50 protein-coding genes and 3 pseudogenes (1 of these 53 running past the window's edge) are annotated in these 57,671 nt (G+C 54.6%); 37 read left to right on the forward strand and 16 right to left on the reverse strand.

Annotated elements, in window-relative coordinates; all coding sequences use genetic code 11:
* A partial coding sequence (locus QPM17_RS14185; protein ID WP_285391470.1) for a diguanylate cyclase domain-containing protein occupies nucleotides 1-1,379 on the forward strand: 1,379 nt, incomplete at its 5' end.
* 141 nt (nucleotides 1,380-1,520) lie between these two features.
* Here QPM17_RS14185 and QPM17_RS14190 read toward each other — a convergent pair.
* A complete protein-coding gene (locus QPM17_RS14190; RefSeq protein ID WP_285391471.1) occupies nucleotides 1,521-2,147 on the reverse strand; it encodes a hypothetical protein in 627 nt (208 codons plus the stop codon).
* Nucleotides 2,148-2,691: 544 nt separating this feature from the next.
* On the opposite strand from QPM17_RS14190, the gene QPM17_RS14195 reads away from it, so the two are divergent.
* The 12 genes and pseudogenes from QPM17_RS14195 (at nucleotide 2,692) to QPM17_RS14245 (ending at nucleotide 15,719) form a co-directional block, all read left to right on the forward strand.
* Entirely contained in the window at nucleotides 2,692-5,100 is a 2,409-nt protein-coding gene (locus tag QPM17_RS14195) for a phosphoketolase family protein (RefSeq protein WP_285391472.1), read from the forward strand.
* A 94-nt stretch (nucleotides 5,101-5,194) separates the two neighbouring features.
* Nucleotides 5,195-5,443 carry a hypothetical protein gene (locus QPM17_RS14200; protein WP_285391474.1) on the forward strand — a complete coding sequence of 83 codons (249 nt, stop codon included), beginning with the start codon at nucleotides 5,195-5,197 and terminating at the stop codon, nucleotides 5,441-5,443.
* Nucleotides 5,440-6,402, forward strand: coding sequence for an HlyD family secretion protein (locus tag QPM17_RS14205; protein ID WP_285391475.1), 963 nt, complete (start codon nucleotides 5,440-5,442; stop codon nucleotides 6,400-6,402). Before QPM17_RS14200 ends, QPM17_RS14205 begins: the two co-directional genes overlap by 4 nt.
* 6 nt (nucleotides 6,403-6,408) lie before the next feature.
* Nucleotides 6,409-8,139 (forward strand): ATP-binding cassette domain-containing protein, encoded by a 1,731-nt coding sequence (locus tag QPM17_RS14210; protein ID WP_285391476.1) that lies wholly within the window; start codon nucleotides 6,409-6,411, stop codon nucleotides 8,137-8,139.
* Nucleotides 8,136-9,230 (forward strand): ABC transporter permease, encoded by a 1,095-nt coding sequence (locus tag QPM17_RS14215; RefSeq protein ID WP_285391477.1) that lies wholly within the window; start codon nucleotides 8,136-8,138, stop codon nucleotides 9,228-9,230. The genes QPM17_RS14210 and QPM17_RS14215 overlap by 4 nt, the downstream gene beginning before the upstream one ends.
* Complete coding sequence (locus QPM17_RS14220) at nucleotides 9,230-10,333, forward strand: ABC transporter permease (RefSeq protein WP_285391478.1); 1,104 nt, start codon at nucleotides 9,230-9,232, stop codon at nucleotides 10,331-10,333. Before QPM17_RS14215 ends, QPM17_RS14220 begins: the two co-directional genes overlap by 1 nt.
* Before the next feature lie 165 nt (nucleotides 10,334-10,498).
* Nucleotides 10,499-10,783 (forward strand): annotated as a pseudogene (locus QPM17_RS23795) (hypothetical protein); the annotation flags it as partial.
* 23 nt (nucleotides 10,784-10,806) lie between these two features.
* Nucleotides 10,807-12,159, forward strand: coding sequence for an APC family permease (locus tag QPM17_RS14225; RefSeq protein WP_285391479.1), 1,353 nt, complete (start codon nucleotides 10,807-10,809; stop codon nucleotides 12,157-12,159).
* A gap of 29 nt (nucleotides 12,160-12,188) precedes the next feature.
* Nucleotides 12,189-12,416 carry a DUF805 domain-containing protein gene (locus QPM17_RS14230; RefSeq protein WP_285391480.1) on the forward strand — a complete coding sequence of 76 codons (228 nt, stop codon included), beginning with the start codon at nucleotides 12,189-12,191 and terminating at the stop codon, nucleotides 12,414-12,416.
* Nucleotides 12,416-14,923: a heavy metal translocating P-type ATPase gene (locus tag QPM17_RS14235; protein WP_285391481.1), complete on the forward strand. Its 2,508-nt coding sequence runs from the start codon at nucleotides 12,416-12,418 to the stop codon at nucleotides 14,921-14,923. The genes QPM17_RS14230 and QPM17_RS14235 overlap by 1 nt, the downstream gene beginning before the upstream one ends.
* A gap of 25 nt (nucleotides 14,924-14,948) precedes the next feature.
* Nucleotides 14,949-15,362 (forward strand): annotated as a pseudogene (locus tag QPM17_RS14240) (prolipoprotein diacylglyceryl transferase); the annotation flags it as partial.
* 159 nt (nucleotides 15,363-15,521) lie between these two features.
* Nucleotides 15,522-15,719, forward strand: a complete 198-nt coding sequence (locus QPM17_RS14245; RefSeq protein WP_285391482.1) for a hypothetical protein — start codon at nucleotides 15,522-15,524, stop codon at nucleotides 15,717-15,719.
* A gap of 30 nt (nucleotides 15,720-15,749) precedes the next feature.
* Here QPM17_RS14245 and QPM17_RS14250 read toward each other — a convergent pair whose 3' ends face one another.
* Nucleotides 15,750-16,796, reverse strand: a complete 1,047-nt coding sequence (locus QPM17_RS14250; RefSeq protein ID WP_285391483.1) for an SAM-dependent methyltransferase — start codon at nucleotides 16,794-16,796, stop codon at nucleotides 15,750-15,752.
* 483 nt (nucleotides 16,797-17,279) lie between these two features.
* On the opposite strand from QPM17_RS14250, the gene QPM17_RS14255 reads away from it, so the two are divergent.
* The 7 genes and pseudogenes from QPM17_RS14255 to QPM17_RS14285 all read left to right on the forward strand — a co-directional run bounded on the left by QPM17_RS14255 (nucleotide 17,280) and on the right by QPM17_RS14285 (nucleotide 24,020).
* Entirely contained in the window at nucleotides 17,280-18,725 is a 1,446-nt protein-coding gene (locus QPM17_RS14255; protein WP_285391484.1) for a YfcC family protein, read from the forward strand.
* A gap of 86 nt (nucleotides 18,726-18,811) precedes the next feature.
* Nucleotides 18,812-19,192 (forward strand): annotated as a pseudogene (locus QPM17_RS14260) (cation transporting ATPase C-terminal domain-containing protein); the annotation flags it as partial.
* A 111-nt stretch (nucleotides 19,193-19,303) separates the two neighbouring features.
* The gene (locus QPM17_RS14265; RefSeq protein WP_285391485.1) at nucleotides 19,304-19,762 is read left to right on the forward strand and encodes an ATPase; all 459 of its coding nucleotides are present in this window, start codon (nucleotides 19,304-19,306) and stop codon (nucleotides 19,760-19,762) included.
* Nucleotides 19,763-19,810: 48 nt separating this feature from the next.
* Nucleotides 19,811-21,322 (forward strand): thymidine phosphorylase family protein, encoded by a 1,512-nt coding sequence (locus tag QPM17_RS14270; RefSeq protein WP_285391486.1) that lies wholly within the window; start codon nucleotides 19,811-19,813, stop codon nucleotides 21,320-21,322.
* 2 nt (nucleotides 21,323-21,324) lie between these two features.
* A complete protein-coding gene (locus QPM17_RS14275; protein WP_285391487.1) occupies nucleotides 21,325-22,236 on the forward strand; it encodes a ribose-phosphate diphosphokinase in 912 nt (303 codons plus the stop codon).
* Nucleotides 22,236-23,591, forward strand: a complete 1,356-nt coding sequence (locus tag QPM17_RS14280; protein WP_285391488.1) for an MBL fold metallo-hydrolase — start codon at nucleotides 22,236-22,238, stop codon at nucleotides 23,589-23,591. Before QPM17_RS14275 ends, QPM17_RS14280 begins: the two co-directional genes overlap by 1 nt.
* Nucleotides 23,592-23,747: 156 nt before the next feature.
* Nucleotides 23,748-24,020: a hypothetical protein gene (locus tag QPM17_RS14285; protein ID WP_285391489.1), complete on the forward strand. Its 273-nt coding sequence runs from the start codon at nucleotides 23,748-23,750 to the stop codon at nucleotides 24,018-24,020.
* A gap of 42 nt (nucleotides 24,021-24,062) precedes the next feature.
* Here QPM17_RS14285 and QPM17_RS14290 read toward each other — a convergent pair whose 3' ends face one another.
* Nucleotides 24,063-25,130, reverse strand: coding sequence for a phospholipase D-like domain-containing protein (locus QPM17_RS14290; protein ID WP_285391490.1), 1,068 nt, complete (start codon nucleotides 25,128-25,130; stop codon nucleotides 24,063-24,065).
* 51 nt (nucleotides 25,131-25,181) lie between these two features.
* A complete protein-coding gene (locus QPM17_RS14295) occupies nucleotides 25,182-26,222 on the reverse strand; it encodes a type II glyceraldehyde-3-phosphate dehydrogenase (protein WP_285391491.1) in 1,041 nt (346 codons plus the stop codon).
* 154 nt (nucleotides 26,223-26,376) lie between these two features.
* Between QPM17_RS14295 and QPM17_RS14300 the strand changes: the two genes are divergently transcribed.
* Both QPM17_RS14300 and QPM17_RS14305 read left to right on the forward strand, forming a co-directional pair.
* Nucleotides 26,377-26,535, forward strand: coding sequence for an NAD(P)-dependent oxidoreductase (locus tag QPM17_RS14300; RefSeq protein WP_285391492.1), 159 nt, complete (start codon nucleotides 26,377-26,379; stop codon nucleotides 26,533-26,535).
* Nucleotides 26,526-27,239, forward strand: a complete 714-nt coding sequence (locus QPM17_RS14305) for a lycopene cyclase domain-containing protein (protein ID WP_285391494.1) — start codon at nucleotides 26,526-26,528, stop codon at nucleotides 27,237-27,239. Before QPM17_RS14300 ends, QPM17_RS14305 begins: the two co-directional genes overlap by 10 nt.
* Here the strand turns inward: QPM17_RS14305 and QPM17_RS14310 are convergent.
* Complete coding sequence (locus QPM17_RS14310) at nucleotides 27,230-28,528, reverse strand: ATP-grasp domain-containing protein (RefSeq protein ID WP_285391495.1); 1,299 nt, start codon at nucleotides 28,526-28,528, stop codon at nucleotides 27,230-27,232. The two genes, QPM17_RS14305 and QPM17_RS14310, sit on opposite strands and share 10 nt — an antisense overlap.
* 452 nt (nucleotides 28,529-28,980) lie before the next feature.
* Between QPM17_RS14310 and QPM17_RS14315 the strand changes: the two genes are divergently transcribed.
* The 4 genes from QPM17_RS14315 (at nucleotide 28,981) to QPM17_RS14330 (ending at nucleotide 31,939) form a co-directional block, all read left to right on the forward strand.
* Nucleotides 28,981-29,205, forward strand: a complete 225-nt coding sequence (locus tag QPM17_RS14315) for a DUF2933 domain-containing protein (protein ID WP_285391497.1) — start codon at nucleotides 28,981-28,983, stop codon at nucleotides 29,203-29,205.
* The gene (locus tag QPM17_RS14320) at nucleotides 29,195-29,845 is read left to right on the forward strand and encodes an isoprenylcysteine carboxylmethyltransferase family protein (protein WP_285391498.1); all 651 of its coding nucleotides are present in this window, start codon (nucleotides 29,195-29,197) and stop codon (nucleotides 29,843-29,845) included. Before QPM17_RS14315 ends, QPM17_RS14320 begins: the two co-directional genes overlap by 11 nt.
* 79 nt (nucleotides 29,846-29,924) lie before the next feature.
* Nucleotides 29,925-30,824: a DMT family transporter gene (locus tag QPM17_RS14325; protein ID WP_285391499.1), complete on the forward strand. Its 900-nt coding sequence runs from the start codon at nucleotides 29,925-29,927 to the stop codon at nucleotides 30,822-30,824.
* Nucleotides 30,825-30,973: 149 nt separating this feature from the next.
* Entirely contained in the window at nucleotides 30,974-31,939 is a 966-nt protein-coding gene (locus QPM17_RS14330) for an outer membrane lipoprotein-sorting protein (protein WP_285391500.1), read from the forward strand.
* Nucleotides 31,940-32,248: 309 nt separating this feature from the next.
* Here QPM17_RS14330 and QPM17_RS14335 read toward each other — a convergent pair whose 3' ends face one another.
* From QPM17_RS14335 to QPM17_RS14365, 7 genes are all read right to left on the reverse strand, one after another.
* On the reverse strand, nucleotides 32,249-32,890 hold the full coding sequence (locus tag QPM17_RS14335; protein WP_285391501.1) for an RES family NAD+ phosphorylase: 642 nt from the start codon (nucleotides 32,888-32,890) through the stop codon (nucleotides 32,249-32,251).
* A gap of 29 nt (nucleotides 32,891-32,919) precedes the next feature.
* Nucleotides 32,920-33,366, reverse strand: a complete 447-nt coding sequence (locus tag QPM17_RS14340; RefSeq protein ID WP_285391502.1) for a hypothetical protein — start codon at nucleotides 33,364-33,366, stop codon at nucleotides 32,920-32,922.
* Nucleotides 33,367-34,219: 853 nt separating this feature from the next.
* Complete coding sequence (locus tag QPM17_RS14345; RefSeq protein WP_340366894.1) at nucleotides 34,220-34,822, reverse strand: 3'-5' exonuclease; 603 nt, start codon at nucleotides 34,820-34,822, stop codon at nucleotides 34,220-34,222.
* A gap of 342 nt (nucleotides 34,823-35,164) precedes the next feature.
* The gene (locus QPM17_RS14350; RefSeq protein WP_285391503.1) at nucleotides 35,165-35,632 is read right to left on the reverse strand and encodes a nucleotidyltransferase domain-containing protein; all 468 of its coding nucleotides are present in this window, start codon (nucleotides 35,630-35,632) and stop codon (nucleotides 35,165-35,167) included.
* Nucleotides 35,633-35,911: 279 nt separating this feature from the next.
* Nucleotides 35,912-36,121 carry a hypothetical protein gene (locus tag QPM17_RS14355; RefSeq protein ID WP_285391504.1) on the reverse strand — a complete coding sequence of 70 codons (210 nt, stop codon included), beginning with the start codon at nucleotides 36,119-36,121 and terminating at the stop codon, nucleotides 35,912-35,914.
* A 12-nt stretch (nucleotides 36,122-36,133) separates the two neighbouring features.
* The gene (locus QPM17_RS14360; protein ID WP_285391505.1) at nucleotides 36,134-36,772 is read right to left on the reverse strand and encodes a metallophosphatase domain-containing protein; all 639 of its coding nucleotides are present in this window, start codon (nucleotides 36,770-36,772) and stop codon (nucleotides 36,134-36,136) included.
* Nucleotides 36,769-36,954: a hypothetical protein gene (locus QPM17_RS14365; RefSeq protein WP_285391506.1), complete on the reverse strand. Its 186-nt coding sequence runs from the start codon at nucleotides 36,952-36,954 to the stop codon at nucleotides 36,769-36,771. Before QPM17_RS14365 ends, QPM17_RS14360 begins: the two co-directional genes overlap by 4 nt.
* Nucleotides 36,955-37,485: 531 nt before the next feature.
* Between QPM17_RS14365 and QPM17_RS14370 the strand changes: the two genes are divergently transcribed.
* From QPM17_RS14370 to QPM17_RS14380, 3 genes are read left to right on the forward strand one after another with little or no spacing between them, the layout of a single operon-like run.
* Entirely contained in the window at nucleotides 37,486-38,043 is a 558-nt protein-coding gene (locus tag QPM17_RS14370) for a hypothetical protein (protein ID WP_285391507.1), read from the forward strand.
* Complete coding sequence (locus QPM17_RS14375) at nucleotides 38,030-40,381, forward strand: hypothetical protein (protein WP_285391508.1); 2,352 nt, start codon at nucleotides 38,030-38,032, stop codon at nucleotides 40,379-40,381. Before QPM17_RS14370 ends, QPM17_RS14375 begins: the two co-directional genes overlap by 14 nt.
* Nucleotides 40,374-43,667 (forward strand): site-specific integrase, encoded by a 3,294-nt coding sequence (locus tag QPM17_RS14380; protein ID WP_285391509.1) that lies wholly within the window; start codon nucleotides 40,374-40,376, stop codon nucleotides 43,665-43,667. The genes QPM17_RS14375 and QPM17_RS14380 overlap by 8 nt, the downstream gene beginning before the upstream one ends.
* A 38-nt stretch (nucleotides 43,668-43,705) precedes the next feature.
* Here the strand turns inward: QPM17_RS14380 and QPM17_RS14385 are convergent, their stop codons facing one another.
* The 4 genes from QPM17_RS14385 to QPM17_RS14400 are packed head-to-tail and all read right to left on the reverse strand — an operon-like array spanning nucleotide 43,706 to nucleotide 45,698.
* Nucleotides 43,706-43,981, reverse strand: coding sequence for a hypothetical protein (locus tag QPM17_RS14385; protein ID WP_285391510.1), 276 nt, complete (start codon nucleotides 43,979-43,981; stop codon nucleotides 43,706-43,708).
* Nucleotides 43,981-44,274: a hypothetical protein gene (locus tag QPM17_RS14390; protein ID WP_285391511.1), complete on the reverse strand. Its 294-nt coding sequence runs from the start codon at nucleotides 44,272-44,274 to the stop codon at nucleotides 43,981-43,983. Before QPM17_RS14390 ends, QPM17_RS14385 begins: the two co-directional genes overlap by 1 nt.
* A complete protein-coding gene (locus tag QPM17_RS14395; protein WP_285391512.1) occupies nucleotides 44,264-45,469 on the reverse strand; it encodes an Arm DNA-binding domain-containing protein in 1,206 nt (401 codons plus the stop codon). Before QPM17_RS14395 ends, QPM17_RS14390 begins: the two co-directional genes overlap by 11 nt.
* Nucleotides 45,462-45,698, reverse strand: a complete 237-nt coding sequence (locus tag QPM17_RS14400) for a hypothetical protein (protein ID WP_064229037.1) — start codon at nucleotides 45,696-45,698, stop codon at nucleotides 45,462-45,464. Before QPM17_RS14400 ends, QPM17_RS14395 begins: the two co-directional genes overlap by 8 nt.
* Before the next feature lie 151 nt (nucleotides 45,699-45,849).
* On the opposite strand from QPM17_RS14400, the gene QPM17_RS14405 reads away from it, so the two are divergent.
* The 8 genes from QPM17_RS14405 to QPM17_RS14440 form a co-directional block, all read left to right on the forward strand.
* Complete coding sequence (locus QPM17_RS14405; protein WP_285391513.1) at nucleotides 45,850-46,056, forward strand: helix-turn-helix domain-containing protein; 207 nt, start codon at nucleotides 45,850-45,852, stop codon at nucleotides 46,054-46,056.
* Nucleotides 46,057-46,086: 30 nt separating this feature from the next.
* The gene (locus QPM17_RS14410) at nucleotides 46,087-47,001 is read left to right on the forward strand and encodes a restriction endonuclease (RefSeq protein WP_285391514.1); all 915 of its coding nucleotides are present in this window, start codon (nucleotides 46,087-46,089) and stop codon (nucleotides 46,999-47,001) included.
* Nucleotides 47,002-47,144: 143 nt separating this feature from the next.
* Nucleotides 47,145-49,952 carry a type I restriction endonuclease subunit R gene (locus QPM17_RS14415; protein ID WP_285391515.1) on the forward strand — a complete coding sequence of 936 codons (2,808 nt, stop codon included), beginning with the start codon at nucleotides 47,145-47,147 and terminating at the stop codon, nucleotides 49,950-49,952.
* Nucleotides 49,949-51,340, forward strand: a complete 1,392-nt coding sequence (locus tag QPM17_RS14420; RefSeq protein ID WP_285391516.1) for a restriction endonuclease subunit S — start codon at nucleotides 49,949-49,951, stop codon at nucleotides 51,338-51,340. The genes QPM17_RS14415 and QPM17_RS14420 overlap by 4 nt, the downstream gene beginning before the upstream one ends.
* A gap of 64 nt (nucleotides 51,341-51,404) precedes the next feature.
* Nucleotides 51,405-52,403, forward strand: a complete 999-nt coding sequence (locus tag QPM17_RS14425) for an AAA family ATPase (RefSeq protein ID WP_285391517.1) — start codon at nucleotides 51,405-51,407, stop codon at nucleotides 52,401-52,403.
* 15 nt (nucleotides 52,404-52,418) lie between these two features.
* Nucleotides 52,419-54,917, forward strand: a complete 2,499-nt coding sequence (locus QPM17_RS14430) for a S8 family peptidase (RefSeq protein WP_285391518.1) — start codon at nucleotides 52,419-52,421, stop codon at nucleotides 54,915-54,917.
* A gap of 152 nt (nucleotides 54,918-55,069) precedes the next feature.
* A complete protein-coding gene (locus tag QPM17_RS14435) occupies nucleotides 55,070-56,557 on the forward strand; it encodes a type I restriction-modification system subunit M (protein ID WP_285391519.1) in 1,488 nt (495 codons plus the stop codon).
* Nucleotides 56,558-56,825: 268 nt separating this feature from the next.
* Nucleotides 56,826-57,671 (forward strand): IS3 family transposase gene (locus QPM17_RS14440; protein WP_285391521.1). Its coding sequence is split into 2 segments (ribosomal slippage): nucleotides 56,826-57,087 and nucleotides 57,087-57,671, totalling 1,143 coding nucleotides; it runs 296 nt beyond the window's last position; the frame shifts between segments, so codons are not numbered across the junction.

Genomic DNA, 57,671 nt, shown 5'->3' on the forward strand with positions numbered 1-57,671 from the left:
CAACGCCATCGATGAGCTATTGCCCCACAACTGGAAGCCGGCTATACCTGACAAGGTGTGATGGGCGGACGCTTACGCTCATTGGTGACGATGAGCCGCGGTTGCTTAACAGTTTATGCTCGATATTGCGTGACAAGGGGTTCGAGGTCGACGGGGCCGAGGATGGCGACGCCGTCTGCCAGCGATTACGAGAGAATGCCTATGATCTGGTTTTGTTGGATATCCGCATGCCTGGGAAGAGCGGTTTAGAGATCATGGCCTGGTTGAAAGAAACGGGTGTTGACGCTCCGGTCATCATTATCAGCGGGCGTTCCGATTATCGCATCGTCAGGCAAGCATTCAAGCTGGGTGCCTGCGATTATCTAAGAAAGCCCTACGATGTAGATGAATTAATTCGGGCTGTCGGCGGCAAGGTTTTGGAACGAAGGCAGGCCCGCTCTCAGGCGACTACGGGTTGGTCTAACTCGCTAACGGTCGAGTTTTTTAAGCACACACTTGATCATCTTCCGGATCTGGTTTTTTCACTGGATGACCGCAAGTGCATCAACTATCTCAATCATCACTCCGAGAGTCTCTTGGGATTACCGACGGAGGAGCTGATTGGCCAACCGTTTTCTCAGCTCGTTCATGAGGGTGACATCGCTAAGCTTCCACTGTTATTTGGTAAGAACGAGGTGGGAGAGCCAGTAACCCAAGAGATCAAGCTTAAAACTTACCATGGAGGGATCGGTTACCTGGATTGTGACATTAAAGTTGTCTCTCCGCGTGAGGCGAACACCACGCTAACTTATGCAAAGCCCCCTCCAGCGAGACCTCCTTTTTTGGGCATTGTGCGGGACATCACGGAGCACAAACGGACACTGGCATTGATGGAGTTTCATGCTTCTCACGACACACTGACCGGGCTGCCGAATAGGCGCCTGTTTATGGACCGACTTACCTTGGCTGTCAGTCAGGCGAGCCGAAATGGGCAGAAGCTTGCCGTGCTTTTTATCGACCTGAACGATTTCAAAGCGGTAAACGATACCTACGGGCATGGGGTTGGCGATGAGCTGTTGCAAAAAGTCGCCGCCGGTCTGACACATTCTCTGCGAGAGGGGGATACCCTTGCCCGCTATGGTGGCGATGAATTTACCGTCCTGTTGCCCTCGCTTGACGAAAAAAAGGATGCCGCAACGGTCGCACGCAAACTTCTGAACTCGCTCGAAACCCCTTTTCCGTTTGAGGGCACCGACCTTCGTGTCTCTATCGGAACCAGCATCGGGATTGCAATGTACCCTGTAGACGGGGCGGGGGCGGAAACACTGGTAGAGCGGGCAGACATGGCCATGTATGCCGTGAAACAGAGGAAAAAGAACGACTTTTATTTTTACAGCTAAGCATGATGGACAACAAAAGACCGGACAACACGTCGCCCTAAACCCGTCATCCAAACCACTCGGGCTCACCCAATGAAAAACACCTGAGACTTGAGCGACAATAGCCTTGCAGTAGGCTTTAAAACATAGTCTCGAGGAATTTCAAGAAACTCTGTTCACCTCGTCGGAATTGTTGCCAGCGCTCAAGCGATCCAACAGCTCATTCTTCACGCTCAGCTCGGTTTCAAGCTGCTGCACCTTCGCTTTCAACTGGTCGTTCACGCGCTGCTGCTTTTCAAAGGCAGCCTTTCGTTGGCGTAACGCCACGACTTGCTGCTCTAGCCGCCGCTGATCCTGCTCGCGCTGCTCAATCCACCCACTGTACATCCAGCGCAGGGCGTAAAGTGATAAGGGTGGAATCAGCGACCACTGCAATAACGGAGCCGCTCCGGTTCCAGTGATTGGTAGCACCGGCATTGATTCACTGTATTGCCAGCGGTCACCTGTGCCGGTAGCCCAAGCCTCGAAAAGCACGGTTATCAGTAAGCCGGCTGCCAGAAAGGTCCCCAAAGTACGGCCCCGCCAGGGGCCCTGTATCCAGAAGCCATCTTTCGTTACTAAAGCAGCAGCGCCATAAGCCAAAAGCGCAATATTAGCATCGCCCACGGTAGCCCGGGTGCATAGCCAAACTACGTCTCCATGAGACGCCTCAGCCATCCCTATAAATAAAGGCACCTGGATCATTTCCCAGAAAAAGTGCAAAAAAAAGCTGACGGACCAGATCATCATAGCGAGAACCCAACCCCTGCACAGCAAGCGACTTGAATGCATTATGGAGCCCCCTGTTATTTTCCGGTCAGTCAGACTTTCCGGCCTCAGTAATCTTTATGTTCGCGGAATACGCTTTGCTGCCCGTTGTTGGCACGGAAGGCAATCACCTGGCAATCGTTCTTGCGACCGGTCCCCGTACGGGGCTGCCTTGCCATTAGAAGCCAAAGGGACTAATGACTCGGAGGATTCGTTGACCTATACCCTGGTTTAAATGCTTTTTGAACCCAGGAAGGACGGCAAGCAGAGCATCGACCTTGATCATGTTGGTCATTATGAACCCTTTGAACAAGTCGTACGTCAAGCGACGGCATTGTTATTTTTTGTTGGGTGATTGCGGGTTTGATTGAAATCAACGTGCGGTCCGATCCGCTCCAATAATTCAGCTTGAATTCAGCTTGAATTCAGGTGGCTGTGCTTTGCTTTGCTGGCGTGCTCCTATGCTATCCGGGTGCGGCCCTGATCTGGAGCACAACCAGGCTGGATTTTTGTGGAGGATCTGATCTTGAAACAGTCGGTGCAAGCGGAAAAAAGCAGTGTCGAACCGGCCCCGTTGGCGCCGGACGAACTCCACAGAATGGACGCCTACTGGCGGGCCGCCAACTACCTGTCGGTGGGGCAGATTTACCTGCGCGGCAACCCGCTGCTCACCGAACCGCTGACTCTGGAGCACGTCAAGGCGCGACTGCTGGGGCACTGGGGAACCACCCCGGGGCTGAACTTCATCTACGTACACCTGAACCGGCTGATCCGGGCGCAGGATCTGAACATCCTATACATCACCGGCCCCGGACATGGAGGGCCGGGCCTGGTTGCCAATACCTGGCTGGAAGGCAGCTACAGCGAGCTTTATCCGAACATTCCGCAGAACGTAGCGGGCATGCAGCGGTTGTTCAGGCAGTTCTCGTTTCCCGGTGGCATACCAAGCCACGTGGCGCCGGAAACCCCGGGCTCCATCCACGAAGGGGGCGAGCTCGGTTACTCCCTGTCCCATGCCTTCGGCGCGGTATTCGACAATCCGGAGCTCATCGCGGCGTGTGTGGTCGGTGACGGCGAGGCCGAAACCGGCCCGCTGGCCACCGCCTGGCACTCCAACAAGTTTCTCAATCCTGCCCAGGACGGCGCGGTACTGCCGATTCTGCACCTGAACGGCTACAAGATCGCCAACCCTACCGTGCTGGCGCGTATTCCCCGTGAGGAGCTGGAGAGTCTGTTCATCGGCTACGGCTACCGGCCCTATTTCGTCGAGGGCGATGAGCCCTCGCGGGTGCACCAGCGTATGGCGGCGACCCTGGATACGGTCATGGCCGAGATCCGCGCAATCCAGCACGAAGCCCGCACCAGGGGCACCGTCGGGCGCCCGCGATGGCCAATGATTATCCTGCGCACCCCAAAGGGCTGGACCGGCCCGAAAGAAGTGGATGGCCTGAAGAGTGAGGGGACCTGGCGCTCGCACCAGGTACCTTTCTCAGCGATGGCAGGCAAGCCGGAGCACCTGAAACTGCTTGAAGACTGGATGAAAAGCTACCGCCCTGAAGAACTGTTCGACCCGAACGGGGCCCTGAAACCGGAGCTGGCAGCCCTGGCGCCGAAAGGTGAACGGCGCATGGGCGCCAACCCGCACGCCAACGGCGGGCTGCTGCTCAGGGATCTGCAACTGCCCGACTTTCGCGAATTTGCCGTTGCAGTCACCAGCCCAGGCACGGAACAGGCGGAATCGACCCGGGTAATGGGCACTTACCTGCGCGACGTCATGCAGCTGAATAAAGAGACGCGGAACTTCCGCGTGATGGGGCCGGATGAGACCAACTCCAACCGCCTTGGCGCCCTGTTCGAGGTGACCAACCGCGCCTGGATGGCCGAGACCCTGCCGGGAGACGACCACCTGGCGCCCGACGGCCGGGTCATGGAGATCCTCTCCGAGCACACCTGCCAGGGCTGGCTGGAAGGGTATCTGCTGACCGGCAGGCACGGGCTGTTTTCCTGCTACGAGGCCTTTATTCACATCATCGATTCCATGTTCAACCAGCATGCCAAATGGCTCAAGGTTGCCGGCAGCGAGGTCCCCTGGCGTCGCCCCATCGCCTCACTCAACTACCTACTGACGTCCCATGTCTGGCGGCAGGACCACAACGGCTTCTCACACCAGGATCCCGGCTTTATTGACCATGTGGTGAACAAGAAAGCCGACGTTATTCGCGTCTACCTGCCGCCTGATGCCAACACCCTGCTGTGTGTAACCGACAACTGCCTGCGTTCGCGCAACTTCGTGAATGTGATCGTGGCCGGCAAGCAGCCCGAGCCACAGTGGCTCGGCATGGACGCGGCCATCAAGCACTGTACCGCGGGTATTGGCATCTGGGAGTGGGCCAGCAACGATGAGGGCAGCGAGCCGGATGTGGTCATGGCCTGTGCCGGCGACGTGCCCACCCTGGAGATTCTGGCGGCGGTGGATATCCTCCGCCACCACCTACCCAAGCTCAGAGTGAGAGTGATCAATGTGGTGGATCTCATGACCCTGCAGGACCAGGCGGAACACCCGCACGGGCTGTCGCACAAGGACTTCGACACCCTGTTCACCACCGACAAACCGATCATCTTTGCCTACCACGGGTATCCCTGGCTGATCCACCGCCTGACCTACCGGCGCACCAACCATAAGAATCTCCATGTGCGTGGCTATAAGGAGGAGGGCACCACCACCACACCCTTTGACATGGTGGTACTCAACGACATGGACCGCTTCCATCTGGCGGCGGACGTTATCGACCGGGTTCCGCAATTGGGGGCTCGGGCTGCCTATCTCAAACAGTGGCTGCGGGACCGGCTCATTGAACACCAGCATTACATCACCGAGCACGGCGTGGATATGCCGGAAGTAACGCAATGGCAATGGGGGACACCGGCCGGCTGAGGACGTCTTCATGGCACGTCAGATTGGTCGGATGGACGATCTCTGAGAGTTGTTGATCCGGCAAACAGTTGTCAGTTTTACGCAGCGAGGGATTATGGGTTCAGCCAAGCAACTAAAAGCCTTCCTGATCGGCATTGATACTCCGGTCAACGACGTCGGTGTGTTTGCACGATCGTTGTCGCGCCATATCGGCCTGAATGAGAGGTCTCGCAACAATTTTAATCCCTCTGGTGGTTTAGTGCTAGAGTGGATGAGTTCTTCGGCCGGAGTGGCTGGAGTGTGGGGCATTGACTCAGGCGCTGGTGCCAACCCGAACAATAATGTCATAAGGAGTGTTTGGTGAAATCCCAATCCTGGCTCTGGTCTCTGATAGCGGTGTTGGTGCTCGCCGGCGGCTCTTATGGGGTTTTTGTTCTGTTCGGGGAAGAGCCCTTACCCCAGGGAATCGTCTATGGCAATGGCCATATCGAGGGGCGGGAAGTGCGAATTGCGGCCGAAGTGGCCGGTCGGGTCATCGAGCACCATCTCACGGAAGGCAGCAGGGTTTCGGTCGGCGACACGGTCGCCGTGATCGACCCCGCCGATGCCAGAGACCGCCTGCGCTCGGCACAGGCTGAGCTGGCCGCCGCGCGGGAAGTCCGTGACGGCTTCGACAGCCAAATCACCACCTGGCGTCATCATCTCAAGACTGCTGAGAAACAACGGCAGCGGATCCGTGACTTGCGGTCCCGCAACCTGGCCAGCTCGATTGACCTGGACCAGGCGGAAAATGCCGTCAGTGAGGCCCGGGGCCGACTTGAGTCTCTCCAGCGGCAGAAGGATGCCGCCGAAGAACAGGTGGCTGCAAGGGCGGCGCAGGTGGCGCTGGCTGAATCGCAACTGGAAAAAGCGGAGGTTGCCGCGCCGCTCTCGGGAACCATACTGATCCGGGCAGTGGAGACGGGAGAGGTTGTCGATGCCGGCCAGCCGCTGGCCACGATGGTGGACCTGCAGCAGCTCGAACTCAAGGTCTATGTCCCCGGCGGCATCATCACCCGGATCAGTCTCGGGGACCCGGCCAGAATCCGCGTGGACGGTTTGTCCGGGGACTTTTCCGCCAAAGTCGGCAGGATTGACGATTTCGCCCAGTTCACCCCCCGTGATGTCCACATGCCCGACGAGAGAGTTCGGATGGTCTATGGGGTTACCTTGGTGCTGGATAATCCGGCCGACGCTCTGAAACCCGGTATGCCGGCGGATGCCTGGATTCGCTGGGATCCGGACGCCGAGTGGCCCGCGACCCTCTCGGTTCCGGCGCGCTGAGCCGTCATGTCTTCCCCGGAACCCATCGTCGCCAAGGGCCTTGGCCGCCAATTCGGAGACAATGTTGTCATCGAGCCACTGGATGTTTCCGTTGATCGCGGCCAACGAGTGGGCATTGTCGGTGCTGATGGCGCTGGCAAGACGACGCTGTTACAGATGTTGGCCGGCATCCTGGACCCCACTGTGGGGGAATGCCGGGTCCTGGGTTTCGATACCCGTCAAGGGGCCAAGCAGATTGCTGCCCGGATTGGCTATATGTCTCAGGGATTTACGCTTTACGATCGACTCAGCGTCAAGGAAAACCTGAGCTTTGCCGCTCGCATCCGGGATGTGCCCGACGAACTCTATCGCGAGCGTTCAGAAAGGTTGCTATCCATGTCGGGGCTTGGCCGCTTTACCGACAGGCCCGCCGCCAAGCTGTCCGGTGGCATGCGGAAAAAGTTGTCGCTATGTACCAATCTGGTCCATGAACCGGAGCTGCTGATCCTTGACGAACCCGGACTCGGCGTCGACCCTCTGTCCCGGCGCCATCTCTGGGCCATGCTCGACCGCTTCCGGGCGCAGGGCCTGACCATGGTTGTGGCCACCTCCTACATGGATGAGGCGGAACTCTGTGACAGAATACTGCTGCTGGAACAGGGCCGCGTTCTCGCGGATGGCTCGCTGAAAGAGCTGCTGAGGCCCGCCGCGGGAAGGGTGTTCACCGTAAATACTGGAGATACCGGGCGGGGCTTGCGGGAGTTGTCCGGCATCCTGGCTCAAATTGAAAGCGTCCATTCCGTACAGTGGTTGCCGGATCACCTGCGACTGGTGATGAACGCGGACATCGCTGAAAACCAGCTTGCCGACTTATTGCCTGAGGGAGCCCACCTGGCGGCGGCCGAGCCCCGGCTCGAGGACCTGTTTGTTCTGCGGACGGAGAAGGTGACCGGCGAGCAGCAGTTTCCGGAATTGACCCGGCAAGACAGGGGAAAAGAGGAAGGGCTGGTGGTCACCGGTCTGAGCGTCCGCTTCGGCCATTTCAAGGCCGTTGACCGGGTGAGTTTCGAGGCGCCATCGGGCGAACTGCTTGCGTTGCTGGGGCCCAACGGGGCGGGCAAGACGACCCTGATCAGGGCCTTGTGCGGGCTTGTTGCCATCGATGAGGGCAGCGCCCGAGTGGCCGGGGTGAGCTCTGGTGGGGGTAGCACCGCATTGCGCCGGCAAATTGGTTATATGTCACAACGATTTTCGCTCTACCTGGAACTGACCCCCTGGGAAAATCTCCGCTTCTTTGCCAATGCCTACGGCCTGGCCGGAGGCGCGGCGCGGGCTGCGATCGACTGGGCCAGGGAAGTGACGGGGCTGACAGATATTCCCGACAAGCTCACCGGTGATCTTTCAAGTGCCTTGCGCCAGCGTCTGGCGCTGGCCTGCAGCCTGCTTCACCGGCCCCGGGTGCTGTTCCTTGATGAGCCCACCTCGGGTGTCGATCCCATCGCCCGGTACCGTTTCTGGCGGGTTATCCGTGAGCTGGCCGCCAGTGGTATGACCGTGCTGGTCACTACCCATTACCTGGAGGAAGCGGCCTACTGTGACCGTCTGGCGTTAATGCTGGACGGGCGGCTGCTCGCGCACGGTAGCAGATCATCGCTGAATCATTCGCTCGGCCTCGACGCCGACGCCACGGTGGAGACGCTCTTCACGGCGGCCATAGAACAGGCGGGAACGGCCAACTCCCGGGCGCTGGGACCATGAAGGCTCATCGGCTTGGAGCCCTCATCGTCAAGGAAAGTCGCGAGCTGATTCGTGACCCGGTTACCGTTGCGCTGGCCGTGATCATGCCGCTGATCATGCTTTTTCTGTTCGGCTATGCGGTCAATCTGGATGTGGAGCAGGTTGCCGTGGGCATTTACGATCTGGACAACACGCCGGCAAGCCGCGAACTGTCAGCCCGTTTCGACAGCTCGCGGTATTTTCAATTAGAGCAGAAAACGACCGATCTCCACGACCTGGAGTCGGCATTGCAAAGCTCGACCATCAGCATGGGCGTGGTGATTCCAGCCGGCTTTGCCCGGCAACTGCTCAGGGGCGACGAGGCGCCTGTCCAGGTGATCGTGGACGGTGGCTATCCTGTTTTGGGTCGATTGGCATCGGCCTATGCCGAGGCGGTAATCACAAATTTCCCCGCCCCGCGTCAGAGCGCCATTCGGGTCCAGGCCAGGGTCTGGTTCAATCCCTCCCTGCGCAGCGTCAATTTCGTCATTCCCGGATTGTTCGCTGTGATACTGATGGCGTTCCCACCCCTGCTGACCGCTCTGGCGATCGTGCGTGAGAAAGAGACCGGTACGATTGAGCAGATCTATGCATCGCCGGTCACCTCAACCGAGTTTGTTGTCGGCAAGCTGGTGCCCTACGGTCTGGTGGCTTTCCTGGAGATTCTTATGGTCATGGTAGTAGGGTTTGCCTGGTTTCAGGTCCCTATTGCCGGCAGTCCGACACTATTGCTGATGTCCGCTTTCGTTTATGTGCTGACCACGGTGGGTATCGGCCTGCTGGTCTCATCGCTGGTACGTACCCAGTTGGCAGCCATGTTGATAACGCTGATTGTCACCTTGATGCCGTCGTTTTTGTTTTCCGGTTTTCTGTTCCCCTTGTTCACTATGCCTCTTGCCCTGCAACTGTATAGCTGGCTTTTCCCTGCCGGTTATTTTATGGAAATTTCCCGCGGCATAGTGTTGAAATCAGCCGGCCTTGAAGCCGTTCTGCCGAATCTGATGATGTTGATCGTCTATACGGCCATGGTATTTGTTTTCGCCGCCTGGCGAATGAAGCAGAAGGTGGCCTGATGGGAATTGCCTTATTTGGTTTGTTGCGCAAGGAGCTCGTGCAGTTCTTTCGTGACCGGTTGATACTGACCCTGATACTTTGGCTTTACACCATTGAAGTCGTCATTTGTGCCGTTGCGCTCAGTTTTGATGTGAGCCACCTGCCCCTGGCGGTGGTGGACGAGGATCGCAGCGCCTTGAGTCGCTCGTTGATTCAGAAATTTGCGGTGAGCGAAACCTTCGACCTGAAATTTCAGGAAATCCATGTGGCAACCGCCACCGATCGCCTGGAGAAAGGCGATGCCACCGCGGTGTTGGTCATTCCCGCCGGGTTCGAAGGTGCTCTTCTCGCTGGCAAGAGTGCTCAGCTCCAGTGGCTCCAGGACGGTACTAATTCCAACATTGCCGCCAATGCCGTCAATGATGCTCTGCAGATCGTCCAGCGCCAGGAACGCGAAGCGCTCCTTCCGGCCGGGAAGAAGGGAGGCGCAGTACCCCTGATCCGTATCTGGTATAACCCAGACCTGACAACATCGGGTTTTATCGTGTTATCGATGATTGCCCTGGCGGGCATGATGGTGGGCGTTATTCACCCTGCAGCCTCTATTGTCCGGGAAAAGGAGCGCGGCACCATCGAGCAGCTGCTGGTGACGCCCATCTCCACCCTGGAACTGTTCCTGGCCAAGGTCACACCGACACTGATCATGGGTGTACTCTCTATCTTCCCGAGCCTGGTAATTGTCAGAGCTTTCGGTGTGCCCCTTCAAGGCAGCCTGCTTTTATTTCTGGTGCTGACGGCCATCTTTTTGCTCAGTGCGATTTCGTTGGGTGTTCTGATTGCCGCCTACAGCCGGACTCTTCAGCAGGCGCTACTGCTCTCCTTTTTCGGACTTTTCCCGCTGATGTTCCTGTCGGGCAGTTTGACGCCGGTAGAAGCCATGCCACCTTTTCTGCAAGGACTCTCCTTGCTGAGTCCACTGCGTTATTACATGGATATCATCGTCGGTATTTTCCTCAAAGGCGCCGGCCTGGCGGTTCTCTGGGATGAGGCTCTCGCCTTGCTGGTAATCGGTGTGACGCTGTTTATTCTCTCCCTTTGGGTCTTTCGACGCCGGGTACAATGAGATCGGTTGGGTGAGTGCCTGACGTTTGTCGCTACACGGCCAACAGGATACGGCGCATAGGCATCAGGATTACCGTGATTATTCATTTTCATCAGCAACCTGAATCAATGGGATGGACTCCTCCTCACCTCACCGGCATCTACGTGCCAAAATGGTGAGTGATTTGGCGAGAGTCAGTGGGGCGATTTCATCCATGAACTCAACCATCATCCCTGTGTTGATTTTGCCGAGCGCAAACCGAACAACCAGCTGCATGTCGTCTACGATGGAACCCATTGGTCTCTTGACGAGTTACTGGAGCTGATCAAGACCCACGGAGGCGGGTTGCAGGCCGGGTGGTGGACCCAGCGGAAACTGGCGTGGTATCGGTTTACAGACGACAATGTTCGGGCCAACGCAAAACATGATTCGTTTTGCTGTTCCAAAATCCCACCTATGAAGCGTAAATAGAAACGACAATAACCGGAGGTTGAATGAGCAGGGAGCAAGACAGAACCACTCGCTATCAGGAAGGCAGTCTCACCCTGCCAGGAACCGTCATGCTGGGTACCGGCGTCATGATAGGCGCTGGTATTTTTGCGTTGACCGGACAGATGGCACAGATGACGGGCGTTCTGTTCCCCCTGGCGTTTCTGGCGGCCGCCGTGATCGTCAGCTTCAGTGCTTATTCCTACATCAAAATTTCCGATGCGTACCCGTCTGCGGGCGGTATCGGCATGTACTTACACAAGGCCTACGGAAACCGGCTGCCGACCGCATTTAACGCCTTGCTGATGTACTTTTCCATGGTGATCGCCCAGAGTTTTCTGGCCCGCACGTTCGGCTCCTACACCATGCAGCTCTTCGGTGGCGACGAAAGCGGGCGAATGGTGCCCATTCTCGGGGTGTCACTGATCCTGGCAGCGTTTCTCATAAATCTGCTGGGTAACCGGATGATTCAGGGTGTGGCCTCCTTCATCGGGATCCTGAAAATTGGCGGCATACTGATTTTCGGGCTGGTGGGGGTCTGGGTTGCCGACTCCATATCGGTTGACTTCTCGAACCCTGGAGAGGCCGGAACTGTGGGCAACTTCCTTGGCGCAACCGCGCTTGGCATTCTGGCCTTCAAGGGCTTCACCACCATTACCAACAGCGGCTCCGAAGTCATAGACCCTAAACGGAATGTGGGCCGGGCAATCATTATTTCCATCGCAGCCTGTGTGGTGATTTACACACTGGTCGGATTTGCCGTTGCCAGCAATCTGTCGCTGGCTGAAATTATCGAAACGCAAGACTATTCCCTCGCCGCTGCTGCGCGCCCGGCACTGGGTGAATACGCTGTCTGGTTTACGGTTGCCATTGCCATGATGGCGACGGCAGGTGGCATTCTGGCCAGTATTTTCGCGGTATCCCGAATGCTGGCAATGCTTACCGAAATGAAGCTGGTCCCTCATCGGCATTTTGGCATGCCCGGCGACATCCAGAAGCATACCCTGGTATACACCGTTGTCCTGGGACTGATCCTGACAGCATTCTTTGACCTCTCCCGAATTGCCGCGCTGGGCATCGTGTTTTATCTGGTGATGGATGTTGCCATTCATTGGGGTGTATTGCGCTATTTGCGCAAGGACATAAAAGCCAATGCCTGGGTGCCAGCCATAGCCATCATTCTTGATCTGCTCGCGCTGGGTGGTTTTGTCTGGGTCAAGCTCAACACCGATGCCTTCGTGATTGGCGTGGCCGTGGTCACGATGATTGTGATAGCGATTGCAGAGCTGATCTTCCTGAAGAAAACAGCGGGTATCGCGCCCCCCAATACTGAGCAATCTCATGCCCACCACCACTGAAACCAATCGTTAAAATGGAGGCTCATACCATGATGGGAGATAACATGTTCGGGAATACCATGTGGGCAGGGCACTGGCTATGGATGCTGGTACTTGCCATTGTTGTGGTAATTCCGGCTTGGCGCATTTGCCAGCGTACGGGATACCCGGGTTGGATGGGCGTTCTGATACTGATTCCCGTCGTCAATCTCTTCTTACTTTATTTTATTGCGTTCAGTGACTGGCGTATCGACAAAGACGGCGAAGGGAGATCTTGATGGACAGTCCGGAAAAACAGGCACGCTTGGAGCCACGAGAGTTTGAGTTGATCGTGCCGGGAATGGGGTCAGACCACTGCGCCGGTATTATCAACAAAACGATTGGCCGCCTGGATGGAATCGACAAGATAGAGACTAACATTGCCAAACATAAGGTGAGTGTTCGCTCCCTTGCGTCGGGGCCAGACGGGGAAGCCTTAAAACACGCTGTGGAGGGTGCCGGTTACGATGTGGCCTCGGTCAGGGAGGTTGGCGCCACGACTTTCAGGGTGACTGTTCCCGGAATGGGGTCCGATCATTGTGCGGGTATTATCAAGAGTACGCTTGCACGACACGACGGCGTGCAGACGACGTCAACCAACATTGCAAATCACACGGTAAACGTGGTGGTCGGCTCGGATGGGCCGACAGAAAATGAGCTGAAAAAGCTGATAGAGGGCGCCGGATATGATGTTGCTGCCGTGGCTCTTGAGGGAGATGCCAGTCAGGAGGAAGACTCGGCCGTTGAAGAGGCCTATCTGAAGCTTGCCTTACGCAGGTTCTGGATCGCTGCGGTACCGACAACACTGATCATGGTGTTGATGATGTTTCATATGTTCTGGCAGCCCATTCCGGGGTATTTGGCTATTATTGCAGTGCTCGGCTTCCCGGTAGTGTTTCTTTATGGTGGTGCCGCTACCCACAAGGCTTCCTGGCGTTCACTGAAGAATGGCACCTTCAACATGGATGTGCTCATTTCCATGGGCAGCCTTCCCCCCTACCTGATTGGTCTGGTGGGCTTTGTCTATCCGATGACCTCTTTCATCGAAATGGCCGTTACCATCATGACCTTCCATATGCTTGGTCGGTACCTGGAAGCAAAAGCCAAGGGCAAGGCCTCGGAGGCCATCCGGAAATTGCTCACCCTCGGCGCTAAGACCGCCCGCGTGGAAAGGGAAGGGGAGGAAGTCGAAATTCCCGTGAAGGAGCTGGCTCCAGGCGACATCATGGTTGTCCGGCCCGGCGACAAGGTGCCCACTGATGGTGAAGTGGTGGATGGCGAGAGTCATCTGGATGAATCCATAGCCACCGGCGAGTCGGTTCCGGTTTACAAAAGCACGGGAGACACGGTTATTGGGGCCACCATCAACAAGGAAGGTCGCCTGAGAGTCAAGGCTACCCGTGTTGGCGGTGATACCTTCCTGGCCCAGGTGGTGAAACTGATCGACGAGGCTCAGGGCTCCAGGGTGCCAATCCAGGAGTTTGCTGACCGCATGACCGGTCGCTTCGTGCCGCTGGTGCTTGTTATTGCCCTGGGCAGTCTTGTGGTCTGGCTGTTTGCAGGCGATACACTCCGACCAATCCTTGAATGGGGCGCCTCTTTCCTGCCGTGGGTGGACCCGACGGCGGCCACGCCGGTGCTGGCTATCCTGGCGGCTATTGCTGTGCTGGTCATTGCCTGCCCCTGTGCATTGGGGTTGGCGACGCCGACTGCGCTGATGGTGGGTTCGGGCATCGGCGCCGAGCGGGGCATCCTGATTCGCTCCGGAGAGGCCATCCAGACCTTCAAGGACGTCAAGGTAATGGTCCTCGATAAAACGGGCACCATTACCAGAGGTGAGCCGAAGCTTACCGATGTAGTACCCGCTGACGGCGTTTCAGAGACCGAACTGCTGGAGCTTGCCACCGCGGTAGAAAATGCGTCTGAGCATCCCATCGCCCATGCCATTGTGGACGGTGCCCGGGATCGTGGTATCAAACCCGGGAACGTTGTTGATTTCCGCTCCACCGGCGCCAGAGGTGTTTCGGGAAGGGTCGGTGAGAGCACCGTGCTGATTGGTAACCGCCTCCTGCTGGAAGAGCAGGGCGTTAATGGACTGGAAGCCCTGGACAAGAGTCTTTCCGACCTTGAGGATCAGGGCAGAACCGCCGTTATTGTTGCCCGTGACGGCAAGGCCTACGGCATTGTCGCGGTAGCCGACACGCTCAAGGACGAATCGGTGGCCGCCATTCGGGCCATGCACGAGCAAGGACTGTATGTTGTGATGATTACTGGTGACAACGAGCGTGCAGCCAACGCCGTTGCCCGTGAAGTGGGCATCGACGAGGTTCGCGCCGGGGTGCTGCCGGAAGGCAAGGTAGATGCCATTCGGGAACTGCAGGAAAAGTACGGCAATCATGTTGCCATGGTGGGTGATGGTATTAACGACGCCCCGGCACTCAAACAGGCTAACGTAGGCATTGCCATAGGCGCTGGCGCGGATGTGGCCATTGAGGCTGCAGACGTCACCCTGGTTCGTGGGGAACTGTCGGGCGTTGTCGATGCCATGGTATTGTCACGTGCGACCTTCAAAAAAATCGTTGAAAATCTCCTATGGGCCAGTGGATACAACGCTGCGGCTATTCCTATAGCTGCGGCGGGGCTGCTGCACCCGATGATTGGTGTAGTGGCGATGACTGTCAGCTCGCTCTCGGTCATTGGTAATTCAATGTTACTGCGTCGGCGTTACGAGAAGGATCACCGGTAGGCCGGATGAGCCCTCGAAAAACGGCCCGATCGGTTTGGGTGCGGGTCGTCTGGGTAATTTCATAAACCATGAGCTACCGGGACGGGTAACTGATGTACCCTGGGGCAGGGCGTTCCCGCACATGGGGCCAGAGCCACGGCATCCTTCAGCGCTGTACCAATTCGGGCTGGAGGGCGTCGTATTGTTTATCGCATTGTGGTGGTTTACTAGCCAGCCTCGTCGAACTGGGGCCGTGTCCGGATTGTTCCTGTTGCTTTACGGGGTTTTCCGTTTTTCAGTTGAGTTTGTTCGTCTCCCCGATCCGCAGCTGGGGTTCATTGCCTTTGGATGGTTGACTATGGGGCAGTTGTTAACTCCGCCAATGATCATTGGCGGACTTGCCCTGACTGGGTGGTCCAGATTTCAGCCAATTGGCTCGACGAAGGCCTCGACAGCCTGACATCGCCCTAACTGCGAAATTAAACGGGAATCACTGTCTCCGGGTTCGGGGTGTTTTAAAGACGGGCGTTGGTTCCCGAGTGTTTACAGTCTCGGAAATTTGCAGCAATCCATATGAGATCTATGCTTACGGCTGAAGTTAATTAACAAGGAGAAAGTTATGGGTAAAGCTATTAATGGCAAGTTCCAGAGCATGGATCAGGCACGCAATACGCGAGACGACCTTATAGGCAGCGAAATTCCGCAGGATCGGATCTTTATTGATAAAGATGAGCAGATCATCCGGGTGATGTTGCCGGCGGAGGAAGCCAGAGAAGTCTATGAGATCTTCGACCGACACGGCGTCACTTATAACTGAAGGCTCGTTAACACAGGTTCTTCCTGGCCTTCATGCCCCCCGCTTTCGACTTAATTCCACTTGCATGACATTAATACCGCCGGCGCGAAACATGCCGGCGCAACTGGCCAGGTAAAATCGCCACTTGCGCATGAAAATTTCGTTGTACCCCAATGCCCGTATCGCCGATACCTGTTCGTCGACGTTCGCCAGCCATTTTTCCAGTGTAATGGCATAATCCTGCCCGAATTCGAACACATCGTTCACCACCAGGTCGTTATCAGCGGCAACAACCTCAAAACGCTCTCTGGAAGGCAACATGCCACCGGGGAAAATATGCTTCCGCAAAAAGTCGTTGCCGGAGCGATACCGCTCAAATCGCTCCTCGGCAATGGTAATGGTTTGTATCAGTGCTTTGCCGCCGGGTCTCAGATAATCGTGTACATCCTTCATGTAAGTGGGCCAATAGGACTCGCCCACGTGTTCAAACATCCCGATTGATACCACGTAATCAAACGGCCCCGACAGTTCCCGGTAGTCCTGTAAACGCACCTCGGTATTTCCCTCCAGTCCGGCGGACCGGAGTCGTTGGCGGGCACAATCCGCCTGTTCGCTGGACAAGGTTGCCCCGGTTACATGGCACCCGTGTGCAGTTGCCACTTCCATAAAACCGCCCCAGCCACAGCCTATTTCCAGGATGCGGCTTCCGTGACCCGGTGCCAGCCGCTGAAGGATCCGCTCATATTTCGCTTGCTGTGCCTCGTAAAGTGAGAGGTTCGCGTCGCCACCAAACAGGGCGCAGGAGTAAGTCATGCTCTTATCCAACCAGAGCTGATAAAAATCGTTGCCTAAGTCGTAGTGCTCATGGACGTTCTCACGGCTGCGCTTAACCGTATTGGAAAACAACCGATGTTTGCACCAATGCCATACCACGCTGGAGCGTAAAGCGCGGTCAAAAACGACTATATTGGCTGCGGCAAGGCGCATCAGGGCAAGCAAGTCGGGTGTCGACCATTTTCCTGCCATGTAGTCTTCTCCCAATCCTACATCCCCGTGGGTGATCAGACGATCAATGACATCCCACTTCAGTATTGTCATTTCTGCATGTATACCGTCTTGCTTGCCTTCATGGCGCGTCTTTTCTCCATCTGGCCATGTAAGCAATAACGAACCGAATTGGAGAGATCTCAGCGCCTGTCGAAAAAGATTGAGGTGAATGACGCCTGTTTTCCCCGCGGGCTTTTTCTGACGCTCAAGGTATGTGCTTTCCGAGAAAGATTCTTTGCTCATGCTTTTCTCTCCTCAGAGTGTTCCTTGAAAACATGTTTCCAGTAAATTCAGTAACCGGCAAGTGCGGGCGTCATCAATTTCAGGGCATTATTTTTAATTTGATCGAGATCAAAGCCTGATTCGGTTCGAGTCTGTAATTCAGTTTGAATTCAGGTAGATGTGTTTTTTAGTGGGGGACTATGAACTTGGAGCTTGGGCAAGGGTGGGGTAAGTGACAATAGCACTCTGAGTCCCCGTCTGTTGATTGACATAGCCGAAACATAATTGCTGGCGAGCAAAAGGAAGGCTGATATGACCGAAGAAACCAGATCCACAGACACTGAAGAGCAGGATCTCGCAACGCGATTCCCAACCGCTTACACCATTCTTTTTCTGCTGATCATTCTGGTTGCAGCGCTAACCTGGATTATCCCTGCAGGTCAGTACGAGCGTTCCATGAACGAAGAGGTAGGGCGGGAAGTTGCGGTGCCTGGCACCTACCAAACCGTGGACCCCAATCCCCAGGGCTTCGTTGATGTGATGCTGGCACCTACGGCAGGCTTTTACGACCCTGACAGCTATGTGGCGAATGCCATTGATGTGGCGTTGTTCGTGCTGTTCCTTGGCGGCTTTCTGGGTGTGATGAACGCCACCGGTGCAATCGACACCGGCATCCGCAGCGCCATGCACCGGCTGGAAGGGCGGGAGATATGGATGATCCCGATACTGATGACGCTGTTTGCGCTGGGGGGTACAACCTACGGTATGGCAGAGGAGACCCTGGCTTTCTATGCCATTCTGATTCCGGTCATTATCTCGGCGGGGTATGACGCCGTCACCGGGGTTGCCATCATTCTGGTGGGGGCCGGTATCGGTGTGCTGGGGTCAACGATCAACCCCTTTGCAACGGTCATTGCCTCCAACGCTGCCGATATTCCCTTTACGGACGGCATTGTGCTTCGGTTCGTGCTGCTTGTAGGCGGCCTTCTCATTTGCGCGGCGTACGTTATGCGCTATGCCCACCGAGTCAAGGCGGATCCGTCCCGCTCCGTGGTTGCCAAACAGAGGGATGCGCATCGCAAGCTTTTCCTCAAGGGCCACGATGAGCTGGAAGATTTCGAGCTCACTGGCACCCAGAAAATTGCCCTGATCATATTCACGCTTACCTTCATCGTGATGATCTGGGGTGTTTCCTCCCAGGATTGGTGGATGGCCAGAATGGGGGCGCTCTTCTTTGGTTCGGCAATCGTGATCGGCATCATCGCCCGGCTGGGTGAGAAAAAGCTGACCAGCAGTTTTGTTGACGGTGCACGCGACCTGCTCGGTGTGGCCCTCGTAGTCGGTCTGGCACGGGGCATTGTGGTGATCATGGAGCAGGGCATGATTGCGGACACCATCCTCCACAGCGCGGAGACCACCCTGGGCGGATTGCCGGAATTGGCCTTTATCAACCTGATGTTCTGGATCGAGGTGGGTATGAGCTTCTTCGTGCCGTCTTCATCCGGCCTGGCAGTACTCTCTATGCCGATCCTTGCGCCGCTGGCTGACTTTGCCAACGTGGGGCGTGACCTGGTGGTCACTGCCTTCCAGTCAGCCAACGGCCTGGTCAACCTGATCAACCCGACCTTTGCCGTGGTGGTTGGCGGCTTGGCCATCGGCCGTGTTTCTTACGACCGCTGGCTGGCATTTATCTGGCCCCTGTTATTGATTCTCACTATTTTTATCAGTGTGGTGATCAGTATCGGCGCGTTTCTGTAACCCTTTATTTAACCCCAGGCAAAGGAGCATGCGACATGGCTGAGCACACACTCCTGGATATGTGCGAAGCAGAGTCAACGGTGGATGACGAAACAGCCGCTCTGAAGCGCGCGGATGTGGGCATCGCCATGGGCGTCAAGGGCTCTGAGGCGGCACGGGAAGCGTCCTCGGTGGTCTTGCTGGACAATGACTTTGCCAGCATCGCCGCTGCCGTGCGCTACCTGGACACACCGTCCATCACATTCCGCGGTGTTCTGGGAACACCGGTGGTGCTTGGGGCCGTGGCGGCCGTTGTCTTCCTGCAGTTACTGTTTACCTATCTACCGTGGTTCCAGGGCACCTTTGAAACCAGCGCCCTGTCCCTGGAGATGTTGATTTTCGCCTGTCTTGCCGGGGTAACGGTGCTGGTGATCCTGGAGATTGAAACCCGGATTCGCAGGCGCTGGTGGCCGGTCAGATTGAGCTAGCATGAAGGAGTGACAATAACGGCACATTTGCCAAAGTCGGCGGCAGCAGTATCGTAAGAGTATCTGGCGCGACTTCAATGAAACCTGACTTTTTGCAAGAGGTAACTCTGTATGGATATCAGAACATTTCGAGAGCTGATTGAATGGACACGGGATCTGCATGCCAACCTGGCACGTTGCATGTCCCATTGCGCGACAAAGAATGAAGAGGAGCGAGCAAAGGCGTTGTTGGACTACCTGGCAACCCATGAGTCCGAAATGGAGCGCATCGTCAATGAATTTGGGCGGCAGGGAGATACCAAAGCCCTGGAGACCCGGGTGTACGATTATCTGTCTCATAACCCGATCAAAACCCACCGAACCTGCGACGAGCCATACGCGAAGCTTGATTTTGCTGGCATCTGCCGTGAAGTCTTCGACTTCCATGATCAGATTCTTGATCTCTATAAAACCATGGTCGGAAAAGCCGAGATTCCTGAAGCAAAGGAGCTGCTTCAGTCGCTCCTGACCATGGAGCAGAATGAATCCATGCGTCTGGCCCGTCAGATTGGCCGGATGGACGATCTCTGAGAGATATCGATATCCAAGGTTGTATTCGGTGTTACCTAGCGAGGGATTATGGATTCTGCCAGTCAACTAAAAGCCTTCCTGATCGGCATTGATACGCATCAAGAGCCCATCATCTACATGCGGGACGATTGTGATGTGTGCCGCTCGGAAGGATTTTCCGCACGGTCGAGGGTGAGGGTCACGGCAAACAGACAGTCTGTAATCGCGACCCTGAATGTGGTCCATGGTGACACGGTTCCCGAGGGCTATGCGGGGCTGTCCAACATTGCCATGAAGCGGTTGGGGGTGTCGTCTGGTGACCCCGTTTCTGTGCATCACGCCCCGGTTACTGAATCACTGAGTCTGGTGCGCAGGAAAGTGTTCGGCCACGAATTGAGTCAGGACGAGCTGACCAAAATCGTCTCCGATATTTCCGAACATAAATACAGTGATCTTGAAATCGCCTGTTTTTTAAGTGTTTGTGCGGGCGGACGTTTAACTCTGAATGAAATCACAGGTCTGACCCGGGCCATGGTGGCCAGCGGAGAGCGCCTTCATTGGGAGGGCGCTGCCCGGGTGTTTGATAAGCATTGTGTGGGTGGCCTCCCCGGAAACAGAACCACACCGCTGGTGGTTGCCATCGTCAGCGCGGCAGGACTGGTAATGCCCAAGACGTCCTCCCGCGCAATCACCTCACCTGCGGGTACAGCGGATACGATGGAAGCGTTAACAACCGTCAACCTGAGTCTGGCTGACCTTCAGCGTGTCGTCAGGAAGACGGGCGCGTGCCTTGCCTGGGGAGGGGCCATCAACCTCAGTCCGGCGGATGATCTGTTAATCCGTATTGAGCGGGCACTGGATCTCGACGGAGAAGGGCAACTTGTGGCCTCGGTTCTATCGAAGAAGCTTGCCGCGGGTTCAACCCACGTGGTGATTGATATTCCAGTGGGCATCACAGCAAAGGTTCGAAGTCATGAAGAGGCTGATCGACTTTCCTTTTTGTTTTCTGAAGTGGGCGCTGCCTGCGGGTTGGTCGTCCGTTGTGTTCTGACGGATGGCAGCCACCCGATCGGCTCGGGCATAGGGCCGGTGGAGGAGGCTCGGGATGTGATAGCGGTACTTCAGGGAAGGCAGGAAGCTCCGGACGACCTTAAAGAGCGAGCGTTGCTCCTGGCAGCTCATGTGTTCGACATGGCGGATGGCTGCGGAATTGAGGAGGGGCAGCAGAAGGCGCGGGATATACTGGAAAGTGGCAGGGCTTGGGAGCAGTTCAGGCGCATTACTGAGGAGCAGGGCGGGCTGAAGCAGTTGGGGAGTGCCAGGTTCAGATACCGACAGCTCGCCACCGACCCGGGGACAATCCTGTCTGTTGATAATCGCCGGCTGGCTCGGCTGGCCAAACTTGCTGGTGCACCGGAGAGCCCTGCGGCGGGGTTGCGGCTGTTTGCCAATGTGGGTGACACCGTTGCTGTGGGGGATTCGCTCTACGAACTGCTGAGTGACAGCACCGGCGAACGGGATTACGCCCTGGCCTATATCGCGGGTGAAGCACCTATTTTTACCCTTCAAACGGAGAGTTGACCGTGGGCAGTAGCGAACGAGCAGTTCTGTTTTGCCTCGAAAACCATCCCCTACGGGAAAAGCTGTGTGATCAGCTTGGTCTGGAGCAGGGGCATCAGGAGTTTCGCAGGTTTCCCGATGGTGAGTCATACCTGCGAATTCATACACCGGTCAGCGGTGCCCACTGTGTTGTACTGGCAGACCTGTCCAACCCGGACGCCAAGTACCTTGCCCATCTGTTTCTTTTCGAGACTCTGCGGGAACTCGGTGCAAACTCGGTGGGGTTGGTGGCTCCTTATTTGTGCTATATGCGCCAGGACCGTCGCTTCCGGGACGGGGAAGCGGTCACGTCCCGTGTGTTTGCACGATCGTTGTCGTCCCATGTCGATTGGTTGATTACGGTTGATCCGCATTTGCACCGATATCACTCCCTTGGCGAGATATACAGCGTACCCACCCAGGTTGTTCAGGGATCACCAGCACTGACGGCGTGGCTTCGGGGTCAGGATGAGATTTTACTGGTGGGCCCGGATGCCGAGAGTGAGCAATGGGTTTCAAGTATTGCACAGGCCAGCAATCATCCTTATGTCATCGGTGCCAAGCAGCGCCTGGGTGACCGACGCGTTGAGGTTTTATTGCCGGATATTTCCCGGTATCGCGGCCGTAAAGCCATCATCATCGACGATGTTATTTCCAGCGGTCGTACCATTGGGGAATGCGTCAGGGCGCTCAGAGCCCAGGGCATGAACGCTGTTCTTTGTGCGGCGGTGCATGGCATTTTTGCCGAGGCTTCGGATCAATACCTTTTGGGCACCGGCTTACAGGCTTTGGTGACGACCAACACCATTCCGCACAGTACCAACGCAATTGATGTCAGTGAATTGCTGGTTCCGCCTATCAGGCGTTTTCTCGATCAAGACAGGAGTAAGAGCTGATGAATATTACATTTCTGGGCGGTGCGGAGACTGTTACCGGATCCAAGTTCCTGGTCGAAACCGGTCAGACGCGGGTTCTGGTCGATTGTGGCCTGTTCCAGGGTTACAAGTGGCTGAGAAAGCGCAACCGGGAGCCATTACTGTTCGATATAGCATCACTGGATGCAGTGCTTTTGACGCATGCACACCTGGACCACTCGGGCTATATACCGGTGCTGTACAAGCAGGGTTTTCGTGGGGCCGTATATACTCATCACGCAACCCGCGAGCTGAGTGAGATACTGCTGGCGGATAGCGGCCATCTCCAGGAAGAGGAGGCGCATTATCTCGGTCGCCACAAACTGAGTAAACATGAAACTCCGGAGCCTCTGTATAATCAGGATGATGCGGACGCCTGTATGGAGTTGTTTCAGCCGGTAGACTTTCATGAAGAAGTCCAGCTCGGTGATATACGCTTCCACCTTCGGCCAGTTGGGCACATTCTCGGTGCTGCCTGCATCATTATTGAGACGGAAGGTAAACGCATCGGTTTTTCCGGCGATGTTGGGCGCCTCAACGATATTTTCATGAGGCCACCTGCGCCTCTGCCGGCTCTGGATATGCTGATGCTGGAGTCAACTTATGGCGATCGTCGCCACGACGACGTGGACTCGCTGTCACAGTTGGCAGACATCGTCAACGAAACCGTTAACAAAGGGGGCAATATACTGATTCCGGCCTTTGCCGTGGGCAGGGCGCAGGTGTTACAGCATATGTTCACTATCCTGATGAAGGCAGGGCGAATTCCAACGTTGCCAATTTACCTGGATAGCCCCATGGCAATCGATGTTTCCGAGATTTACTGCCGCTACGAGGATCAGCACCGATTGAGCAGTTCCGAGTGCCACGAAATGTGTAGCACCGTTCATTACAGTCGCAGTGTTCAGGACTCCAAGGCGCTGGCTGACCAAGCATACCCCCACGTAATTATTGCCGGAAGTGGCATGGCAACGGGCGGACGTATACTTCATCACTTCAAGCGCCTCTTGGGCAAGCATCGCACAACTGTCATCTTCGCCGGTTATCAGGCAGGGGGGACAAGAGGCGCCAAGATGGTTGGCGGAGCGGAAAGGATCAAGATCCACGGTGACTGGTTTCCTGTCAAGGCCAGACTGGAAGTGTTGAGTGGGCTTTCCGGGCACGGGGATTTCGCAGAGATTGAACAGTGGCTTGCTCAGAGTGACCTGGCCCCCGAAACGCCGATCAACCTGGTTCACGGTAACCCGGAGGCGCTGGAGGCCATGCGAGATCACCTGCGCATGAATACCCGGTTTGCAGTAGACGTGGCGAGCTACCGTTCGATTCTGCGGGTCTGAGTTCGCAAGAATCAGCCGTGTGCTATGGACAGTCATCCTGTTGAGGAATTTGCACTGGCTCCAGCAGCGAGGCAGTGACTGGGCCACCCGGTGGTAATAGCCAATGGCAGGCGCATCGACCAGCGTTCGAGCATATTCCAGCAGGGGGGATGCAGTGTGGTAAGCCTTCTTGAGCCCGGTCGTTTTCGCAGTCCCCGGGACAGCATGCAAGCCGAGCACCGATTCGCTACCCGGGGTAGCAATGAGGTGTTTCCCCGCGATACCAGATTGAGGGTGTTTGTGTGCCATATGCGGCCGGAGGAGTTGGTGGGTGTCTGTCGACCGCTGGATTTGGGGCTGGAGCGCACGCTGGCGTTTGGCTACACGAATCATGGTGGCACCCTCGATACAGCGGGGCTGCTGACTCTTCATGAAAGCCTGGGAGAGTGAGAGGTGTTATTATGCCACTGTGGCTCCGGGTCGCCCCGTATTCTACAACCACCGGCGTAGAAGTCTTCCCAGCATATCGTAAAGGTAATTTATAGCTGCACGGTCTCTCCAGGCTTCGCCGGTGACTTCATGGCAATCCTGAAGATCCCTCAGGACTTCGGACTTTAACTGCCTGTTGAGCGTTCTGTTTCCCGAGACCAACGTCAGCTCGTAGTTAAGGAACATGCTCCTGTAGTCGAAATTCGCTGTTCCTATGTTGGCCCAATCCTCGTCAATGAGCAGAAGTTTGGAGTGCAGTAACCTGGGCTGAAACTCGAATATGCGAATGCCATTCGCCAGTAAGTCTCCGTAAATGCCTCGGGCAGCCCATTGTGCCGGGGGCGAGTCGGTTTTGCGGGTGGTCAGGATACGTACATCGACACCCCGCTCGGCCGCGAGAATAAGCTGTTTGCGTAAGCCCCGATCCGGAATGAAATAAGGACTCTCCAGCCAGATGCTCTCTGATGCTCGGGCCAACTGGGCTTTAATGGTACATCGCAACAGAATTCGGCAGCCACGTGTTGTATTTGGGATGATCCGGTCATTGCTGCCTGGCTGCCTGCGTGGACTCCAGTCGGTGAGCCCGCACCAGGATGCGTTGAACAGCCCCTCAGCCTCCGCGGCCAGTGGCCCGGTAATGTACACGTGCAGGTCACGCCACCGAGTTTCACCGTATACTTGCCTTGAGGCCTCTCGATGAATGTTGAATCCGCCTAGATAGGCAGTTTCACCATCAATGACCAGCAACTTACGATGATCACGGCGATTGTAGCGCATGGGTTGACGCCAGCTCCAGCGGTGGAAACGCTTGAGGCGTACCCCGGCAGCTGTGAGAAGGCGACTCTGAGATCGTGTGAGCACTCTGCCAGAGCCCATGGCGTCAATGTGAATGCGTACGTCGAGGCCGCGTCGGGCCTGATTCATCAGCTCATTGAGTAATGCCCAGCCCACTTCATCCCCGGCAAGGATATACGACGCCAGCACTATGCGCTGGGAGGCAGCGCGGATAGAGTCGATCATTGCCTCGTAAAGGTCGTCCCCCTCTCCAAAAATCCTGAAGATGCCAGTCATATCTCGCCCTTTGTTCCCGGCTGACCCAAGCCCATGGCTTACCGCGTGCATCTACAGGTCGAGCGAGCCTATACCGAGGCTGTCATTGGTGGCTTTGATTGACTTTCCGGCATCAGGCTCGACCCGGGTGAGTGCGCGAATGGCGTCAATGGTTTCCGGAATGACGATTGCCTGGTTATCGACCATGTAAGCATAGAACAGTTCACTGCCCTGGACCTTGAGCATGTCCTCCCAGAGCGCGACCTCATACAGGCTGTCATGAGGCCGCCCCAGGTCCGCCATGAACTCCTTGATACTGTTGATGGCGGTGAACCCGTCGCCGGTCCTGATAAGGGAAATGCGAGAGGAGGAGCGAAACGCATCGAGAACCTCGTCTTTACTCGCTTCCCGCGTCATCTGCACCGACCAGTAATGAATGTGTGCGAGCGTTTGCGGGATCTTGACAGCCATGGTTACGACATCCAGGTCGGGGTCAACCGTTTGTGCGTCCGGCCCCTGATGGCTCGGGATCTCTGGTTCCGGAACGACGGTATTCATAATTCCACCCATGTGACTTTCCCACGGGTCGGTGGCGCGCCGCAAAAGCGTTCCTCGTGCACGCAATAACAGTCCATGCCGCTTGAGTGCCGTCAGGGTCCGGATAATGGACGTTGTATTGCACGACACAATGCGCGTGCAGTCACGACCGACGGCACTGTCATAATTTGACTCGGCAACGAAGGAGTGGGATGTGCCTTCATGGGGTTCGCCACCCTGGACAATATACTTCAGGCCCCGCTGCCGATAGGTTTCCATATTCTTGCTCGCCAGGTGCTTTGGCGTGCAGTCGATGACGATATCTGAGATTTCAAGCAGGTTATCAAGGGTGCCTGCAACGTCCATTCCGGCGGCGCGCATGCTAGCAACGTGCTCCTGCGTTGCGCCGAAAAGTGGATAGCCCTTTCGCAGGGCAGCCCGCGGTCGCCAGTCTTCGGCAACGTCGGCTACGCCGGCCAGTATCATATCCTGCTGCACTGCGACCGCATCGGCCACTCGCTTTCCAATAACGCCATAGCCATTGATGGCGACCCGAATGGGTGTCTGAAGTGACATTTCGGTCCTCCGATGCCAGAGCCTGAGAAAAAGGCAATTTGCTTACCAGGAATGATGAGTATAGTAGTGGAAACTGAATTCCGGCTGAACCGCACGGGATGAGTGAGCTCCGAGTGTGTCCGCAAAAGGCCGGAACCATTTCAGGGGGGGGATTATGAAGATCGTGTTTTTATCGGGCCGGGAGTTCGCCAAAATGAAGCCCGGCGTGGTACTCATTAATACAGCTCGGGGGTCAATTCTTGATACCCAGGCCCTGCTACGTGACCTGGCGAGTGGGAAAGTGGCCGCTGCCAGGACAGTTTCATGTCGATGACTTATACATATCTGGTGTGGAGTTTATTGTTGGTGCTCGTGTGGGGCGTGGTTTTCATCTTTACCGGCAATAGAAGAAAAATGCTGAAAATAAGCCTTGGTACAGCTCCCCTTGGCCTGACCGAACCCTTCTTTTACCCGGAATACTGGAGCCCTCCTACCTTATTTGCACTGGGTGAAAACTACGGTTTTGATGTGGAGAGTCTTTTTTTCTCCTTTGCGGTGGGCGGGTTGGCCTGCTCACTCTATGAGCTTGGTTCGCGTTCGACAACACAGCCAATGCCAGCCAATCACAAACAACACGTAGGCAGGCATCGTTTCCATGCCCTGGCATTGGTCTCGCCCGCGTTTGTTTTCGCTTTTCTGGAACTGGCCACCGGCCTTAACTCAATATACACGGCCTCTCTCGGCCTGTTGTTCGGAGCGATTGCCACAGTTATATGTCGAGTCGATCTGCTCGGCAGTGCAATTAAAGGCTCGGCTGTATTTACCCTGTTTTATTTCGTCTTTTTCAGCGCAATGAACTGGTCCCACCCGGGTTACGTCGATCTTTACTGGAATAACGCAGCTATCAGTGGGCTCCGGTTTTTTGGGGTGCCAGCAGAGGAATTACTCTTTGCTGCCACGCTGGGAGCATTATGGAGCAACTTTTACGAGCATCGCTACTGGCAGGTAAAGTCGAAGCATCCCCACGCTCACACCTGAAAGATCGGGGCAAACCCGCCTCCGGGCGTTCGAAAGTTGGTGGTCTGCCCTTTGTAGATGCGGGCAGCGGTAAGCAGCGTTGTTCCATCGTAGGTGTACAGGCGAATATCGACCTTTCCGGTCGTTACCGTGTCATCAATTTTGAGACCTCGCTCCCCCGGAGGGACGAGGTCCTGCGCAATGTAATCGCCCTCGAGAATGTTTTCGAACACGCGACGGGTCAGTTTTTCGCCCCGGTACACACCTTTACTGCCATGGCCTGAAAAGGGCTTGAAGAAGAGCCTGCGGCGATCTCGCCATAGCTCGGTCGCGTCATCCCTGGAAACCAGCCTGGTCTTTGGAACAGCCCTTCCCAGTAGCTCCACGTCCTTCGTATCCAGTCCCCATTCGCGCAAAGTCTGTGAGTCTGACAAGAGAGTCAGGTTCCGTTTGTCGGCCAGCACTGCGTGTGTTCGCGGGTTGGGCGTTACGACGACGGCGCCCTCGAGATAGGCCCGTCTTAACGTCGCATGGTTCGGCGCTTCCAGTGCGAAATCCACCAGCCTGTTGTACACCATATCAATGCGTTTTCCACCGTCGGTAAGCTCTCCATTGGCATACTCGAACTCGGCAGGGTCGAGGACCAGGGTTTCTATTCCCCGGGCCATAAGGAGTCGCTGGGCCAGTTGGAACTCCGGGAAAAGAAACTGACTCTCAGGGGCGTCATCAACGATGGCCAATCGCTGCGGCATCGACTCCCCCCGCTGCCTTTGCCATTCAAGTTTAAACATCTGGAACGCCGCATCATCGAACCTGTCCAGCGCCGGGCTGATGGCGGGCGCGTGTTGAGGTGGCTGGCAACATCGGCTTTGAGCCCGGGCGAGCACAGCGTTAAGAAAAGCACCGCCGGCATTGGTGTTGACCTCGATCAGTTGAGGGCCTTCGGGCCCCAGGTGAAAGTCATAGCCCATAAATGCCCCGACAGGGCCGGGATCGAACTGTGCGATGTCTGGAGCCCAGGACAGGACTTGTGTCAGGTAAGACGGAAGTTTGCTCGCTTTCTCGATCGCCTGGACGACTCCCTCCATCGTCAAAATATCTCTCTCGGGGACAAAAACGGCGGTATCCGAGAAGAAATGATCAAGCTCCGGGATCGCTGTTGCCGGGAAATCGATGCCAGCGTTGGAAAACTGGTCCCGAAGATTTGAGTTTAGGGCGTCTTGATCAAGGGTAATGCAGTAACAATGACGATTGAGTAGAGCTGCATTGGTACTGGCTGTTTGCTGGCTATTTCTAGTTTCGTCGTGCATTCGGACACCCCTGTCAGGGAGTTGCTTTGCTAAATGGGTGAAATCTGAGTCCTGGTCTAAAGCCGGGCGTTTGCTAGTGATACTGATCCATGTCAAATAGATGCATCATCCGGAATGGTTTACAGCTATGATTCAGCTTGGCATGTTCAACTCGGATTGAAGCAATCTTTTTGTTCGCAAGCGTGCAAACGTCGCTTATCTGGCAATTAAGAGCCATTCCGCCGTTTCGATCACAAGGTGGTTTTATTGTGGGTAGTTTGACAGCCCATGACAATCAGGAACCGCCCCTTCGTCCCGGGGGCTGACGGAAGATGAGCATGGTTCGCACCATGGGCAGTTGAAGTTTTCGCGACTGGCCCTTCTCCCAACTACATAGCGACGACGGGCAACGGCCAGACATTTGACGCGTGATGAAGACTGCGGGTTTGGTTTACTTACACAAAGGAATAGTGATGGATCGGCGCTTTAAAATTACATTGGCAGTATTCGCGGTCATAGCTCTGTTTTTGCTTTGGGGCGAGCACAGGGTTCATCTTCTCGGCGCCTTGCCCTGGCTGATACTTCTGGCGTGTCCGTTTATGCACATATTCATGCATGGTGGGCACGGTGGTCATGGCCACCACAACCAGCACGGATCACAACACGGAAAGACTGGAGATCAGCGAGATGAACAGTGAGTTACCGAATTATGGCCTATGGGGGCTGGTGGTACTGAATTCGGCAATTTTCATCTTCTTTGCCTTCAGTTTTTTCAAACCTCAGACAAAACGGGACTGGCGCTCGTTTGGTGCGTTCAGCGCCTTTCTTGTTGCCTTGTTCACGGAGATGTACGGCTTCCCGCTGACGATCTACTTTCTCTCGGGTTGGCTGCAGTCACAGTACCCCGATGTGAACTGGTTTGCTCATGACAGCGGGCACTTGCTCGAAATGTTGTTTGGCTGGCAAGGCTCCCCGCATTTTGGACCCTTCCACCTGTTGAGCACGGTGTTTATTGGTGGAGGTTTCTACCTGATCGCAGCAGGCTGGCGCACTCTGTACGCGGCTCAGAAAGCGGGGAAGCTTGCCACAACCGGACTCTACGCCTATGTCCGCCACCCTCAGTACGTGGGTTTTGTTCTGATTATGTTTGGCTTCCTCCTGCAGTGGCCGACGCTACTGACCCTGGTGATGTTCCCGGTGTTGCTCTGGATGTATTCACGGTTATCCATCGGTGAGGAGCGGGAAGCCGAAAAGACGTTCGGGGAGGCCTGGCGACATTATGCCAACAACACGCCGAGGTTTTTCCCGCGATTGCGGGGATTGGGGCGCCAGGTTTGAATATAAGCCATACTTCTCAGAGGAGTAGGCCAAGGAGCTGTTGGTGGGCCAGTCACTATCGATACGTACAGTAGCCGGCATGATGCTTGTCGCCTTTCTCTGGGCGATTTGCTTTCCCTTCATTGTGGTGGGCTTGCCAGATGCGCCACCTTTGCTTTTTGCCGCTTTACGGGCATTACTGGCGGGCCTCTGCCTGATTCTGATCGCCGTTGGAAAGGGCAGACGAATTAGTTTCTCGCCTCGAAGATTTCTCATGTTGACTGTGATTGGCTTCAGTTACACCGGCATGGGCCTTGGAGGAATGTTTCTCGGAGCTGGCAAACTGGGCCCAGGACTTGCAACGGTGCTGGCAAACGCACAACCGCTTTTTGCAGCGGTTCTGGCGCTGTTCATTTTTAGGGAAGTGGTCACCGGGCGCGTGTTCGCGGGACTGATCGTTGGCTTTATCGGGGTTGTGGTACTTGCGACGCCAGAGATGGAGTTTGGTAACGCCAGGTTTACAGGGGCGGTCTATGTTCTGGTCGGCGCCATTGGAACCGCCTTCGGGAACGTGCTACTCAAATATCAGGCCGGCAGCGATGATATTTACTGGTCCATGGGTATTCAGCTTGTCATCGGTTCGGCATTCCTGGGCATCGCGTCCGTGGGTCTGGGTGAGGGCATGGCGATTGACTGGACCTGGTCGTTTTCCTCCGCAATCTTCGTTTTGGCTATTCCAGCGACGGCTTTGATGGTTGTTCTGTGGTACTCATTGCTGGCAAGCGCTCCTTTGAACAGCCTGAATTCGTTCACCTTTCTGACGCCTGTGTTTGGGCTTGTTATTGGCATACTGCTGTTTGGCGAAACCTTTAGCTTCGTGGAGATCATCGGCATAGGAATCACAATTGTGGGTCTGGTTATCGTTGTGAAGGCCCCACGACGTCCCGCCGTCGTTTCCGAACGTCGGGAACAGACGAAGGTAGCCGGCCACATCTACTGAGAAAGAACCTGGTCTATGAAACTCTGGATAAGCGCTCTTGTTTTGTTTGCCATATCGGCTCGTCTTCTCGCGACTACTCCCTCGGCTGTTTCCTTGATCGAAGGCATGGAGCAGACTCTCTGGTCAGAAGTAACCACGGCCGGTACGTTATGCGTATCGAGAGCGAGTACTGGACCCGGGAGCTGCAGCTGGAAGCCTGGATGGATCGGCCCGATCACACCCTGATCCGCATTCATCCGCCGAAAAAGGAGGCGGGCGTGGGGTCGCTGAGGATCGGCGATGCTATGTGGAACTCCCTTCCGAAAGTAGATCGCACCATCGCGATCCCGCCGTCGATGATGCTCCAGCCATGGATGGGGTCCAACTTCAGCAACGATGATCTGGTCAAGGAAAGCTCCTTCGTTGACGACTACACCCATGAGTTGGCCGGGGTCGATGACTCTGGCGAGGTGACTGTCTACCGGGTCGCAACGGTCGCACGCAAACTTCTGAACTCGCTCGAAACCCCTTTTCCGTTTGAGGGCACCGATCTTCGTGTCTCTATCGGGATCGGAACCAGCATCGGGATTGCAATGTACCCTGAAGACGGGGCGGGGGCGGAAACGCTGGTAGAGCGGGCAGACTCCGCCCCGCCGCGCGTGCATCTACACGGTAAAGGCGATAAATGGCGCATTTGCCCATTGTGGGAGGAAACCAGCCAGCTACTGCGACAGCTGCTGGAGCAAACGGGGGCGATCATGCGTCCGCAGAAAGCGGTCTTCACTTCCGCCCTGGGACAACCATTAACCCGCTTTGGAATCTATAAGATCGTTCGCAAGCACACGCAGTATCTGCGGGAGCAGCAACCATCAACACCACGGCGAATTTCTCCCCATTGTCTGAGGCACTCCACAGCGGTTCACCTGCTTGAAGCGGGTGTCGAGGTTAACGTAATCCGGGCCTGGTTGGGGCATGTCAGCCTGGAGACCACAAATCGCTATGCCGAGCTGACCTTGCGCATGAAGACCGAAGCTCTGGCGCAGTGCGAACCACCGACACAGCCATCCGACTCATCCCTCGGAAAACCACACTGGCGCGACGATGCCGATTTGCTGAAATGGCTCGATTCGCTGTGAACATTATGTTGCCAAAAACCAGAGCACCACCTTGTGCCGGCTGACTTCCGAGTCTGTAGGGCACATAACGCGGGCGGCAACATTACATGGATAACCTCTTCGCTGGCATCTGGCCTTCTCCGGATGAAAAGGATCAGAGTACCGTTAAGTTATCCCGCGCCGGACGATTTTGACGGCGGTTCAGGCAGCCTGCCGGGGTGGCAGCTTTCGCGTGGAATGGGTGGCAGGCTTCGTCTGGAATCAGTGGCAACCTTGGTCTGGAATACGCACATTTACTCAAAAACTCAAATAAGTAAAGATGCGGCCTAATCACAGCGGATTATAGTCCTCGACATGGGCATACTGAGTAAAGCGCTCTCCGTCCCACTGCACAACATAATGACCGGCCTGGATAACCGGAGTGGTCGCAGATGGTCGTAATAGCGCAACGGCTTCAGCTCCTGGATTTCTCACGGAACTATATAGGATCCCGTATTCATCGGCGTTCAACAGGTCAGCAGCGGTTTTTTGCCCCGGTGCATAGTTGGTATCGTGCATGAATTGTGGCTGCTTCCGAAGATCAACGAGTGGTTCGGCTGTGTGCCCCGTATAACAACGTACGATGGCCGAATAATCGTTGGTAACTCCAAATTCCTGCCAGACTTCGCCTGTGTGAAAAACCCATTCCCGAAGCGCTGTTTCCAGAGAATCTACAGCATAGTAAGCCCCCCGGGCAGCCGTGTTGAACCGTCCCTCCGAGGGGTAACAGAAAGAAGCCATAACAGCTCCCCAACCTGGTCCGGCCCGATAATCTTTCTCATCGACATACCGGGGCCAGTGAACAACACGATCGCTGGTCGCAGATTCCAGCTCCGCAAGTATCATGGAGTCTGGACTCTCAAAGCAGTCGATTGGAGGGTATTTGCTGTGAATGATCCGGTGATGCTTCCATACAGGCTTTACTCGATCCAACTCATACTCCTTGTACTGCTTCGACGACTTTAACCTCGCATTGCATCCAGGTTGCGACGAACATAGTAGAGGGCATCCATAGAGCCTTGCTCAAGCAAATAGTCCCGGATCGACTGACCCTGCAGACCCATCAGATCGATGGGTTTTTGGAACCACTCAAAGGCCATGCTTTCATGTCCTGACGGTGTGATCAGCACGAGCGCCTTATGGATACCCAAGAGCAGACTGATTCGCTCCATGGTATCGCGGGATACTTCCACTTCCTGTCCATTGTTTATCCGTTTTTGCCAGTCGGTCAGTGTCCTCCGGCGTACGCCACCTAAAAGCACCCCTAGATCGTCCATAGTCAGTTCCCAGCGATCACGGCGCTCAAGCAACCAGCGAAGGCCTGCGGTACTGTGTTTGGCGGTCAGTGTAGGGCCAAATTGAGTAGGTGGGCTGGTATCGACCGGTTGATGTTCTTTCAAACCGAGCATAACTGCCTCCCATTGTGACTCCGTTCTTTCTTATCGTTTTTGATTTTTTCGATTCTGAGCGAAGTATAGGCACTATTCTGCCGGCGCGCAATATTGCTCAATTAATTAATATTTAGGCGATAATGCTCATAACGCACCAAGATATCTGTAGTTTTAAACGGGTGGTTAACGTCAACAAGTTCTTTGAGATAGGCAAAACTAGTACAGTATTCACCCGGCCTTCACAGCTTGTCAGTCACAACCGGTATCCAAATGTGCGGCAACAGTGTTGGACCCGCGTTCAAAGAGAGCGTTTTGCCAATGACTTCGTCAATCTGTGGCCTGTCGACTAAGGCTTAACAGAAGCAAAGGCGCTCAACCTCCGAACGAATGGCTACCCCCCGACGGGTTAGTGCGAATACGTGGCGAGATTTTTCCGTATCGTGAGGCAGTATGATTTGAAGCCGTCTCCGCCGGAAGCCGCGTGGTTAAAATCGTTTCTCGATGGCTGCCGCAGCTGGCCGACTGCTAAACTGATCGGTGACGTGATGCTCTCCGATGATTAAGGAAGTCCTCCATGGTAAAGAAAATGTTCACCGAGCAGGAACTGCTGGAGGGTCTGGAGCCCACACAGCCCATGCAGACGAGCTTGCTGAGCCGCTATCTCATGAGATGACGCCGCTGGAACGGCTAAAAGGGTCGGTCAAGCGCTATGAGAGACCTACAGACCCTGTCTGGGAAGAGTGGTTCGATTCTGACGAAGGCGTGACTGAAGATTTCATGGAAGATCGGGGGCAGCCCCGGAGAGACGAGAAATAAGCCCACCCTATAAGGTCTCCTATTGAATTGGAATTCGGATCGATAATAGCTTTCGCTATTCGCCGGCTCGCGTCAGAGCCTCATCCGCTCGCGTCCAATCCACACAGGAAAGCAGTTTGGCCGTATTCTTCGCGTCATCTAGCCCGCTGTGTTGATGCCCCTCGAATGAAAACGCGTGGTAGTTCAAAGCGTCTCTGAGGCTGTTTTTCTTGCGTTGTTTGGTGGTAAGTCGCCAGAGTTTGCGGAGATTAAGATGGTCATACCTCAGAAGTTCTGGAGTTGCGTTCCGCTTACTGCTATCGGCCTCCAAATGCAGCCTGTCGTAATTGCCCCAGCTTGCCCAGATAAATGAACTGTTTTGCACGCCGATCCAGTCGTTCAATCGTTGGATGGTGTCCTTGAAAGGCGTGGCCTCGCTGATCGTTTGCTGGCTGATACCTGTCAACGATTGGCAGAAATCCGACAAGCTCGGATGATCAATGGGCTTAACAAGGAAGGATGCACTATCCAGTAGCTGCCCACTGCGATCACACATCACGCAGCCCAGCTCAATAATCTCCATGTTCTCGACGCCCTGGCCTCGGCCATCCGGAAGCATCGAGCCCTCCCAGCAGGTTGATTCAACGTCTACGATCAGGACCTTTGGTGTCATCGGCATAGTGTAATTTGGAGTCAACAGAATGTGGGATTGATTGCCCTGGGGATCGCGCCTGCTTTCGACCTGGCGCCCATGGTACTCGACCGGGAGGCAGTTACCAGAGCGACAGTATGAAACAATTTCAGCAGCCACGCGGAGTGAGTTATGCCGCAATCATCAAGTGCCTGGCGCATGATCCCGAGGCGGCAACCAAAGCTCTGATAGACCGAGTTGGAACTTTGGCTAATTTCAGGGAGCGGGCCATCCGAAAAGGCCTTCCGTCATTGGTCAATAACAGCCAACTAATCCACCTGGACAGTTTCAGCTCAGTAGCAGGCGCCATTCAGGGTCAGTGGAGTGAGGTCAGGACTGCCAGATGATGATGCTCTCCCGGGCAATGTTTAGCAGAATAGTCGGGTTGGAATAGGCTTCTGGCTTGTGCCACTCGGTTTCCCAAATCGGGAATAGCTGAATCCGGACATCGGTCTGCAGCAGCACATCGAACGCAACCCCCGTCATGGCCAGCTTCGTTTCAACAAAATCCCCAGGCTCGTCACGCAGCATCACAGCTACATCAGCATCGCTATCCGACTGGTAATCGCCCCGGGCCCGGCTGCCGAAAAGAATCAGTTGGGCGACTTTGTATTGATCACTTAGCTTCTCGCCAAATGCCAGAACAGCCTCTTGGATATCAACCTGACCTTCCATCACGGACTGCTCTAGGCCCACGGGCTCCGCCTGCTGCCATTCCAGTAGCTCTGGGGGCATGGGCGAGCCAGGGTCGCATTGAGCAATCAGCTCTTCGAGCGTGTACGCGTTTCTTTCGGACATAGGTTTCTTTATCTCAAATTTCCACGCCGCCCGAGAATCACCGTGACAGGCATTGTTTTGCCTCTCTCCCCAGTGAACTTATCTACTGTAGAGTACTCGCCATCCCATTCCTGAGCGTTTCTATACCGAACCACGTCCAAAGCTTTCAGCTCGACAATGTCGTCATAACCCGTCTCATAGCCTTGGACAAGAACAATTGATTCCGGTGGTAGCGTTCTAAGTCGCTCTATCAGTTCAGCAGCGGTCATTTTTTCCTCACGGGCCTACCCATCTTCATTATCAAGAATAACCGCCGCTTTTCAGGTGGTCCAGGTAAGCTCGTACCTCATCGCCTCGGCCATTTGCGACGAGATCTTCCGCCGTTAAGTTACCAAGGGAAGGGATCTCTGTTGAGCGATACCAGGCCCAGGCCGCACTTTCTGAACCGGTCCAGGGCTGTGCTCGCTCAATAATGTCTTTCGCTTCCAGTTCCAGAAAATCAGATGACATCCTTCGATCTTCCTACTCATCAAGATCCAGCACAATCGGTGGGTTGATGGGTTTGTATCGAACAGTGCAGGTGCTGGCGTTGATCAGCCGCATTGCGCCTCGCACATACTCACCGTAACCCTCGTGAATGTGTCCAAAAACATGCGCCTTTAACGATAGCTGGTCGATTCGATGCAACAGATCCACGCACCCCGCGTTGTAACAACGAAATCCCAGAGACGCCTCATCACCGATGTTTTTTGGTGGTCCATGGGTGATCAACACATCGGTGTTATCCGGAATAAGATTCCATTTTTCACGCAATGGCTGACCCCTATCCAGCATAAACCACCAATCCATAAATGGCGGAGTCCAGGGCGAGCCCCAGAATCGGACGCCCTCAAGTTCAACGCCAGAGTCTTCCAGGTAGATCGCATTGTTCAAAGCTTCCCGCGCAAGATCCGGCGTTTCCTGAAAAGCCGCGTCATGGTTGCCAGCAATCACGATCTTGTGACGGTGGGGCAAGGTGCCGAGCCAGTGATTCAGGTCCTCGATGTCATCCAGATTACCCGCACCCAGGCAATCACCGGCGTGGATCAGAACGTCGCCGTCCGGAATCTCCGGGATTCGGCGGTGTAAAGAATGAGTGTCGGATATACAAACAATTTTCATTCATCTAAATCCAGATCCCGAAACAAGTCCTCAACGCTTTCAAAGCACTCACCTTTTCCATCCTCCAGTTCACGCATCGCCTCGGCCGTTTCTTTATTTGGTATCCGAGGTTTTTCGGGACTGGTTAACAACATACCCCCAATTGAGCAATCAATGTTCGGTGAGAGCCGGATAATATGCATGCAGGCTTTCCTTTCAGGCCATTAAAATTTTTCTATTCACCAAGATCAATCTATTCGCTAACCAACTCTAGAATAGCTGCTTTAGGCTTTCTCATCCCGGATTGAGCGTTCTGCTGATGTATAAACAGATCATGCAAACCACAGTTGTCGTCTCCCCAGTGGTCAGATATCTGGGGCTTTCGGCGCAAACAGAAAGGAATTAGTGGCGATCACAGTCAGCTTTCTGAAGAGGGAAGTGTGATCGCCCCGCACTGATCTTCGGTCGCAGCATACATTTCACCGATGCCCCCAACCCGTGAAGTCCATTTTACTCGTCGGGATCTCTCCTCACCGTCATTAAAGTCAATCAAAAGTTTCCAAAAAGCTACAACCTTCGGTTTTTCAGCCCTCGTTCCGAGCATTGTGACCCTTGCCCCTGTTTGGGTGTGTTACACCTAAAAACATGTCGCCCAAGTCAGCGCGAGAACGAGAGTGATCGCTCCGGCGCTAGCGATTTCGTTTTGTAAGATTTTTAGCTGTGGAGTGAAACAGATGGCAGTAGGTTTACCAACAGTCAAGCTAAAGCAAGTTAAGGTGAAAAAAATAAAAATATCTGCCCGAGTCCGAGGCGATCGCTGGGATGTGATCCTCGGTCTTAAATATGCGATGAAAAAGCCGGAGCTTTTGTCAGACGACTCGCTCATCGCGCTTGCCCGTATTCACCCGGTTCATGTGGTTGCTGAAGGGTCGGAATTTTCCGTAGTGGGCAACAATCGCATTGCATTGCTGTTGAAGCGCTTGCCCCCGGAAAAGGTCGTTCCGATATTGGTCTGGCCTCAAGGTCAATCCATTGCTACACACATGAGCTCATTTCTATCAGTCGTCGCTTTTGGTCTGGATTCAGGGCGGCAGTTTGGGGTCCTGAATCTTTACGGAGCCCTGTCGGACGAAGAACGACGTTGGATTGCCCCATGCCTGACTAGCCGCACGGGCCTTGAGCGCCTCACCGGCGTGAGTCGAAAACTCAAGGCAGAAGATCCCTTGATCATCAACTCAAAAACAGAGCAGCTTACTCTGGGTTGGGAGGGGCACGACGATGTTGCTGAATGAGCTGACGATCGCCACGGAGAATCCCGAACAACTGTTAAATGAACTGGTACAACCCCGTGAGGACTGGTTCGACATGGAAGTCATTGCAGGTTTGCTTCCGGGCCTGCTAAGGGCGCTTGAATCTCTGTCAGTTACGGTCACCGGCGCTGAGAAATTGTTGGAGTGGCTCAGCTCGGGTGAGATTGAAGTACGAGTCCGCGAGAAGAAACAGCCAGGCCGCGGTGTTAGTGGTCTCAAGACAGGTCATCCTCAGCATGCTGGCCTCCGTGAGTTGGCACAAAAAGAGACCGGCGAGGTCCGCCTGCAAATGGCCGCACTTGTCATCGTCCTCGCCTATCAGTGGCGGCATGACGTACCGGATGACGAGCAGAATCGTTTTAGCTCGCGGCTTTACGAAGCGTGGCGGGCTCTCTGGTTAATGGGTGACACAGCCGTAAACTGCATTCCCCGAATATCCGAGCATCTGGAGCGGTTTGCGGCCACTTTCGCGCGACGAAATGAAATGCTGGATCGGCGTAGATTGAGTGGTAACGACATACGGTACCTTGTCGAGTTGCAGCGCTTTTTTAAGCATTTCCTCGGCGACGGACAGATTGTGAGGAGGCATCGGCGCACATCTGCTGACCGTCAGGTGTGGTCTTTAACCAGCGACTGGGAACCGTTGGACAAAGACAGCGATACCGAGGTTGACCAAAGCAAGACGGTACGGATTCATACCACGCGGCCATCTGAGGTCAAGACCACGAAACATTTCCTGGCGGGAAACGCGCCTGATGAGCTGGACGATGCGACGCTATTGTTAGAAACCGGCGAGCAGGCGAAGCCAGAGTTGGGGGAGCGCAGCGACGCCTTACTTCGAAAACTTCAACCGCAGCGAGCGGCTTGCCGCCGAGTAAATTCAGTCCTGCCAGGACGATGGGAGAGTCTCAGCGAATATGAGTTGAACTTGATTCTAGAGTCTCTCGTTTTCAGAAGATCGGGCTTGCCGACGGTTCGCCTGTTTATTTTGCTGTTGCTGCTGACGGGGCGTGCGCCAGAGGTGGTACTTCGAGCCCGAGTCGTCAAATCGCGAGATCAGTTACCGCAAGACTTCAAGAACTCCGAAGATATCTATCTGGTAGCGGACGAACGCACTTGGGTCTGTGGCACCTTGAAACCTAAGGATCGGCGTGAATTAAAGAGTGGTTGGCATAAGTATTTTGAGGAATCCCGACAGGAACTAACGTTCCGAATTCCAGATCAATTTTGGCAAGTCATGGCGCTCACGGTCAAAAGCGCCGGAGGGCGTGCGACTTCAAAATCTGCTGCGTTGTTCTCTCGTCGAGTCAAACTCGACGGCATCATCAACCGAGTTAATTCTCGGCTTAAAGACCTGAAAAGGTCCACCGGAAGCCGACTGACGGTAAAACGGATTCAAAACCTCCTGTTCGATTCGCTGATGAACGTGTCGACTGATCTGATCGATGTGTGCCTGATTACCGGTAAGCATCCGCCATTCGGGCCATCGGCGGCGATCTATTATCACACCAGAGCCGCTGAGCAACTGGCTGAATACTATGACCGAGTTGTTGTCTCATGGGCCCGCGCCATGGGCGGTGCCACTCGACCCGACCAACCAGAGCTGTCAGGTGCCAGTGTGTCGCGGGTTGGGTCGCCACTCTCGATTCGTAGTGATGTGATGAGGGCAGTCGTGGTTAGCCTGCAGGAGCAGCTGCAAGAGTATCGAAAGGTGATCGACCAGCCGTCGTACCTCTGGCGATTTCACAATCTTTATACCGCGTATGTGAACCTGATGCTTCTGTGGGCAACCGGCTACCGAGCCGTTCGCGACCCGATTGCCGATCCCTCCGAACTGAACCGAAAGCGCGGTTTTGTGGTCATCTCTGACAAAGAAGGAGATGACATGGGACATTCACGAGTGGTTTATCTGCCCGAGCGAATGATCCGACAGCTGGATTGTTACGAGGCCCATCGATTGGCTCTGTCCCGACGTCTGCAGATGGCGGGCTGCAAGGTCACGCTGAGTACGTTTCTCTGGTTCCTGACCAGCAAGTACGAAACCGTCCCTGCGACCCCCAAGGAATTGGCCGCCGAAATAGTCTGGGTCTTCCCCTGGCCACTCAACACGAGTCGACACACGTTACGTGGTTATCTCCGGGATCGCGATGTACCCGGGGACCTCGTCGACACCTTCATGGGGCACTGGGGGATTGGGACCGAGCCGTGGGCCCGGCACTCGGCCCTCGACCCTTATGCGTTCAAAGAGGCCGTCGGGCCGGTGATTGACGAGTTACTGGAATCGTTGGGGTTTGACGTTCTGGAGGGCATTGATGGCTGAGTCAGACAAGGTCTGGGAAGAGTGGCAAAAGCCACTCGACAGGCTCCAGAAAAGCCTGGACAGAGCTGAAAAGTACCAGTTGGCCGGTTCGGAGAGCCGAAGGGTCGAGAGAGTACGACACAAGCTCGACCATCTTAACGCCGCGCTTGGTTACCTTTGCAAGCATTACCCCGCATTGGCCGCCGGTGATCAGAGGGTTGAGATGAGTGATGCTGCCGTTAACGAACTGATCAACGATGCGTGTCAATCGGGAACCGGGGAGACGATCAAAGATAAACAGCGTTACCTGTTTCTGGGTCTCACGCAGGGTGTTAAAGAACGGGATTGGCAGTTGTCTGCACCAGCGCCGATTCTGTCGGTACGAACAGCTCCCTCAATGTTTTCGACAGCAATGGTAGCTCGGTCGATTGACTATGATGCGCTGAATGAACAATTCATGGCGACGTTGTCTGAGGAATCGGGTACCAAATGCAAGGAGCAGGATGCGGGGGAACTGCTTTTCAGCATGGTGTTTCACAGCACAGTGGTGTCCAAGCGAAGGTTCCGGCGAGTCAGTGCGGCCATTCGCGCCGGTATCGCAATGGAAGGTGAACTGGGTTGGCTGGAGCTGGAACAAGCGCCAGGCGATAACTCAGGTAAGAACTCCAGGCAATCCGGTCGTCGGGTTTTTCTGGCGCCGGTCACGCAGCTATTGCTCCGGCGTTGGTTTTTGCGGTGGGGGAAAGATTGGCCTGAGATCGAGGACGAGGGGCGAACCTCTGCAGATGAGCAATTACTCAATGCCTATGTCGACGGGTTAGTTCAATCTACTGGAGATCGATGGCACCGATCCAAAGACGTCTTTGCGCTGGCGGAGGCCAATCTTGTGGAATTGGCGCCAGGATTTCTCGTGCACTACGCGCGCACGCCGGATTTGGGCGTGTCCTTGCCACTGACCAACTGGATGCGGTTGGTAACCGGTCAGGTGGCTGTCCCCGTTCAGAGCACCGGGCCTGCTCCTGAGCAGGAAACGCATCTGATCAATGCAGCAGAGATCCACAGTCCGGAGTATCCGCTGAGTGATCAGCGTCCTGCATTCAGGGAATTGAAACACGCGTTGAGAAGGTTCGAGCGTCAGCTTGAGGTTATGGGAAAAAAACGAGGGCTTCGGGGCCCGGGAGATGGTCCAAAAGGATTGTTTGACGCTCGGGGGAACGCCTCAAAGGCCATTCGCAAAGTAGCTTCCAGTCCCAAAACCTCGGTTGTCTTGCAGCTGATGTGTCACTACGCCCAATTCCTGATTCGCCAGGAAGGGCTTCCCTTCGCCCATTGGCGGGAACGAATTCGCAATGTCGCTCGTCTCATGCCGCTGCTTGACTATGACGCCGAAATTCAGAGCGAATTGAGCTTGGAGACGGATGAATGGCAGGCGATGTATGAAGCAGTGATTGCCAGGACGCCTGGCGACAATGCTGTGCTTCAGGCGACCTTGTCAGATTGGCATGAATTTCTACATGCGTTCTATGGTGTAGAGCGTGTGCCTTTGGATGGGGGACCGAGCTATGGCGTTGACGCCAACATCGTGACGCCTCGGGAATACCTGCAGGCGAAGCAGCACCTCATGAAACAGGCTGGCGATGAGTTGGCATCTTTGCAGCTTGCCTTGCTGATTCTGGGGTACCGTTGCGGATTACGTCGGACCGAAGCATGGGCAAGACAGTTTGGCGATTTCCACGGTCTGGATCACGCGTCCGTGATGTTTCCGGAAGTGCTGGTTCGACCGACCAAGCTCGCCGGGGTGAAGTCGGATTCGGCCCTCCGAAGGTTACCTCTTCGGTTGTTGCTGACATCCGATGAGCGGATCTGGCTGGCGGACTTTTTACGTGACCGCAAACAGCGTCGCCACAATGATGATCCTCGCGTGCCGCTGTTTGCCGACCCGGTTAGTGGCCATTTCAGGATAACCGAGCGAATGGCGTTTGAGGGGCTGACGCTTCTTATGCGGGCGGTAACGGGCGACGATAATTTTCGCTTCCACCATTTGCGCCACAGTTTTGCCACCATCACGTTATTTCGGTTGATGGAAAGAAAGCCGTTTGAGCTGCTTCCTGCTAACTGGTGTCCTGATAACGATGCAATGTTAAACCCAGGTGATGAGTCAACACCGCTTTGGAAACAGGCGGGGTTGGGCGACCCTTGCCGCGGCCTGGCACTGCTGACTCAATGGATGGGGCATTCAAGCGAGAAGGTGGCGCTCAGAAGTTATGCGCACCTGCTCGATTACCTATTGGGATGGTATGTGACAAACAGGATCAACCCCAGGTTGTCGCTCGACCAGCAGGCGAGTTTGCTTGATAAATCGGCGGTCGCGCTGGAGCGCTTTCGGCATCGTAACGGATTGGCCGACCGACAAACGCCCGCCAAACGCCTGGCTGAAGTTGCCAGAATGCCCGCAAAAGCGCAGTTCGAGCTGCCACGAATGCGCAACGCCCCTGAGAACATTCATGTGCCGCCAGTCTATGGGAAGCAGGATATTAATCCTTTGTTGCCGTATCGGCTCGAACTTCAGACCTTTCGCCGGCAAGCGGCACCACAGAATGAGACGGAAGAGACGGCGCTACGAAATGCGGCGGCTCAACTGGATATTGAGCCGTATATCGCTCAGCAGTGGCACGAGCGAGCTCGACTACTGATGGATGAGGAGACGGCTCGTAGGAGTTCAAAGTTTAGCCTCGCCTCAACCGCCCAAAATCCGACTGGGTTAGCTGAGCACTTTACGCTCATATCTCGAGCTCCGGAGCTGAGAACCTACCCCTGCCCTCCGCAATCCAGAAGCGCATTCGAAGGGGTCATGAACGCTTTTAAGCGGTTATCGATCTGGGTATCGGAGGAGCCGGATACTGCCAGGAGGGCATTGTTGATCTGCAAAAAAGGGATACAGCGCAGTCATGCCGAAGTCAGGCTTCAAGGAACAGACAACATTCCATTCATGAGGTTGATGAAGGCATTGAGACTGGCATCCTGCCTTACCATTGAGGTCAAAACGCTCGCAGACAATGAGTCTCGATCACTGGGTTTCTGGGCGCATCATCTCTGCGTGACGAAGAAAAGTATCAATGTGAAGGTGATGGCTGATCAGAGGATACCGGCTGATGGGAATGTCTCACTGCGAGTGACAAAGCCCGGTGAGTTACGCTCGCTCTTTTGGTTCTGGTCCTCGTTTCGGTTTCTGATATTTACTGGCTGCGTACTTTACGATGCCGTTGAACGAGATGATGAGAGAAATATTGGAGATGTCGATTCCTGACAGGGCGCCATCCCTGGCGCTCAGTGTGATGAGGGACGCTAGATTCGCTCCATTGACTGGACCATCATGTGTGGTTGCTGAGGATAGTTCAGAATCCTCAGCTGCGCGGCGATGCGCTCACCCGGCAGGGGTGCGCCGCTGCAGGGCACTTTTGCCTCTCGCAGAAATACCGGGATCTGGCGTCCTTTGCAGAAGAGGAAGAGACGGAACACTTTCTCACCAGTGCGGGATACCTCTAGGCGCTGCACACTGAGCACGGTAAACTGGTCCCGCCAGTACGCCAGCCGCGGCTTGATCGAAGGCATGTCAGGCATCAGTTGTACCTCCATTGCATTTCCAGGTGTTCAAGACGATGGATGAGGAGCGCCAGCGTGTCCTGACCCGCCTCCAGATTCTGCTTCACCAGTTCGCGGTACACCCAGCTTTCCATAGCTTCCTGATTGCACCGCTCGCCACCCAGGCCGAGAATGGCAACCAGGTGATGATCTTCCCGTGTAATGCCCATCGCCACACAAAGGCTGCTAGCCATATTACGGATCGTGCGCCGCTCCGAAGGGATCAGGCGAGTGAGCGGTGCGGCTTCCAACAACATCAGGTCAGACCTCATCGTAGGCCTCCTTATCCCGGGTAGGTGTTTTGGCGTCGAACTCTGTGAGCAGTAAACGCTCGAATGCCGAACCATCACGGCGAGTAAGATTGGGTACATAACGGCTGTAGACCCGAAACAGCATTTCCGTTGTGGTATGTCCCATCTGCCGCGCGATCCACTCCGGGTTTTCCCCCGCTGCCAACCACAACGTGGCTGCCGTGTGCCGTGTTTGATAAGGGCGTCGTTTGCGTAACCCCAGGTGCCGGAGCAGGGGATACCAGACCCGCTTGGTCACATTGTTGTGGGAAAGTGGACCGCCGGTCCGGCTGGAAAAGACAAAGTCCATGTTTCCCGTCGCTGTCTTCTGCTCGTTCAGCGCATCCACAACCAGCTGGGACATCTCAATGGTTCGGAAGGAGCCATCGTTTTTGGTGTATTCCAGTCGCCCCTGGACCAATGCCTGACGAACCAGAATCTGGCGACGCTTGAAATCCACGTGCTCCCATTGCAGCCCATCGATCTCACCCGTGCGCATCCCCGTGAAGAAACGAACGATGTAGTAGTTCCTGAAGTCCGGACGAACCGTATCGATAATCTGTTTGACCTCATCAATACTGAATGGCTCGACATCCGTTCGCGGGACCTTCAGTGATTTAATCCCGTGATAGGGTGAGCTAAACTCAAAGCGGTTGGCTGCTTCGCTAAGGATCATGCGCAATGGCGTCATGATTCGGTTGATACGACTGGCTGAAAGACTGCTTCCGCTCCGGGTTGTAACTTTGGCGAGTGAGGCCCGGAATTCGAGAATGTCTTTCTTGGTGATGCGGCCAACCTCTTTTTCCCCGAAATGGGGGTTGAGGTAGTTTTTCAATGTTCCCTCCACTGTCTCGATGTGTGACTGGCGCCACTGGATTTTCATCTCGTTCAGCCAATCACCGGCGAAATCCTGGAACAGCTGAGTTTCTTGATATCCCACAGCGGCATCGCGGGAGGCAGTCGCAAACTTTACTATGTTGGGACTGTTCGGAAAGTAGTTTCCGTACTCGAATGACCCGAGAGTGATTTCAGCCTCAATCCTCGTAAGGATCTGTTCGAGCTGTTTCCGATTCTTTGGGGTGTCTGGCAAGGCAGTCTGTTCCCTACAGCGTTTTCCCTGGAATCGGAAGTCGAAGCAAAGCTTGCCGGTTTCCCGCCTCGTAACGATCTTACCCACGGCAGACCCCTCCCCGAGCCATTGGCACGGCAAAAGCAGCATTACTGGCTTGGTCGTACATGTCTTTTTCCACCCGCTCCCAGATATAGAGAATTTTTCGCCCACCGAAAGGACGGATGTAGTGAATGCCCTCTAGCAGCACGCTATCCTTCAAACGCTCGCGGATCGTGCGAGCGTCATATTTGATTCGCTGGGACAGTTCTTCGGTAGTCAGATACTCCTGTGACATAACTTTTCACCTCTGCTATCGTTTAGTGCTGGAGGACATACCGCATGACTAGCGCCTCAAAATGTCCTCCTGTAGATCATTATGCACTCATAAAGACCTTTTGCAAGTCTTTTTGATCTCCTGCGGGTTAATTTGTTCTTTGGTGGGCCAAATGATTAAGTGCCATCTGTCCAAACTGATGGGTGAGAAGAAGCTCAAGATTGTTGATGTGGCGAGAGAGACTGGGGTTAACCGGGGCACGATTACCCGGCTTTATCACGAGACGGCGAGTCGCGTAGAGCTCGAAACGATCGAAGCTCTGTGCCGTTATCTGGGCTGCGACGTTGGTGATTTGTTTGAGTTTGTGGATAAGCAGTAAGCAAAGTTCTGGCAGGGAGTAGTGCAGGCAATGGCAATACCTGATTTCCAATCAGTCATGCGTCCGGTCCTTCAAACAGTCAGCGACGGACATCCCCGGTCGTTGGCCGATGTGCGCGAGGCCGTGAAAGAAGCTTTTGAGCTGTCAGAGGAAGAGCGGAAAGAGCGTCTGCCATCCGGCAATCAGACGGTAATCAACAACCGGGTGGGTTGGGCAAGGACATACCTCAATAAAGCTGGGCTTCTTACAATTCCGGAAAGAGGCATGGTGCAGATCACCGAACGCGGCCAGGATGCGTTATGCAATGGACCCGATCGCATCAGTGTTGCATGGTTAAAACAGTTCCCCGAGTTCCATGATTTCCATACCCAGAAACCGAAACCTGTCACTGATGCCTTTAAGCAGGTGGACGACACTATTGAAGAGGCCACGCCCGACGAGCAGCTTGCATCGGCTTACCAGTCTTTGAAGGAAAATCTCGCCGACGAGGTTCTTGATAGCATCCGCAAAGCATCACCATCGTTTTTTGAAAAACTGGTTGTCGACCTGATGATCTCAATGGGCTATGGCGGCTCCAGGAAAGAGGCGGGTCAGGCAACTCAAACGACCAACGACGATGGAATTGACGGCATCATAAAGGAAGACAAACTTGGCTTGGATACCATCTACCTTCAAGCCAAGCGCTGGGCCAACACGGTACATCGCCCCGAAATCGACAAATTTATCGGTGCTTTGACTAGGCAGCGTGCACGCAAAGGTGTGTTTCTGACTACGTCTGATTTTTCCGCGGGAGCCCGAGAAGCCGCGGCTGGCCTCGACATGAAAGTCGTCCTGATCGATGGCCGGGAACTGGCTCAGTTGATGATTGAGAATAATCTGGGCGTCAATGTGAAGGACGTCTATGAGGTTAAGCAGGTTGATATCGATTATTTCATTGAGGAGTGACGCTCTGTTTTCAGCGACTCCACCCGCCGCAATTTGGTTAAAAAAAGGCAGATGCGTCGCTCGTATAAGTGCAGCTGGGGTAGCACGCGGGCCATGCTCATAATCATCTTGCGCGGCACGGGTAAGTAAATAAGGAAGTACGCATGGTCAATCAAAACCCGGAACAAAAAGCCCAAGACGAGATAGATCAGCTCCTCGTAAAGGCTGGCTGGGCTGTGCAGGACAAGAAAAAGATCGATTTTTCTGCCTCACTTGGTGTGGCTGTGCGCGAGTACCAAACTGATGTTGGTCCGGCCGACTATGTTCTCTTCGTGGATAAACAAGCGGTTGGTGTAATCGAAGCCAAGCCGGAGGCTTGGGGCGAAAAAATCACCATCGTTGAAGACCAGTCCCAGGGCTACGCCAACGCCACACTGAAGTGGGTCAACAAAAGCCAGGCTCTGCGCTTTGTGTATGAAAGCACGGGCGTGATTATCCGTTTCACTGATGGCAAAGACCCGCACCCCCGCTCCCGCGAAGTGTTCAACTTTCATCGGCCCGAAACATTGGCAAAATGGGTACAGGAGCCAAAAAGCCTTCGCGCCCGCTTACAGGATTTTCCGCCGCTGAAAACAGCCGGCCTGCGGGACTGCCAGATTACCGCCATTACCAACCTGGAAGAGTCATTGAAGCAGGATAAGCCTCGTGCCCTGGTGCAAATGGCCACGGGCTCCGGGAAGACGTTTACCGCTATTACTTCCAGCTACCGTTTATTGAGAGAGCCGGTTAGTGCCAACCGAATCCTGTTCCTAGTAGACACCAAAAACCTGGGCGAACAGGCCGAACAGGAATTCATGAGCTTTCTGCCCAACGACGATAACCGAAAGTTCACCGAGCTCTACACCGTCCAGCGCCTGAAAAATCAGTTCATTGCCAAAGATGCCCAGGTGTGTATCAGTACCATTCAGCGTATGTACTCCCTCCTCAGGGGCGAACCGCTGGACGAATCACTGGAAGAGCAGAACCCGGCAGAGCAATTCACGCGGCCTAGGGAACCCTTGCCGGTGGTCTATAACGCCAAGATCCCGCCTGAGTTCTTCGACGTTATCATCATTGATGAATGCCACCGCTCCATCTACAACCTGTGGCGCCAGGTGTTGGAATATTTTGACGCCTATCTGGTGGGGCTGACCGCCACACCTGATAATCGTACCTTCGGCTTCTTCCGCAAAAACGTAGTCAGCGAATACGACCACGAAAAAGCCGTGGCGGATGGCGTTAACGTTGGCAACGAAGTTTATGTGATTGAAACCGAGAAAACCCGGCAAGGCGGCGAGATCACTGCCAAACAGCAGGTCGAAAGGCGCGAACGCAACACCCGTCGCCGGCGCTGGGAAACCCAGGACGAAGACGAAACCTACTCCGCCAAGCAACTGGACCGGAACATTGTTAATCCCGACCAGATCCGCACGGTGCTTCGTGCCTTCAGGGATGCCTTGCCCAGCATTTTTCCCGGTCGCCAAGAAGTCCCGAAAACGCTGATTTTCGCCAAAACCGACAGCCACGCCGACGACATTATCCAGACGGTGCGAGAGGAATTTGGTGAGAGCAATCAGTTCTGCAGAAAGGTCACCTACCGGGTAGGCAACGACAAACTGGATGCCGACGGCGAAGTGATCGAAAAAGGTGAAGACCCTAAATCCGTACTCGCCCAGTTCCGTAATGACTATTACCCGCGCATCGCCGTGACAGTGGATATGATCGCCACTGGCACGGATGTAAAAGCTCTGGAATGCCTGCTGTTCATGCGGGATGTGAAGAGCAAGAACTACTTCGAGCAGATGAAAGGCCGGGGCACTCGTACCCTGGATAAAGACAGTCTGAAAAAAGTCACGCCATCCGCGCAAAGCGCCAAAACCCACTACGTGATTGTGGACGCCATCGGCGTGACCAAATCTCTGAAAACAGCCAGCCAACCACTGATTACTAAACCCAGCGTGCCCATGAAAGACCTAGCCATGGGCGTAATGATGGGCGCCTGCGACTCCGATACCGTATCCTCTCTGGCCGGACGCCTGGCACGGCTGGACAAACAGCTGGATGACAAAGAGCGCGCCCGCATTGCCGGGAAAGCGGGCGGTATACCCCTGTTGACGATTGTGGGTGAACTGTTGAATGCCATTGATGGCGATCGTGTGGAACAAAAAGCCCTTGAAGTCGCGGGCCAGCCAGAGGGAACGGACCCTGGCGACAGCGCTCGCGATCAGGCTCAAAAAGAACTGGTAAACCAGGCAGCGAACGTGTTCAACGGCGAGTTAATTGATCTGATAGACAGCATTCGCCGAGACAAAGAACAAACCATTGTCCACGACGATCTGGATACCGTCATCACCGCCGAATGGGCCGGAGAAACCACCGAGAATGCCAAAGCGTTGACGCAGGAGTTTGCCGACTACCTGCAGGAGCGGGCAGACAACATTGACGCTTTGAGCATATACTTTCATACCCCTGCCAGGCGCAGCGAAGTGACTTACCCGCAAATCAAAGCCCTGCTGGAGCAGCTCAGGCAGGACCGGCCAAAGCTGGCGCCACTGCGCGTCTGGCAAGCTTATGCCTACCTGGACAATTACAAAGGTGAGAACCCATTGAGTGAGCTCACCGCCTTGGTGGCACTAATACGCCGCGTATGCGGCATTGACCCGGAAATCCGAACCTTCGGCAGCACCGTCAGAAAGAACTTTCAGGACTGGATCATGAAATACCACGCCGGTGGTAGCGACAAATTCAACGAACAGCAAATGGCCTGGCTGCACCTGATCCGTGACCACGTTGCCAGCTCATTCCACGTGGAGCGGGACGATCTGGATATGGCACCGTTTGATGCTCAGGGTGGGTTGGGACGCATGTATCAGTTGTTTGGTGAGCGAATGGACTGGGTGATGGGTGAGTTGAATCGGGAGTTGGTGGCGTGACTTTTTTTTCAGATTCAGAGCTGCCGCCAAATTGGGAGCTATTGCCAATCTCTGAAGTGGCTGAAGTTAACCCAAAATTTGATAAGCGAAGTATCGCTGATGATCTTGAGATAACTTTTATCCCGATGCCTGCCGTTGAGGCAGAAACTGGCTATATCGACGTATCGGGAGTCCGCTGTTTCGGAGAAGTTAAGAAAGGCTACACGGGTTTTCTTGAAGGTGATGTGCTCTTCGCAAAGATTACACCTTGCATGGAAAACGGAAAAATGGCTGTCGTGCCAACGCTGAAAAATAGTGTTGGCTTTGGCTCTACAGAGTTTCATGTATTAAGGCCTGGGACGAATCTCGATCCGAAATTTCTTTATTACTATGTCTCTTCCCAGCAAGTCAGGTTTGATGCTGAGCACAATATGAGTGGAGCTGTTGGGCAAAAGCGTGTTCCTACCGCTTACCTCGCAGGATACCGGATTCCCGTTCCTTCTATAAATCAGCAAAAACGCATTGTTTCGAAAATCGAAGAAATCTACTCTGAATTGGACAAGGGAATCGCCGCGCTGAAAGCAGCACGCGAACAACTCAAGGTCTACCGCCAGTCTGTGCTCAAACATGCTGTTGAAGGCAAGATTACTGCTCGGTGGCGAGAAAAAAACGCTACTGTGTCATGGCGGCTAGAAAAGCTGGGAAATCTGCTCGTATTGCTGACGTCAGGATCTCGTGGCTGGGCAAAGTTCTACTCGGACTGTGGCGATACGTTTATACGTGCTCAGAACTTGAAGCATGACAGGCTAGATTTAGATGAGAAAACCTTTGTTGCTTTGCCTAAGAAGGCTGAAGGGCGGAGAACTCAAGTGCAGGTTGGTGATGTTCTTGTCACCATTACAGGTGCCAATGTAACCAAAACAGGATGGGTTTCTGCCGACGTCGGCACTGCATACGTAAGCCAGCATGTGGCTCTTTGTAGGCCTACAGAAGATATTAATTCAGAATTCCTTTACTGGTTTTTGGTGGCAGAGGCAGCTGGCAGAAAGCAGTTATCGAAGTTTGCTTATGGAGCTGGAAAGCCGGGTTTGAACTTGGACAATATTCGCTCAGTCGAGATCAGCCTGCCTTCGCTTGAAGAGCAATATGAAATTGTAAATAAGCTAAGAGAACTGCTTTCCATCGAAGAGAACGTCTCTTCGATCATTGAAACAGAGCTGCGTCGTGTTGAATTAATCCGCCAATCCGTTTTGAAAAAAGCCTTCTCCGGCCAACTGTTCCCACAAGATCTCAACGACGAACCGGCCAGCGAACTACTGGATCGAATCAGGGCAGAGACACAAAAGGGAAAAAAGACGAGTAGAGCTTCGGCGCACCGCCATGGTTCCAGTCCTCGGGAGACGACCTGATGTTTATGTTTCAGCCTCCTTGGCCTGATGCGTACAATAGTGCTCCGATAAGAGGTGCTATCTAATGGCCAGTGCAGATCAAGTCAAAGCGTTACTCCGATCCCATCTGGAGGGTGACGACACCCGCTTCTATTCCATTGCGATGCAGGTGGCGGCCCGCGAGGCCAAGATGGGCCACGGAAAGCTCGCCGAGGAACTTCGCGCCCTGATCGATCAGGCTAAGGCCCGCCGGGTTACGTCCTCGGACGGCCAAGCCGTGCCCATAGGCAAGCCGCGCGGTGAGTTGGCCAATCTGTTAACGGTCAGCTATCCGAAAAATCGTCTGGTAGACATGGTGTTGGCGGATGATCTGGAGCAACAGCTTGAGCGCATTATTCGGGAACAGCGTCATGCGGCTGAAATTCTGTCTCACGGTCTACAACCAAGGCGTAAATTACTTCTGGTTGGCCCCCCAGGAACGGGTAAAACCATGACAGCATCAGTGCTGGCCGGCGAGTTAGGCCTGCCGTTGTTTGAGGTGCGCCTGGATGGGTTGATGACTAAGTTTATGGGTGAAACCGCAGCAAAGCTTCGGCAGATTTTCGAGGCAACCCAGCAGGCGCGAGGTGTTTACTTCTTCGATGAGTTTGATGCCATCGGCTCACAGCGTGGGCTGACCAATGATGTGGGCGAAGTCCGGCGAATTCTGAACAGCTTTCTTCAGATGATCGAGCAGGATCAATCCCAAAGCCTGATTCTTGGCGCCACAAACCATCCTGAAATTCTGGATAACGCGCTTTTTCGCCGGTTTGATGATTTGTTGCACTATGAGCTGCCCGATGAGAAGCATATCTCCAGTGTTTTAAAGGCCCGGCTACAGCCTAAGGCCGTGAAAAGCATCTCCTGGAAAAGGCTGGCATCAAAGGCTGTTGGCTTGAGTTATGCGGAGCTCACCAGGGCGGCGGATGAAGTGTTGAAGACCGCGCTGATTGACCGTAAAAACCAGATTTCTGAAAAAGATGTTTGCCTGTCTCTTGAAGAACGTAGGAGCCTATCGAATAGGCTGGGTGGTGAAAGCTTTTAAAAATAAGGATGTTGCATGCCGGTAAACGAGGGGAATAACCGCCCACATTTCATTTTGCAGAATAATGGTAAGTCAGAAAGCTTTACTTCTCCTGGTCAGGGAGGAGGCGGAGTACCCGTACCGAGTCGTGACCGTCAGGCTCATGGCAATGTCTTGCTGGGTAAACTTCAGAGTCTTCACCCAACCATCGCAGATGCCGTTGAACAACAACACCGTGCTGGTATAGAGGAAGGTGTCGGTTTACAGATCGAGTTCGAAGGTTTTCCTGATGTTGAGCTGGCTTTTGAGTCTTTGGCGCGTGAAAGGTCAGGCATTGAATTACGAAATGTCAGATATGAAGAAGATAGGGTGTTCGCCACTGTTTTCGTGCCGGAGGGTAAGCTGGAAGTCTTTGAAAAGCTTGTTGCTGATTATCTGGATGAATCAAAAGACACAAAAAATGGACCAAAAAGCAGTAATTTGCTCAATACAATTGCGGAGATCCGAGCAGCTACTTTGCAGGCGTTATGGACCGATACGCCTGAGGCCATGCCGACATCTGATGAAGATTATCTCTGGTGGGAAGTCTGGCTTCCCGTGCGTAAAAATCGTCAGGCCGTAATCAGTCAGTTCCGGGAAATGGCTGCTGGGTTGCGCTTTAAAGTTGCCTCGGGAGAACTCTATTTCCCCGAGAGAACTGTTTTGCTGGTCTTTGGTTCAGTGGAACAAATGAAACGCTCGATTATGACCCTCAATATGATCGCCGAGTTGAGACGGGCCAAGGAAACCGCCGACTTTTTTGATTCATTGCCGCCACCTGAACAAGTGGAGTGGGCGAGCGAGTTGAATGAGAGGTTAACTTTGCCGGGTGAGGATACGGAGGCTCCTCACATTTGTCTGTTTGATACCGGAGTGAACAATGGTCACCCGCTGCTTGCCAGGGCATTATCAAACGCTGACACGCACAGTGTAGAACCCGGCTGGGGCTTAAACGATCACGATGGGCACGGGACAGGCATGGCCGGAATTGCCTTGATGGGTAATCTCACGGATGCCTTGGAGAGTAATCAATCTCTTGTTGTCAAACACAGGCTCGAGTCTGTGAAGTTGATTCCGGTAGACGGAGCCAATGGCGGTGACCCGGAGCATCATGGCTATCTAACAGCAGAAGCAGTTGCGCGCCCGACTATCAGCGCAGCGAGGCGTAAACGTGTTTTTAGTATGGCCATTACCGCTGAAGATAACCGGGATCGTGGTCGCCCGTCGGCCTGGTCTGCGACGCTAGATCGGCTGGCCTGCGATGCCGATGAGCAAGGCGAGACACCAAGGTTGTTCGTTGTCTCTGCCGGAAACATTCAGGATCCAAACGCCTGGATGGAATACCCAAATAGTAATTCAACCGATGCGATTCATGATCCGGCACAAGCATGGAATGTGCTCACTGTTGGCGCTATGACCCACCTTGTTAACATTACCGAGGGGGATGCCAGCGACTACGAGCCGATTGCTGAGTTGGGCGCCCTCAGTCCGTTTAGCACCACGTCTCAATCCTGGCAGCCGCACTGGCCACTGAAGCCCGACGTCGTTTTTGAAGGTGGAAATGCCGCAAAGGATGGGCTTGGTGCGGCATGGATGCCAAGCCTGAGTTTGCTGACCACGAACGCTCAGGTCAATGAACGGATTTTTACCACAACCAATGCAACAAGCGCCGCATCAGCTTTGGCGGCCAGGATGGCGGCGCAGTTAATGGCTGAATATCCGGAGCTTCGCCCCGAGACGATTCGCGGTCTGATTGTGCATTCTGCCGAATGGACAGGTGGCATGAAACGAATGTTTCTGCCAGTTCGTGGTAAACCGACCAAAACACAGGTGGCCAGCCTGGTGAGACATTGTGGGTTTGGCGAACCTGATTTGGCCAGAGCGTTGTGGAGTATCGATAATTCGTTAACGATGGTTTCCGAGGAGACACTTCATCCGTTCAAGCGGAAAAAAGGGAGCGACCCGCAACTCAGGGACATGAATTTGCATCGTCTACCGTGGCCACTTGCGGAGCTTGAGGCTTTGGGCGAAACAGAAGTTGAAATGAGAGTGACCCTTTCGTATTTCATCGAGCCCAACCCCTCCGCACGTGGCGTAACCTCTCGTTACCGGTATGAATCCCACGGCCTGCGCTTTGATGTGAAGCGTCCGCTGGAGAGCGACGATGATTTCAGGGCCCGGATCAATGTCGCCGCAAGGGAAGCCGAAGAATATTCGAGCTCGGGCCAAAGCGATTCTGCCTGGTTGCTTGGCAAGAGCAATCGCCATAGAGGTTCACTTCATTCTGATACATGGAAAGGCAGCGCCGCTGAGTTGGCTAGCAGAGGTGTGATTGCGGTTTATCCTGCCCTTGGCTGGTGGAAAACCAGGCCCGCATTGGGCCGCTACAATCAAGCAGTGAAGTACTCACTGGTGGTGTCTATCAGGGCACCGGAAAGTGATGTTGATTTATATACCCCAATTGCTAATCAGATCGGTGTGCCGATAGTTGTATAGCAATGATCCGGCGGTTGATCACTCACGTTGCCAATAGAGTCAGCGAACACGTAAATAATCCAAGTAGGGTTCAAGCAGGGCCTAAGTAAGAATCCGGCATACCGACTCACTGAATCAGGCAGGCACGTGCCTGCCGCCAAGGAACATCATTAATGAATACCTCGTCTATCGTTTCCCGTGTCTGGAGCTTCTGTACCACACTGCGCGACGACGGTGTGGGTTACGGCGACTATCTGGAACAGCTGACCTATCTCATCTTCCTGAAAATGGCGGACGAGTACGGTAAACCGCCCTATAACCGTGATGTCGGCATTCCGCAGAAATACAGCTGGCAGGTTCTTACCAGTAAGAAGGGGGCAGAGCTGGAGGTTCTCTATATTGAGCTGCTACGAGAGCTGGGGAAGCATAGCGGTATGCTGGGGCAGATTTTCACCAAGGCTCAAAACAAGATTCAGGACCCGGCCAAGCTTTACCGGCTGATTGATATGATCGATAGCACCCAATGGGTGATGATGGGGTCCGATATAAAAGGGGATATCTACGAGGGGCTGTTGGAGCGCAATGCGGAAGACACGAAATCCGGTGCGGGCCAGTATTTCACGCCACGGCCACTGATTCGCGCCATGGTTGAGTGTTTGCGACCGGAGCCGGGTAAAACCATTGCTGACCCTTCCTGTGGCACCGGAGGCTTTTTCTTGGCGGCCTATGACTTTCTCACCAACCCGGAAAACTTCCAGCTCGATAAAGATCAAAAGCAGTTTTTAAAACACAATACGTTTTTGGGTAATGAAATCGTCGCAAATACCCGTCGTTTGTGCCTGATGAACATGTTTCTGCACAACATCGGAGAGATCGACGGCGATAGTCTGGTTTCCCCGAACGATGCGCTCGTCGCAGCAAGCCCCGTCAATGTGGATTACGTGCTAGCGAATCCGCCTTTCGGGAAGAAAAGCTCCATGAGTTTTACCAATGAGGAAGGCGAGCAGGAAACCGATGAACTGACCTATAACCGTCAGGACTTCTGGGCAACCACGTCAAATAAGCAGCTCAACTTTGTTCAACACATCCGCAGTATGCTTAAAACCACCGGCAAGGCGGCTGTAGTTGTGCCCGATAACGTACTGTTTGAGGGCGGTGCCGGTGAAACCATTCGCAGGAAACTTCTGGATAACACCACGCTGCATACCATTCTGCGTTTGCCCACGGGGATCTTCTATGCTCAGGGCGTGAAAGCGAACATTCTGTTTTTCGATAATCAGCCCGCTAGTCCCGATGCCTGGACGAAAGAAGTCTGGTTCTATGACTACCGCACCAACATCCACCACACCCTCAAGAAAAAGCCCATGCGATATGAGGATATGGCTGACTTTATCAAATGCTATAACCCACAGAATCCCAGAAAGAGAGTGGAAACCTGGCATCCGGAAAACAATCCGGACGGCCGCTGGCGCAAATATGATTATGAAGAGTTGGTCGCACGGGATAGAGCCAGCCTGGATATTTTCTGGTTGAAGGACAAAAGTCTGACTGACTTGGATAACCTGCCGGAACCAGATGATCTTGCTGAGGAGATAATTGAAAATCTGGAAGCTGGATTAAACAGCTTCAGAGAGGTTCTCAGCGGGCTTTCGAAAGCATAAACATTGAGCGGTAGACTGATAGGAATCAAGGGCTCTGTTAGGTCTGGGTGATTGCATGTGACCTTCGAGGCGGTGAGAGACCGATCGCTTTCGACTGTTTTCTGTGTCCAAGTCATTATTTTTTGGTTTCAGTGCAAAGGTCACAACTCTCAAGCTGAGAAAAATGTGCCAAAAGGTGTGGACACACCATGTGACCCTGACCCAGAATTCTTAACCGTTTAAAACTGGAAAATCCGGCATGATAGACCCTTGAACAGGAGATCATGCCATGAAGCGATCCCGTTACACCGAAGAGCAGATAGCGTTCGCCCTGAAGCAGGCGGAGTTGGGGACGCCGGTCCCGGAAGTGTGCCGGAAAATGGGCATTTCTGACGCCACGTTTTACACCTGGCGCAAGAAATTCGGCGGACTAGGGCCTTCCGAACTCAGACGCTTGAAGCAACTGGAGGAGGAAAACCAGCGCCTGAAACGGGTGGTGGCGGATCTGAGCCTGGACAAGGCCATGCTTCAGGATGTGCTGTCAAAAAAGATCTGAGACCGCCTCGCAAGCGTCAGCTGGTCGATGATCTCCAGAAGCGATTCGGAGTCAGTCAGCGGCAGGCTTGTGCGGTCTTGGGACTCTCCAGAGCCTCCTATCACTACAAGTCGGTGGCTCGTGACGCCTCTCAGCTATCGATGCGGATCCGGGAGATCACCCAGGTGCGGATCCACTATGGCTACCGTCGTGTTCACGTGTTGTTGCAGCGTGAGGGATGGCAGGACAACCACAAACGCGTGTACCGGCTGTACCGGGAACAAGGCCTGTCGCTGCGCCTGAAACGGCCCAGGCGGAATAAGGCTGCGAAGAATCGGCAGCCAGTGTCTCAGGGCGAGTTTCCCAATCACATCTGGGGCATGGATTTTGTATCGGATGCCCTGTTTGACGGCCGCCGGCTGCGGTTGCTGACCATCATTGACCTGTTCACTAGGGAGTGCCTTGGCATCATCGTCGGACAGAGCCTGAAAGGCGAAGACGTCAAAGAAGCACTGACGCGGATCGCACGTTTCCGGGGCAATCCGAAAATACTGAAAGCGGACAACGGCTCCGAATTCGCCGGCAAGGTCATGGACCGGT

The sequence above is a fragment of the Marinobacter azerbaijanicus genome, assembly GCF_030250645.1.
In the GTDB taxonomy this organism is placed as follows: Bacteria; Pseudomonadota; Gammaproteobacteria; order Pseudomonadales; family Oleiphilaceae; genus Marinobacter; species Marinobacter azerbaijanicus.

Bases quoted from the DNA above. Each gene is read 5' to 3' on its own strand.
- QPM17_RS14380 (WP_285391509.1), top strand. From the start codon at position 40,374: ATGGCTGAGTCAGACAAGGTCTGGGAAGAGTGGCAAAAGCCACTCGAC.
- QPM17_RS14250 (WP_285391483.1), bottom strand. From the start codon at position 16,796: ATGACAATACTGAAGTGGGATGTCATTGATCGTCTGATCACCCACGGG.
- QPM17_RS14435 (WP_285391519.1), top strand. From the start codon at position 55,070: ATGAATACCTCGTCTATCGTTTCCCGTGTCTGGAGCTTCTGTACCACA.
- QPM17_RS14200 (WP_285391474.1), top strand. From the start codon at position 5,195: ATGGGTTCAGCCAAGCAACTAAAAGCCTTCCTGATCGGCATTGATACT.
- QPM17_RS14215 (WP_285391477.1), top strand. From the start codon at position 8,136: ATGAAGGCTCATCGGCTTGGAGCCCTCATCGTCAAGGAAAGTCGCGAG.
- QPM17_RS14340 (WP_285391502.1), bottom strand. From the start codon at position 33,366: ATGCTCGGTTTGAAAGAACATCAACCGGTCGATACCAGCCCACCTACT.
- QPM17_RS14390 (WP_285391511.1), bottom strand. From the start codon at position 44,274: ATGAGGTCTGACCTGATGTTGTTGGAAGCCGCACCGCTCACTCGCCTG.
- QPM17_RS14270 (WP_285391486.1), top strand. From the start codon at position 19,811: ATGGATTCTGCCAGTCAACTAAAAGCCTTCCTGATCGGCATTGATACG.
- QPM17_RS14430 (WP_285391518.1), top strand. From the start codon at position 52,419: ATGCCGGTAAACGAGGGGAATAACCGCCCACATTTCATTTTGCAGAAT.
- QPM17_RS14405 (WP_285391513.1), top strand. From the start codon at position 45,850: ATGATTAAGTGCCATCTGTCCAAACTGATGGGTGAGAAGAAGCTCAAG.
- QPM17_RS14375 (WP_285391508.1), top strand. From the start codon at position 38,030: ATGTTGCTGAATGAGCTGACGATCGCCACGGAGAATCCCGAACAACTG.
- QPM17_RS14365 (WP_285391506.1), bottom strand. From the start codon at position 36,954: ATGCATATTATCCGGCTCTCACCGAACATTGATTGCTCAATTGGGGGT.
- QPM17_RS14320 (WP_285391498.1), top strand. From the start codon at position 29,195: ATGAACAGTGAGTTACCGAATTATGGCCTATGGGGGCTGGTGGTACTG.
- QPM17_RS14220 (WP_285391478.1), top strand. From the start codon at position 9,230: ATGGGAATTGCCTTATTTGGTTTGTTGCGCAAGGAGCTCGTGCAGTTC.
- QPM17_RS14415 (WP_285391515.1), top strand. From the start codon at position 47,145: ATGGTCAATCAAAACCCGGAACAAAAAGCCCAAGACGAGATAGATCAG.
- QPM17_RS14295 (WP_285391491.1), bottom strand. From the start codon at position 26,222: ATGTCACTTCAGACACCCATTCGGGTCGCCATCAATGGCTATGGCGTT.
- QPM17_RS14410 (WP_285391514.1), top strand. From the start codon at position 46,087: ATGGCAATACCTGATTTCCAATCAGTCATGCGTCCGGTCCTTCAAACA.
- QPM17_RS14425 (WP_285391517.1), top strand. From the start codon at position 51,405: ATGGCCAGTGCAGATCAAGTCAAAGCGTTACTCCGATCCCATCTGGAG.
- QPM17_RS14310 (WP_285391495.1), bottom strand. From the start codon at position 28,528: ATGCACGACGAAACTAGAAATAGCCAGCAAACAGCCAGTACCAATGCA.
- QPM17_RS14400 (WP_064229037.1), bottom strand. From the start codon at position 45,698: ATGTCACAGGAGTATCTGACTACCGAAGAACTGTCCCAGCGAATCAAA.
- QPM17_RS14235 (WP_285391481.1), top strand. From the start codon at position 12,416: ATGGACAGTCCGGAAAAACAGGCACGCTTGGAGCCACGAGAGTTTGAG.
- QPM17_RS14290 (WP_285391490.1), bottom strand. From the start codon at position 25,130: ATGACTGGCATCTTCAGGATTTTTGGAGAGGGGGACGACCTTTACGAG.
- QPM17_RS14370 (WP_285391507.1), top strand. From the start codon at position 37,486: ATGGCAGTAGGTTTACCAACAGTCAAGCTAAAGCAAGTTAAGGTGAAA.
- QPM17_RS14345 (WP_340366894.1), bottom strand. From the start codon at position 34,822: ATGCCGATGACACCAAAGGTCCTGATCGTAGACGTTGAATCAACCTGC.
- QPM17_RS14385 (WP_285391510.1), bottom strand. From the start codon at position 43,981: ATGCCTGACATGCCTTCGATCAAGCCGCGGCTGGCGTACTGGCGGGAC.
- QPM17_RS14230 (WP_285391480.1), top strand. From the start codon at position 12,189: ATGATGGGAGATAACATGTTCGGGAATACCATGTGGGCAGGGCACTGG.
- QPM17_RS14245 (WP_285391482.1), top strand. From the start codon at position 15,522: ATGGGTAAAGCTATTAATGGCAAGTTCCAGAGCATGGATCAGGCACGC.
- QPM17_RS14210 (WP_285391476.1), top strand. From the start codon at position 6,409: ATGTCTTCCCCGGAACCCATCGTCGCCAAGGGCCTTGGCCGCCAATTC.
- QPM17_RS14265 (WP_285391485.1), top strand. From the start codon at position 19,304: ATGGATATCAGAACATTTCGAGAGCTGATTGAATGGACACGGGATCTG.
- QPM17_RS14315 (WP_285391497.1), top strand. From the start codon at position 28,981: ATGGATCGGCGCTTTAAAATTACATTGGCAGTATTCGCGGTCATAGCT.
- QPM17_RS14280 (WP_285391488.1), top strand. From the start codon at position 22,236: ATGAATATTACATTTCTGGGCGGTGCGGAGACTGTTACCGGATCCAAG.
- QPM17_RS14325 (WP_285391499.1), top strand. From the start codon at position 29,925: ATGATGCTTGTCGCCTTTCTCTGGGCGATTTGCTTTCCCTTCATTGTG.
- QPM17_RS14305 (WP_285391494.1), top strand. From the start codon at position 26,526: ATGTCGATGACTTATACATATCTGGTGTGGAGTTTATTGTTGGTGCTC.
- QPM17_RS14350 (WP_285391503.1), bottom strand. From the start codon at position 35,632: ATGTCCGAAAGAAACGCGTACACGCTCGAAGAGCTGATTGCTCAATGC.
- QPM17_RS14360 (WP_285391505.1), bottom strand. From the start codon at position 36,772: ATGAAAATTGTTTGTATATCCGACACTCATTCTTTACACCGCCGAATC.
- QPM17_RS14330 (WP_285391500.1), top strand. From the start codon at position 30,974: ATGCGTATCGAGAGCGAGTACTGGACCCGGGAGCTGCAGCTGGAAGCC.
- QPM17_RS14255 (WP_285391484.1), top strand. From the start codon at position 17,280: ATGACCGAAGAAACCAGATCCACAGACACTGAAGAGCAGGATCTCGCA.
- QPM17_RS14300 (WP_285391492.1), top strand. From the start codon at position 26,377: ATGAAGATCGTGTTTTTATCGGGCCGGGAGTTCGCCAAAATGAAGCCC.
- QPM17_RS14190 (WP_285391471.1), bottom strand. From the start codon at position 2,147: ATGATGATCTGGTCCGTCAGCTTTTTTTTGCACTTTTTCTGGGAAATG.
- QPM17_RS14225 (WP_285391479.1), top strand. From the start codon at position 10,807: ATGAGCAGGGAGCAAGACAGAACCACTCGCTATCAGGAAGGCAGTCTC.
- QPM17_RS14355 (WP_285391504.1), bottom strand. From the start codon at position 36,121: ATGTCATCTGATTTTCTGGAACTGGAAGCGAAAGACATTATTGAGCGA.